This window comes from Clostridium sp. AF19-22AC (genome assembly GCF_003479085.1).
GTDB classification, from domain to species: Bacteria; Bacillota; Clostridia; order Lachnospirales; family Lachnospiraceae; genus Faecalicatena_A; species Faecalicatena_A orotica.
In genome coordinates, this window is record NZ_QUGN01000003.1 from 115,343 (window position 1) to 173,013 (window position 57,671).

At 44.9% G+C, this 57,671-nt stretch carries 49 protein-coding genes and 2 riboswitches (2 of these 51 running past the window's edge); of the genes, 4 read left to right on the forward strand and 45 right to left on the reverse strand.

All coding sequences use genetic code 11. From position 1 onward, the window contains the following. From DWX43_RS04470 to DWX43_RS27270, 26 genes are all read right to left on the reverse strand, one after another. Window positions 1–330, reverse strand: the 5' end (the start) of a protein-coding gene (locus DWX43_RS04470) for an NAD-dependent epimerase/dehydratase family protein (RefSeq protein ID WP_118619062.1). The gene continues 759 nt to the left of window position 1, outside the view; the window shows 330 of its 1,089 coding nt (coding positions 1–330); it begins with the start codon at window positions 328–330; the stop codon falls past the left edge of the window. Window positions 331–343: 13 nt separating this feature from the next. Beyond that, window positions 344–1,213: a glycosyltransferase gene (locus DWX43_RS04475; RefSeq protein WP_118619064.1), complete on the reverse strand. Its 870-nt coding sequence runs from the start codon at window positions 1,211–1,213 to the stop codon at window positions 344–346. An 8-nt stretch (window positions 1,214–1,221) separates the two neighbouring features. Further along, entirely contained in the window at window positions 1,222–2,406 is a 1,185-nt protein-coding gene (locus DWX43_RS04480; protein ID WP_118619066.1) for a nucleotide sugar dehydrogenase, read from the reverse strand. Between the two features lie 27 nt (window positions 2,407–2,433). Beyond that, window positions 2,434–3,879 carry a flippase gene (locus tag DWX43_RS04485; protein ID WP_182440619.1) on the reverse strand — a complete coding sequence of 482 codons (1,446 nt, stop codon included), beginning with the start codon at window positions 3,877–3,879 and terminating at the stop codon, window positions 2,434–2,436. Window positions 3,880–3,900: 21 nt separating this feature from the next. Further along, window positions 3,901–4,749, reverse strand: coding sequence for a LicD family protein (locus DWX43_RS04490; RefSeq protein WP_118619069.1), 849 nt, complete (start codon window positions 4,747–4,749; stop codon window positions 3,901–3,903). Window positions 4,750–4,762: 13 nt separating this feature from the next. Further along, complete coding sequence (ispD, locus tag DWX43_RS04495; protein WP_118619071.1) at window positions 4,763–5,485, reverse strand: 2-C-methyl-D-erythritol 4-phosphate cytidylyltransferase; 723 nt, start codon at window positions 5,483–5,485, stop codon at window positions 4,763–4,765. A 141-nt stretch (window positions 5,486–5,626) separates the two neighbouring features. Then, the gene (locus DWX43_RS04500) at window positions 5,627–7,351 is read right to left on the reverse strand and encodes a glycoside hydrolase family 25 protein (protein ID WP_118619073.1); all 1,725 of its coding nucleotides are present in this window, start codon (window positions 7,349–7,351) and stop codon (window positions 5,627–5,629) included. Between the two features lie 25 nt (window positions 7,352–7,376). Then, window positions 7,377–8,468 (reverse strand): acyltransferase, encoded by a 1,092-nt coding sequence (locus DWX43_RS04505; protein ID WP_330582229.1) that lies wholly within the window; start codon window positions 8,466–8,468, stop codon window positions 7,377–7,379. A 37-nt stretch (window positions 8,469–8,505) separates the two neighbouring features. Further along, window positions 8,506–10,887: a glucosaminidase domain-containing protein gene (locus DWX43_RS04510; RefSeq protein WP_118619077.1), complete on the reverse strand. Its 2,382-nt coding sequence runs from the start codon at window positions 10,885–10,887 to the stop codon at window positions 8,506–8,508. A gap of 68 nt (window positions 10,888–10,955) precedes the next feature. Next, window positions 10,956–13,619 (reverse strand): BNR-4 repeat-containing protein, encoded by a 2,664-nt coding sequence (locus tag DWX43_RS04515; RefSeq protein WP_118619079.1) that lies wholly within the window; start codon window positions 13,617–13,619, stop codon window positions 10,956–10,958. A gap of 110 nt (window positions 13,620–13,729) precedes the next feature. Beyond that, entirely contained in the window at window positions 13,730–14,644 is a 915-nt protein-coding gene (locus DWX43_RS04520) for a sugar phosphate nucleotidyltransferase (protein WP_118619081.1), read from the reverse strand. 40 nt (window positions 14,645–14,684) lie between these two features. Then, complete coding sequence (locus DWX43_RS04525; protein ID WP_118619083.1) at window positions 14,685–14,960, reverse strand: HPr family phosphocarrier protein; 276 nt, start codon at window positions 14,958–14,960, stop codon at window positions 14,685–14,687. A gap of 16 nt (window positions 14,961–14,976) precedes the next feature. Next, window positions 14,977–16,269: a CdaR family protein gene (locus tag DWX43_RS04530; RefSeq protein ID WP_109729448.1), complete on the reverse strand. Its 1,293-nt coding sequence runs from the start codon at window positions 16,267–16,269 to the stop codon at window positions 14,977–14,979. Next, window positions 16,256–17,128 carry a diadenylate cyclase CdaA gene (gene cdaA, locus DWX43_RS04535; protein ID WP_109729449.1) on the reverse strand — a complete coding sequence of 291 codons (873 nt, stop codon included), beginning with the start codon at window positions 17,126–17,128 and terminating at the stop codon, window positions 16,256–16,258. The genes DWX43_RS04530 and cdaA overlap by 14 nt, the downstream gene beginning before the upstream one ends. 51 nt (window positions 17,129–17,179) lie before the next feature. Next, window positions 17,180–18,328, reverse strand: coding sequence for a hypothetical protein (locus DWX43_RS04540; RefSeq protein WP_118619085.1), 1,149 nt, complete (start codon window positions 18,326–18,328; stop codon window positions 17,180–17,182). Window positions 18,329–18,331: 3 nt separating this feature from the next. Beyond that, the gene (locus DWX43_RS04545) at window positions 18,332–18,727 is read right to left on the reverse strand and encodes a hypothetical protein (protein WP_118619087.1); all 396 of its coding nucleotides are present in this window, start codon (window positions 18,725–18,727) and stop codon (window positions 18,332–18,334) included. Between the two features lie 70 nt (window positions 18,728–18,797). Next, on the reverse strand, window positions 18,798–19,373 hold the full coding sequence (locus DWX43_RS04550; RefSeq protein WP_330405223.1) for a ComF family protein: 576 nt from the start codon (window positions 19,371–19,373) through the stop codon (window positions 18,798–18,800). Window positions 19,374–19,477: 104 nt separating this feature from the next. Next, window positions 19,478–21,688 carry an ATP-dependent RecD-like DNA helicase gene (locus DWX43_RS04555; protein WP_118619089.1) on the reverse strand — a complete coding sequence of 737 codons (2,211 nt, stop codon included), beginning with the start codon at window positions 21,686–21,688 and terminating at the stop codon, window positions 19,478–19,480. A gap of 137 nt (window positions 21,689–21,825) precedes the next feature. Then, window positions 21,826–22,818, reverse strand: coding sequence for a rod shape-determining protein (locus DWX43_RS04560; protein WP_347559297.1), 993 nt, complete (start codon window positions 22,816–22,818; stop codon window positions 21,826–21,828). A gap of 304 nt (window positions 22,819–23,122) precedes the next feature. Continuing rightward, on the reverse strand, window positions 23,123–25,975 hold the full coding sequence (gene uvrA, locus DWX43_RS04565) for an excinuclease ABC subunit UvrA (protein ID WP_118619091.1): 2,853 nt from the start codon (window positions 25,973–25,975) through the stop codon (window positions 23,123–23,125). Window positions 25,976–26,055: 80 nt separating this feature from the next. After that, window positions 26,056–28,044, reverse strand: a complete 1,989-nt coding sequence (uvrB, locus tag DWX43_RS04570; RefSeq protein WP_118619093.1) for an excinuclease ABC subunit UvrB — start codon at window positions 28,042–28,044, stop codon at window positions 26,056–26,058. A gap of 85 nt (window positions 28,045–28,129) precedes the next feature. After that, window positions 28,130–28,972 carry a PDDEXK nuclease domain-containing protein gene (locus DWX43_RS04575; protein ID WP_243099250.1) on the reverse strand — a complete coding sequence of 281 codons (843 nt, stop codon included), beginning with the start codon at window positions 28,970–28,972 and terminating at the stop codon, window positions 28,130–28,132. Between the two features lie 293 nt (window positions 28,973–29,265). After that, window positions 29,266–29,484, reverse strand: coding sequence for a hypothetical protein (locus DWX43_RS27255; RefSeq protein WP_243099251.1), 219 nt, complete (start codon window positions 29,482–29,484; stop codon window positions 29,266–29,268). Then, entirely contained in the window at window positions 29,444–29,683 is a 240-nt protein-coding gene (locus tag DWX43_RS27260; RefSeq protein WP_243099252.1) for a hypothetical protein, read from the reverse strand. The genes DWX43_RS27255 and DWX43_RS27260 overlap by 41 nt, the downstream gene beginning before the upstream one ends. A 43-nt stretch (window positions 29,684–29,726) precedes the next feature. Beyond that, window positions 29,727–30,098 (reverse strand): hypothetical protein, encoded by a 372-nt coding sequence (locus tag DWX43_RS27265; protein ID WP_243099253.1) that lies wholly within the window; start codon window positions 30,096–30,098, stop codon window positions 29,727–29,729. A 13-nt stretch (window positions 30,099–30,111) separates the two neighbouring features. Next, window positions 30,112–30,405 (reverse strand): AAA family ATPase, encoded by a 294-nt coding sequence (locus DWX43_RS27270; protein WP_243099254.1) that lies wholly within the window; start codon window positions 30,403–30,405, stop codon window positions 30,112–30,114. A 372-nt stretch (window positions 30,406–30,777) separates the two neighbouring features. On the opposite strand from DWX43_RS27270, the gene DWX43_RS04585 reads away from it, so the two are divergent. Both DWX43_RS04585 and DWX43_RS04590 read left to right on the forward strand, forming a co-directional pair. Continuing rightward, entirely contained in the window at window positions 30,778–31,485 is a 708-nt protein-coding gene (locus tag DWX43_RS04585; protein ID WP_118619095.1) for an ABC transporter ATP-binding protein, read from the forward strand. Then, a complete protein-coding gene (locus DWX43_RS04590) occupies window positions 31,466–32,227 on the forward strand; it encodes an ABC transporter permease (RefSeq protein ID WP_181368547.1) in 762 nt (253 codons plus the stop codon). Before DWX43_RS04585 ends, DWX43_RS04590 begins: the two co-directional genes overlap by 20 nt. A 276-nt stretch (window positions 32,228–32,503) precedes the next feature. Here DWX43_RS04590 and DWX43_RS04595 read toward each other — a convergent pair whose 3' ends face one another. The 3 genes from DWX43_RS04595 to DWX43_RS04605 all read right to left on the reverse strand — a co-directional run bounded on the left by DWX43_RS04595 (window position 32,504) and on the right by DWX43_RS04605 (window position 37,067). Next, entirely contained in the window at window positions 32,504–32,812 is a 309-nt protein-coding gene (locus DWX43_RS04595) for a hypothetical protein (RefSeq protein ID WP_118619097.1), read from the reverse strand. Then, window positions 32,812–34,212, reverse strand: a complete 1,401-nt coding sequence (locus DWX43_RS04600) for a glycoside-pentoside-hexuronide (GPH):cation symporter (protein WP_118619099.1) — start codon at window positions 34,210–34,212, stop codon at window positions 32,812–32,814. The genes DWX43_RS04595 and DWX43_RS04600 overlap by 1 nt, the downstream gene beginning before the upstream one ends. An 86-nt stretch (window positions 34,213–34,298) precedes the next feature. After that, entirely contained in the window at window positions 34,299–37,067 is a 2,769-nt protein-coding gene (locus DWX43_RS04605; RefSeq protein WP_118619101.1) for a family 78 glycoside hydrolase catalytic domain, read from the reverse strand. Between the two features lie 174 nt (window positions 37,068–37,241). Here DWX43_RS04605 and DWX43_RS04610 point away from each other — a divergent pair, with 174 nt between their 5' ends. Both DWX43_RS04610 and DWX43_RS04615 read left to right on the forward strand, forming a co-directional pair. Continuing rightward, the gene (locus tag DWX43_RS04610) at window positions 37,242–38,438 is read left to right on the forward strand and encodes a helix-turn-helix domain-containing protein (RefSeq protein ID WP_118619103.1); all 1,197 of its coding nucleotides are present in this window, start codon (window positions 37,242–37,244) and stop codon (window positions 38,436–38,438) included. A gap of 119 nt (window positions 38,439–38,557) precedes the next feature. Further along, window positions 38,558–41,320, forward strand: coding sequence for an alpha-L-rhamnosidase (locus DWX43_RS04615; RefSeq protein ID WP_118619105.1), 2,763 nt, complete (start codon window positions 38,558–38,560; stop codon window positions 41,318–41,320). Between the two features lie 55 nt (window positions 41,321–41,375). Here the strand turns inward: DWX43_RS04615 and DWX43_RS04620 are convergent, their stop codons facing one another. From DWX43_RS04620 to DWX43_RS04695, 16 genes are all read right to left on the reverse strand, one after another. Next, on the reverse strand, window positions 41,376–42,764 hold the full coding sequence (locus DWX43_RS04620; RefSeq protein ID WP_243099255.1) for a family 43 glycosylhydrolase: 1,389 nt from the start codon (window positions 42,762–42,764) through the stop codon (window positions 41,376–41,378). Window positions 42,765–42,779: 15 nt separating this feature from the next. After that, on the reverse strand, window positions 42,780–44,687 hold the full coding sequence (locus tag DWX43_RS04625; RefSeq protein ID WP_118619109.1) for a molybdopterin biosynthesis protein: 1,908 nt from the start codon (window positions 44,685–44,687) through the stop codon (window positions 42,780–42,782). 24 nt (window positions 44,688–44,711) lie between these two features. Continuing rightward, window positions 44,712–45,944: a gephyrin-like molybdotransferase Glp gene (glp, locus tag DWX43_RS04630; RefSeq protein WP_118619111.1), complete on the reverse strand. Its 1,233-nt coding sequence runs from the start codon at window positions 45,942–45,944 to the stop codon at window positions 44,712–44,714. Then, window positions 45,941–46,546 carry an ABC transporter ATP-binding protein gene (locus DWX43_RS04635; protein ID WP_118619113.1) on the reverse strand — a complete coding sequence of 202 codons (606 nt, stop codon included), beginning with the start codon at window positions 46,544–46,546 and terminating at the stop codon, window positions 45,941–45,943. The genes glp and DWX43_RS04635 overlap by 4 nt, the downstream gene beginning before the upstream one ends. Next, a complete protein-coding gene (locus tag DWX43_RS04640) occupies window positions 46,533–47,216 on the reverse strand; it encodes an ABC transporter permease (RefSeq protein WP_118619115.1) in 684 nt (227 codons plus the stop codon). The genes DWX43_RS04635 and DWX43_RS04640 overlap by 14 nt, the downstream gene beginning before the upstream one ends. 48 nt (window positions 47,217–47,264) lie before the next feature. Continuing rightward, window positions 47,265–48,170 (reverse strand): substrate-binding domain-containing protein, encoded by a 906-nt coding sequence (locus DWX43_RS04645; RefSeq protein ID WP_118619117.1) that lies wholly within the window; start codon window positions 48,168–48,170, stop codon window positions 47,265–47,267. A gap of 120 nt (window positions 48,171–48,290) precedes the next feature. After that, a riboswitch (molybdenum cofactor riboswitch) is annotated at window positions 48,291–48,428 on the reverse strand. Between the two features lie 16 nt (window positions 48,429–48,444). Next, window positions 48,445–49,215: a 2Fe-2S iron-sulfur cluster-binding protein gene (locus DWX43_RS04650; RefSeq protein WP_118619119.1), complete on the reverse strand. Its 771-nt coding sequence runs from the start codon at window positions 49,213–49,215 to the stop codon at window positions 48,445–48,447. Then, window positions 49,212–51,032, reverse strand: coding sequence for an NADH-ubiquinone oxidoreductase-F iron-sulfur binding region domain-containing protein (locus tag DWX43_RS04655; protein WP_118619121.1), 1,821 nt, complete (start codon window positions 51,030–51,032; stop codon window positions 49,212–49,214). Before DWX43_RS04655 ends, DWX43_RS04650 begins: the two co-directional genes overlap by 4 nt. Continuing rightward, window positions 51,033–51,506 carry an NADH-quinone oxidoreductase subunit NuoE gene (gene nuoE / locus DWX43_RS04660; RefSeq protein ID WP_242995923.1) on the reverse strand — a complete coding sequence of 158 codons (474 nt, stop codon included), beginning with the start codon at window positions 51,504–51,506 and terminating at the stop codon, window positions 51,033–51,035. 14 nt (window positions 51,507–51,520) lie between these two features. Continuing rightward, on the reverse strand, window positions 51,521–51,796 hold the full coding sequence (locus tag DWX43_RS04665; RefSeq protein ID WP_109729839.1) for a MoaD family protein: 276 nt from the start codon (window positions 51,794–51,796) through the stop codon (window positions 51,521–51,523). A 63-nt stretch (window positions 51,797–51,859) separates the two neighbouring features. Beyond that, window positions 51,860–53,659: an aldehyde ferredoxin oxidoreductase family protein gene (locus DWX43_RS04670; RefSeq protein WP_207666083.1), complete on the reverse strand. Its 1,800-nt coding sequence runs from the start codon at window positions 53,657–53,659 to the stop codon at window positions 51,860–51,862. Continuing rightward, on the reverse strand, window positions 53,659–54,138 hold the full coding sequence (locus DWX43_RS04675) for a 4Fe-4S dicluster domain-containing protein (protein WP_118619125.1): 480 nt from the start codon (window positions 54,136–54,138) through the stop codon (window positions 53,659–53,661). The genes DWX43_RS04670 and DWX43_RS04675 overlap by 1 nt, the downstream gene beginning before the upstream one ends. A gap of 48 nt (window positions 54,139–54,186) precedes the next feature. Continuing rightward, window positions 54,187–54,317, reverse strand: a riboswitch (molybdenum cofactor riboswitch). A gap of 82 nt (window positions 54,318–54,399) precedes the next feature. Beyond that, the gene (locus tag DWX43_RS04680; RefSeq protein WP_118619127.1) at window positions 54,400–55,572 is read right to left on the reverse strand and encodes a ThiF family adenylyltransferase; all 1,173 of its coding nucleotides are present in this window, start codon (window positions 55,570–55,572) and stop codon (window positions 54,400–54,402) included. Window positions 55,573–55,687: 115 nt separating this feature from the next. Continuing rightward, window positions 55,688–56,629, reverse strand: a complete 942-nt coding sequence (locus DWX43_RS04685; RefSeq protein WP_118619129.1) for an alpha/beta hydrolase — start codon at window positions 56,627–56,629, stop codon at window positions 55,688–55,690. 82 nt (window positions 56,630–56,711) lie between these two features. Next, entirely contained in the window at window positions 56,712–57,023 is a 312-nt protein-coding gene (locus DWX43_RS04690; RefSeq protein WP_118619131.1) for a metalloregulator ArsR/SmtB family transcription factor, read from the reverse strand. A 92-nt stretch (window positions 57,024–57,115) separates the two neighbouring features. Beyond that, on the reverse strand, window positions 57,116–57,671 hold the 3' portion of the coding sequence (locus DWX43_RS04695) for a response regulator (protein WP_118619133.1). 2,075 nt of this gene lie beyond the right edge of the window; 556 of the gene's 2,631 nt are visible here — the last part of the coding sequence; its start codon lies off the right edge, out of view; it ends in the stop codon at window positions 57,116–57,118.

Below are 57,671 nucleotides of genomic sequence, written 5' to 3' on the forward strand. Positions count from 1 at the left end.
ATCAATCCGGCCCTCGTAACAGACTGGCTTTGTAATATCATCAATGTATATCTCCAATTCTGTTCTTTTTAAAAGATCCCCGAAAAGTTTTGAAGCTTTATTTTCATCTCTTACAGCGGCCACAATATGGATATCCAGATGCTTTTTACGGTTCCCGCACAAAAAACATCTGACCAGAGATGAACCAATCAACCCTGTTGCGCCGGTAATAAACACCGTACTCCCCTGATACTTCTCAAACGAAATATCACTTTCCATAATAAGTTCAAGATCCTCCTGCTGCATGGATCCCTCACTGCATTCTCCTTTTAATTCAAAATGCTGCTTCATATCTCTGCTCCTTCTAGTGTTTTTCATATTCGCTGTAAACATCTAATAAAATATTCAAAGACTTGATATGGTTGTCTAACTCAAAGAGGGCTTTCTGCTTTTCCGTCTTCCTAAACTGATCGGTTGCAGCATCCTCTTCATGGAACACGGTAATCTCAGGCTGGTAAACAGTAACCATATTGTTCTCCAGCATATGTTTATAAAGAATTGCTTCTTCCCGGAAAAGGAACGTCCTATCATCCAGACCGTCAAAACGCTCGGTATATTTTTCTGAGAACACGAGAAAACAGCCATGAAGCTGAACGTTCTTACACCCCTGAATATAATTTTTAGCAGCCCTTTTTCTTTCTGTTCCTTTCAAAAGCTGTAATATCTTATTTCTCATTCCCATTAGATGGTATTTATACAGAAATTGCCTGCGCTTATAAATCTGAATATCTTTTATGATTGCATCCTTTGTCATAGGTGTCGTCCTGATCGGATTAATGTCACACCTTCCATCTGCTGTCATTATAAGCGGACCCGATACCGCAAATCCACTTTTCTTAAATTCTGCGTCAAGTTTGTGTAACAGTTCCTTTTCCAACAGATAGACATCATTATTCAAGAGCACTATATATCTCGGATTCCAACGCTTTTTCGCATATAAGAAACCGACATTATTTCCTTTCGCAAATCCCAGATTTTCTGCGTTGAGAATAACGGTTATTCCCGCCTGCCGGCTATAATAATCCTTAAGCACCGCACCACTTCCGTTGGCTGAGGCATTATCAACGATTATAATCTGATAACTCTCTGTATCTATATTCTCAGTTATATAATCCACACATTTTCTGGTTTCATCAATTGCCAGATAATGCAATATCACGAATACTATATCCATGTCTGCTCCTAATCCCGGTAAAAGATATCTCTTGTATATACTTTTTCTTTCACACTATCCAGTATCTTATCATATCGGTTTGCGATAATGACATCGGCTGTTTCCTTGAATTTTTCCAGATCCTGAATGACCTCAGAATGATAAAATTCCTTTTCCTTAATTGTGGGTTCATATACAACTACCCGTATACCTTCCCCTTTAAGCCGTTTCATAACCCCCTGGATGGAAGACTGCCTGAAGTTATCTGAATCAGCTTTCATTGTAAGTCTGTAAACCCCCACAGTGTGTGGATTTCTCTTCATGATCTGTGAAGCAATAAAATCTTTTCTTGTACGGTTTGCCTCCACTATAGCCCCCATAATATCATTCGGTACATCATTATAATTAGCAAGGAGCTGTTTTGTATCTTTTGGGAGACAATAGCCGCCATATCCAAATGAAGGATTATTGTAATGATTGCCAATACGCGGATCAAGACCTATTCCTTCGATAATCTGCCTTGTATCAAGCCCCTTCGATTCTGCATATGTATCCAGCTCATTAAAATATGCAACTCTCAGGGCAAGGTACGTATTTGCAAAAAGTTTGACTGCCTCTGCTTCCGTTGTATCTGTAATGAGCACCGGTATCTCTTCCTTGATTGCGCCTTCCTTTAAGAGTCCTGCGAATTCTTTCGCTTTTTCATGAAGCAGCACATTTCCTTTTGGAGCTCCCACTACAATTCGTGAAGGATACAGATTATCATACAAAGCACGCCCTTCCCTTAAAAATTCAGGAGAGAACAGGAAATTATGCTCCCCATATTTCTCAATTAGCTTACTGGTATAACCGACAGGAACTGTTGATTTTATTACGATAGTAGTCTCTGGATTCTCTTCTAGTACCTGCGTGATCACAGCCTCTACTGAAGAAGTGTCAAAATAATTTTTTTCAGGGTCATAATTCGTAGGGGTTGCAATGATAATATAGTCAGCACTTTTCAGTGCCTCTTTGAGGTCTGTTCCAGCATTCAGGTTCAGCTGTCTGTGTTCCAGATAATCTTCTATCTCGATATCCTGAATCGGGGACTTCCGCCTGTTAACGAGCTCAACCCTTGTTTCTGAAATATCATATGCAAAAACCTTATGATGCTGAGACAATAATACTGCATTTGAAAGACCTACATAACCAATTCCGGCAACTATAATATTCATTTTTTACCTCCTCATTTGCAAAAAAAACTATCTTCTTTTTAATTTACTGAATAATTTATTTTTGTATTCATTTATATATGGATCCCTTATAAGCAGCAGGATCAAAAAATAGCCGCACAAACAAACTGCCATAGTGACGATGAGACGGACAATCTGATCCTGAAACAACCTGTTAACGCCCCACCTAGCGGCGAAAAACCAGATACTGGCCCCCAGATAAACCGGTAACCTTGTATAGAGGGATTTCATTCCCATTATATTTCCGGCATGTTTTGTTAAAACCAGAAATACCACCGTCTCTGACAGCAGTGTTGCTATAGATGCCCCTGTAACACCTGCGAGTGGTATCAATACAGCATTTGCAACCAGATTAAAAAACGCCCCCGATGAAGTAGAGATCAATACTTCTTTATCTTTCTTGTAAGGCGTACATATCTGATACGCGAGCACTCTGTTAATCGCACCCACAATGACCTTCGCAGACAAAATTTTTGCCGCCAGTGTACCAGCCAGAAATTCTTTTCCACTAAATAATAGAATTAAAATATCACTAGTGCATATCATACCAATTGATGCCGGCACAGATATCATGAGAAGGACATCCATCGAGGATTTCAACAGTTTTTCATATTCCTTTTTCAATCCATTCCCGATATAATAAGAAACCCTCGGCAGTATCGTTGAGGATATCGTTCCAATCAGGGTACTAACCACTGAATTTATCTTAACCGCCGCTGTATAAATACCAACAGCAGAGTCCCCTTTCATCGCCCCAAGCATAGTCGTATCCATTGTCATATATATACTGGATGCCAGACTTGTACCAAAAATCAGAATAATTGGTTTTAAGTGCTTTTTATACTCCAGAACCTGCCTATTTCTCCAGTCGACAAACTTTCTTGAATGCCACAGATTCAGAATAGCCGAACCACCTGAAGAAATCACCGTCAGCGCGGCATACCAGTAATAATCATCTTTACTCCTGACAAGCATGAAGAGCAGTATCAATGATACGAATTGAAATAAAACAGCCCGCTTCGTAATATATGCATATTCTTCCTTTATAATGAAAAGCCACTCCATACCTATTGTAGTAAAAACGATGCCTGCGCTGGAGATAACCATCAGCGTCTTATATCCATGAAGGATAGGAAGCTTTAGAAATATAATCAGTAAAGAATAAGAAATTATTGTTGTAAATAAATTAATATTGAGAATTTCTCTTGAAAACTTATTGAATTTCTCTCTATCATCCCGGATACGGGCGCCTTCCCTCACTGCATAAGTACTGATCCCCAGCGAAGCAAGCAGGGCAAAATAAGATATAATTGAACTGGCATAGCTTACCTTTCCTATACCGGCGGATCCAAGAATTCTAGATGCATAAGGAAATGTTATTAAAGGGAACAAAACGCTCATCAGCGTTTTAATCCCGTTGGCTATTAAATTAAATGTAATTGATTTCTGACGCATACTCTTCTTCTCCATACAGACTTATTCTTCTCCGAAGTCGATAATGTATGGTCTGTGATTCACGCGCTTATCCTCTGGTGGCATCTGCATATAGTCCCCGAAAATTCTGGTCAGCAGCTGGTCAGTATTCTTGGGAATATATACTGTAAAGTCCATAAATGGCATCTTCTTCATAGGATAAACATCACTCTTCTTCATCGCATTCAGCCAGGGTTTCGGTGTTTCAAACGCGGCATAACATTCCGTATGCCTTTTATTATACCGCTGTGATTCTTTCTGGAACCGGCGGTAAACTTTTAACGGTGTGATATGCAGCATTCTCAGTCCAAGCCGAACCATACTGCAGATGAATTCCGCCGCCTTCTTTTTGATTCCCTTATAAGGAATAAATGGGATTCCTTTTCCACTCAGGTACAACAGACGCCCTAAAAACCATGTCATAAAAAACTGATATTTCCTTGCTATCGCTCCATCCGCAAGATGATCATAAACGAAGATATCAATATTAATACCTGGAGTATAATCACAATTTTTCACATCTCTTGAGACAAACTTTGTTCCTTTTTTCTGAAAATGTGTAACCGTACATGCATAATTATGATTCGTCTCACAAGTTAGGAATTCGTATTTACTGCCAAGTTCCTCCTTAGCCGCTTTTGTAAAGCGGGGCAGGTCCTCTCTGAAGATTCCAATATCAATATCATCATCCCACGGGATAAAGCCCTGATGGCGTACTACACCAAGTGCACTTCCAAATATGATAAATGTATCAATCACATGTCTATCGCATAAATCCAGAACATCCCTTAATATATCCGCCTGAGTCTGCTGAACTCTTTTTAATGTTTCCTGATCATAAAATTCTTCCATAAATTACCACCACTTATTCATATCCAAAAATCTGTGAATTTTCTTCAGCTTCTACAATCGCCCGGAATGTATAAAAATCAGACGGCGTTGTTATTTTTATATTTTCAGGTCTTCCGATAACCGGATACAGAGTATATCCTTCTTCAGACATCATCGTGGCTGAATCAATCAAGTTATTGATTCCCCTGCTCCTTGCTTTATCATGCGCCTTAAGCAGATTCTCATAGACAAAACTCTGCGGAGCCCTCACGACTCTACATTTGTTTCTGTCGACACTCTGTACGATCTGTTCTTGTTCATCTACAAGCATCACCGTTTCTGTCGCAGGCACAACAGTCACTGCACAGCCTTTTTCTTTGGCTGCCCTGATATTTTCTGTAATCAGGTTCTGATCTATAAGTGGCCGGACTCCGTCATGGATTAAAACGATTGAATCTCCGTCCACGTCATGGCGCATTGCATCCAAACCATTAAAAATAGACTCCTGGCCTGTACTGCCTCCCGGTGATATCCATTTCACCTTCTTAATCTGATACTTCTCCAGAAGTTCTTTCAAATATCCTATCCACTCTGCAATACAAACAACCGAAATCCCATCAATCTCCGGATGCTTTTCAAAATGTTCCAGTGTGTATATAATGATCTCTTTGCCATGCAGGGTAAGAAATTGCTTTGGGCGTGTCTTAGTGTTCATCCGGGTCCCGGTTCCTCCCGCAAATATTACTGCATAATTCATTCACTTTTCTCCTTATTAAACCTGAAAAAATACATTTTCACATTCGTAAAGTATAACACTAATTTCTCTCACAGGCAACCGCAGAATACTGAATAAGAAAAAAGCAATGTTTTTTCGCAAAAACATTGCTTTTTTCTTACCTTATTTCCATTTTCCGGCATAGGTAACATCATCTTTTCTTCCATATAAGATAATCTTATCCGCACCTCCGCTCTGGATACTGTTTTTGAAATGATATTCGTTATCTCTTCTCACACACAGTGTATCCATTCCATTCCCATTCCAGTCACCGACAAGGATAGAATCTGTAGCATAACCATATGGGATTGTTGAATCCGCAGCTCCGTTCGATAAGCTGTTTTTAAAGTAATAGGTATTCCCTCTCCGAACACACAGTGTATCTGTACCGTTGGCATCCCAGTCACCCACAAGAACGGAGTCATTTACCCGTCCGTATGTAACCACTTTATCCGCCACACCCCCGGAAAGGCTGTTTTTTATATGATATGTGTTATCCCTTCGTACACATAGAGTATCTACTCCGTCTCCATTCCAGTCTCCTGACAGGACAACATCCCCGGTTCTTCCATAAGTCACCACTTTATCTGCCGGTCCGCTGGACAGGCTGTTCTTGAAATAATAAGTATTTCCTCTGCGCACGCACAATGTATCAATCCCGTCTCCGTCCCAATCTCCTACAAGTACCTCATCATTAGCATATCCATACCTGATAATCAAATCAGCACCTCCGTTACTCAGAGAGTATTTGAAATGATATTCATTCCCTCTTCTGACGACAAGAGTCGCCCCTGCCGTCTGCGAAGTACCCGGATTGCTGTCTGGTTTGTCATCCGGATTGTTATCCGGTTCATTCCCCCCACTGTCCGGGTTCATATTTCCACTGTCTCCATTCATCCAGAAATTCACATCTACATATCCATTGATTCCCTTAACCGTACCACTTGAAGTGCACTGCCACATATCATAGCTTTCCGGAAAATCACAGCTTGCATTATACTGTGCAACCCATTTTGACCAGGAGCTGTTATCGAAAACCGAACTGGTGAGATGATTCAGCCACCAGTGAAGATTTGCATAAATCCCCACCCGATATCCGGCTGCCGTTATTGTATCGCAAAATGTCTGGGCAATCTCCCCTTTTAATTTTTCACTTAAATTTGCTGTAGAATCATCTTCCATGTCAAAATAAACTGGATATGCGAGACTTTTCCCCTGAACCAGTCTCAGCACATGCTCTGCCTCACTCTTTGCCGCTGCCGTAGTTTTCGCATAGGAATAAATATAAACACCATAAGGTATTCCCAGCCGTTCACATTCGGATACATTATTGAGCCACTGCTTATCATCCTGTGAAGTATAGTTATTTCCAAATCCGCAGCGGATGATTGCATAATCAATCCCGTCTGCCTTGACCTTTTCCCAGTCAATCTTTCCCTGATGCTCACTGACATCAATCCCTTTTTTAACAGCACCCTCAATCACTTCACCTGCACTGTTCATATATACGCCATCCACCTTCTGCCACGCATACGGATACTCTGCTGCCCTCGATCTATAGAACTGTGACTTTTGAATCACCTCACCATTCTGGTACCTCCAACTGTTCTCCGCCTGATCCTGCTGTTCTAAAGCGTCATCAGCAGTATCTGCTCCCTGCCCGTCTTTGTTTTCATATTCGGCATCTGTTCCATTTAAATTGGTATTTTCTCCCATCTCTTCTGCAGAATTTTCCTGCGTTACCTGTGTCTGTACATCTGTTGCATAGACCGTGGTCAGAGACATTATATTGTTTGTCATCATCCCTATTGCCAATATTCCTGCCAGTATTTTTCCCTTATTTTTCAATTGTATGAACCCTCCCGTTGAAAGACTACTCTGATTTCAGAGAAAGCCTTGAATAAAATTGCCTTATAACCTTTGATAGATACAATCTGACAGCCTCTATTATGCTCCCCACACAAAATACTGCGGCTATCACTGCGGCCGAATACAGGATAAAGTAAGGACTCCCGGAATGGGTATTTCCATGAAATATCTTTATCCACAGTAAATTCCTAATTTGGGGATTATCATGAAACAGATAAATCCCAAATGTAGTTGCCGCAACCCTGTTTATAAACTTACTTTGTATATGCAGCGTCTGAAATGCCAGAAACATAAGGACTGCACATACTACCGTAACTGCACGGTTCATTTCTCTGACATTTTCGACCATACCTCTGAAGAATGGATATCTTGTACTCAATAAGTCAACAACGATGATAAGCACAAGCAGCAACACAAAACTACCAGCCGCACACAGCCGTATCCAAATCCTTTTACTTTCCATTTGAACCGGATAAAGTTTAATGTATGCTGCAATAAAGTACAATACAATAAACCATGCCAGATAGTTAAAACTAAATGACGCCCCAGTAAAACTTGGAAATATACACCATACGATAAGTCCTGTTACAACAAATTTGAAATGCATCCTTTTCCCCATGCTCTTTATGAGGCAGTTTAGATACGGTGAGAATAAATATAACAGAAAATATGTAGTAGCAAACCAGTATTCCCCGAATGGGATAGGCAGTAAGGCTGTTTTTGCCAACTGGATGGCATCAGTCACCGAGTTAACCTGTATTTCCCCCGTCAGAACCAGTAACACCGTGCAAAATGCTGCATATTCAGTTACCTGCAGTACTAGTTTCAAAAGTTTTTTAGGCTTACACTCCGAATTCACTAAAAAGTATCCAGATATCAATATAAACAGGTCTACTCCTAATCTGCCCCCACCGGACAAAATCTGAACCCATATCCGATTAAACGTAATTCCTGATTCTGTAAAATCAAAACCTCCATGTACTGAAAAATGATGCATAACAATTAATATCATCGAAATAATACGAAGCAGTTCAAAATTCGATGCCCGTTCTTTATTGCCTGCTATGCCTGCTTTTATTTCTTGTTTTTCTTTTATGTCTGTTCACCTCTAACATGACAGAAAAAAGTCAGAATCATTTCCTCCAAGTTCCTGCATAAGTAATATCATTAGTTCTTCCATATAGCACTATTTTATCTGCACCACCGCTTGAAATGCTATTTTTAATATGATATGCATTATCCCTTCTTACACATAAGGTATCTTTGCCATCCCCATTCCAGTCTCCGGCAAGAATCTTATCACTGGCATATCCATAAGGAATTGTAGAATCTGCAACACCACTTGTCAAGCTATTTTTAAAGTAGTAAGTATTGCCGCGGCGGACACATAAGGTGTCAATACCATCCCCATCCCAGTCTCCTACAAGAACTTTATCATTTGTCCTGCCATACGGGATTGTAATATCAGCCACACCGCCGGACATACTGTTTTTAATATAGTATATGTTCCCGCGGCGGACACACAATGTATCAACACCGTCCCCATTCCAGTCCCCGGCTAAAACCTCATCATTATCCCGTCCATAGCGTATTACATAATCCGCTGCACCACTTGACAGGCTGTTCTTAAAGTAATAGAGGTTGCCTCTGCGGACACACAGCGTATCTATGCCGTCTCCATTCCAGTCCCCAATGAGCACTTCATCATTTGCCTGACCGTAAGAGTATGTAAGATCTGCTGCACCATTCGATAATGTATACTTAAAATAGTAAGTGGCCCCCCTGCGCACTACTAACGTATCTGCTATCGTTTCTGGTGTTCCGCTGCCTGAACCACCGGAATTACCGGAACCACCGGAATTTCCGGAGCCGCCTGTGCTTCCTGACCCATTCGAAATGCCGGGGGCTGCATAATCCTTATTACCGGAAACTACGCTGACGTAATCTTTACTTACATACAGATACATAGAACCGAAATTATATTCACCGGAATTTCCATTAACGGCTGTTCTGCCACTATTCAGAACCGGATCACTCTGGACTTTGTAAAACCCGTTTGACTCTCCCAAAAGAAGAAATGCATGGCTTGACTGTGAGCCTGTCGTAAAAAGACTGGCAGAAGAAGCACTACTTTCCTTTCTGACATTCAAATCTGTATGTCCGATTCCATCGGCATTTTTTACGCCAATTGTATATTTATACCTGTCACTTCCATCGGAGTCCAGATTCCATGCAATATTAGCAGCTTTTTCGCCCCAGTACGGGTCAGATGCATACTTCACGTTGATCCCACTTGCCTTGTTTCCAAAAAAACTGCCATAATAAAGACTGTTATTCGGATTAAAATACCGTTTTGACATCCATCCTTCAGCAAAATTTCTTACGCAGGCATCTGGAGTTGTATATGTATTGGCACTTGCCCCCGGCGAACTGTCAACGGCATTCAAACCAAAAAGATTATTTTTCTGCTGTGCAATAGAGCTTTTCCCCCAGGCACTTTCATTTGCCGCCAGACCAGCCATCAACAATGCATTCACACCATATGCATTTTGATTGGTAACCATACTGCTGCCTATATTCCACATTTTAGAGGTACTGTCTGTCTTAGCATTGATTTTACTGTTCAACTGTGCCCCTGTATAAGTCGTCGTACTTCTAAGCGGAAGATACTGATAATAATTGTAATAAGGACTGTTTGGATTAATTGACTGTTTTCTTGTATTATTTTTGTAATCCGCAAGCATCACCGAATAATCTGTGTAAAAATAATGACCGTCATAACTGTAGTATGTTGTTCCTGTTGTCATATAGGACTGCTGCGGTCCGACCTTCAGTGAGCTAGACGCACCTGAATTCATATTTAAACATATTTTATGTACTATATTTGTGCCATCAGCGTAATAACTGCTGACTGTTCCCACACTATTTCTGGTGACAATCTGTACTTTGGACGCGTCCACAAGTCCCACTACACCACTGATCATGAACTTGACCTTACCGTTTTCAGTTCCAAGATATGCAGCATCCGTTCCGGATAATCCATACAGATAACCTGCTTCACCAGTTCCATATTCCGTATACTCGGTAACGTCACTTACTACCGTACCATTTTTCATAACCCTTAGATTCACAATGTAGTCATTCGCCGCCCGTGACCTATACTCCACTGACTTGACTGATGGAGATACATCATCTGTAATGTAATAGATATTCCCCTCTTCATCCATGCATTGAATCTCGACTGGCGTCACTGTATCTCCTGATGGAACCTGTTCCCCATCATTACCCTCATCCACATTATTTTCTCTGTTTTCAGTATCCTGATTCTCTGAAGTATCCTGCCCAGTCTCCTGTCCTGCATCCTGTGACTGGTCCTCTCCTTCCACACTTTCCTGCCCTGTCCCCTGCATTTCAGTGCCGTCCAGTTCTTCTGCAGACACCCTGATGCCTGGTACAGAAAATAACCCTATGCTAAGGCATAAACTGAGTGTAATTGCTAAAACCCTTTTTTTCATATACTCACCTTTTATCTCTAGTCCCTTCCGTGCTCACTGCACTAATCTGAACAGACATTTATATACGTCTATTCTTTTATAAATGAAGTTGCATTAATCACATAGATGTTTTCTGTATTATACTGTATCTGTCCCCCATCCGCATGATAGTATTCTTTCTGCAAAAAGATGTGAAGCTGTCTGTTTTTATTCCATAACTCAATATCGTAATTAGGCTCCCACTCCCCTAATGATGAAGCTGTAATATCGATCATTTTTTCTGTGGTAATTTCCATACCCTGCATACTTAACTTTGCAATCGATGACTTACCATCTCTTTCATCATCCCGGAACAGTACATATATATCGGCTTCATCTCCGGATCCGTTAACCAGAATCTGCGGCCTTCCACATGGCAGCTGTCTTGTACCTATTCCTGATAAATCAAAATTAGTATTTCTAATATCTGTATTATATATAATCCATTGTTCTCCCGTAAAACGGATAATATTGTACTGGACTAAACCATTCACACGCCAGTAAGAAATAATATATGGTTTGTTATCATTATCAACAGTCATAGAGGTCTGGTTGATGAGGGCACTGTCTTTCGGGATTTCGCAGATAACTTCGGATATAGATTCTGTAATAGGCAGAAGCTGTGCATCCCCCAGAGAATTCACAAAAGTGCTGCCGCTTGCATCTGTCGATACCGCATACGACATATTATAATTTGTTGTAACATTTCCGGTTTCCCGCCATACCCATGATATATGAAGTCTGCCCTTACTGTCAACACATGCCTGCCAATATGGAGAAATGCGGCCCTCTCCGGAAATCAGATTATCCTGAACCCTCTGCCAGGATCCTGATGACACACTGTATCTGTTCAACACAATATTACCGTTACCAGAGCTGCCATTCCTATATAAAAAGAACATATCTCCTGATGGCTGCACATAAAATTCAGGATATGTTGCCCGGTCTTCAAGGGTACCTATCATCTGAACCTCTTTCATTTCCATAGAATCCGGGGATACAGATTTGGCATACATCAATCTACCTGAGTGATGACTCCACGACATATGCAGATAGCCCGTACCATCAACAGCCAGTGAAACCGCGTTATGAGCGTCACTGATATCTCCTTTGAAACCGGTCCACTGAAATTCCCAGCTACCTTCATTCTGCCTTCTGGCAAGTACGATCGTGCCAAAGGAATCATAATAAGCACAATACTGTACCTGATTGCCTGCATTATCCGTATGTGTTGTCAATGCGCTCTTTCTAAAGGATGCACCGTTCACACAATTTCCCGCAAAAGCCTGACTAAGCTGGGTATATTCAAATCCCCGGGATAAATTAAAGCTTAAATCTTCTGCGCCATCTACTTCCATTTTGGGATTCGAAGACCAGCTCCCTGAATACGTAATATCGTTAGCCCGGCCATAAACTACAGTCGCATCTGCCACGCCTCCGCTGATACTGTTTTTTATGTAATAAGCATTCTGCCGCCTAACACAAAGTGTATCCCTGCCGTCTCCGTTCCAGTCCCCGGTTAGCACCTCATCCCCAACTCTGCCATATCTTATCTCGGAATCAGCAATACCACCCGAAATGCTGTTCTTAAAATAATAAGTATTGGACCTTCTTACACAGAGTGTATGCTTTCCGTCTCCATCCCAGTCTCCTACCAGTACATTGTCACCGGTTCTTCCATAACGGATTTCGTAATCCGCCACTCCGCCTTCTATACTGTTTTTGAAATAATAGACATTGCCACGCCTAACACAAAGAGTATCCTTTCCATCTCCATCCCAATCTCCGGCAATCACTTCATCTCCAACCCTTCCATAGCGGATCACGTAATCTGCCACCCCGCCTGTTATGCTGTTTTTAAAATAATAGAGGTTTCCCCGCCGAACACACAGGGTATCTCTGCCATCTCCATTCCAGTCTCCTACCAGAACCTCATCACTTGACCAGCCATATGTAACCACTTTATCTGCCACACCATTACTTAATGTATTCTTAAAATAGTATACATTACCTCTGCGGACAACGAGAGTATCTGATTTTTTATCCATTTCACCAGTTAATGTCCCATTCTCAAATTTCTGGGAAATGTGGCCATTCACTGTTAACTGCTCTTCAACCGGTGCCCCAAGGCTTTCCACTCCGCCACTTGATAGAAGAATATTCAATATCGGCTGCCGCACACTAAAAGTTCCCAAATCTGAAGTAACAATCATTGTATTTTCATATTCATAATACGCCGTCTTTGTCCCTTGTATCTGTCCTCCCCTGACCCATTGACCAAACTCTATATCTTTCTGATTTTCTGTCTTATATCTTTCGATCCTGTTTTTTAATGCAGCTTCAACCTCAATGTCAGCCGAAGCTGTCGGCAGCATGCCAAACCTGTCGGCATCGCTTTCTAATGTGGCAGGTGTAATGCCTCTCCCGCGCCCCCAAATAACCCTTTTATTATCATCATCTAGAGGGCTGTTCTCTGCAGGGTCTGTGACCTCTGATACTCCATCCTCTCCTCCATTTGGGGATGAATCATCCTCTGCATCCTGACTGTCTGTATCATTATTCTGATTTGCATTATCCTCAGAATCTACATGATCAGTGCCTTCTTCAACACTTTCATTCATTCCGGAAATATTGTCCACTTCTTCCGCGTAGCTGATATTTGAAACACCAAGCAGTAAGGCTGTAAGCAGACATGCACCTTTTTTCCACTTCATAATTTATTCCGCTGCCCTTTCATTTTTCCAGTTTTTACCGTTCCCACAAAAACGCACGAAAGCACATGCACCCTAATCAAGGATGCACATGCCCTCCATTATCACTCAACTTAAAATAACTTCTCCGGATATACTCCCGCATCGATCAGTCCCCTTACCGCTGAAACAACAGCTTCTTTATCTTCCTTATAAGTTACCCCAAACCATTTGTCTTTTGACTTCAGTACCCTGACAGCTATCTTTTTCTCTTCCAGCAGCTCCCCTATTATTGTCGGAAGAAGATATTCGCCTTTCAGGTTCTCTGGTTCTACTTTGCTTAGAAACTCTTCAAATCCACTCTCCAGTATATGGAAGAAGTCCGGCCTCAGCCCCCACATGTTCATGGAAACCGGTGAATTAACATCTATGCTGACTGCACCGTCTTCTTTCTGTACTGCGGCGCCGCCGTCTACCTTCTCTATATTGTGTGTCTCTACAATCTCTGTCAGCATTCCTGCTTCATTTACGCTGCAGATTCCTCTGGTCACCGCACCGTTATCACTGAGTGTATTTTTCAGGACGAAGCTAATCATGCAGATTTCCATGAGGTCTGTAGCAGCCTTGCCTGTCAGATATTCAAATCCTTCCCTGAATGCCTGCTTTCCATAGTAATCATCCGCGTTGATGACCAAAAATGGGCTGTCCACCACATCCTTGCAGCATAGAATTGCCTGTCCGGTTCCCCAGGGTTTGGTCCTCTCCTGAAACCGCTCTTTATATGGCTGCGGAATATCGTTTACTTCCTGATATGCATACCCCACTTCGATGACTTTTTCAATGCGGTTGCCTATTACCTCTTTAAAATCCTTTTCAAGATCTTTTCTAATCACGAAGACCACTTTGTCAAAACCGGCCTCCATCGCATCATAGATGGAATAATCCATGATAATCTCTCCATTCGGGCCTACAGGCTCAAGTTGTTTGATACCTCCCCCGAATCTGCTTCCTATCCCGGCTGCCATAATCACTAACGTAGCTTTACTCATTTTTTTCTCCTTGTTCCTTTTCCTTATCTTTTATCAAATCCTACTCTCCAAGACCATCCTCTACAATGCGTACCATTTCCTTCAGAGCCACTTCTTCATCCTCGCCCTCACAGACAATACGGATCTCATCACCGCTTTTAATACATGCACCGAGTACGCTTAAGACGCTCTTTGCATTCGCAGTCACATCCTCGGACTTCGACTTTTTCTCTACTGTAATCTTACTGCCATACTGCATGGCCGTCTTACAGAACAACCCCGCTGGCCGAAGATGCAGACCTGTCGGATTCTTGATAATCACTTTTTCACTAACCATCTTTGAGTGCCCCTCCCTATTGTTCTTCCTTTGGTTCTGACGGCTCTGTCTGTTCTTCCTTCTCAGTGACAGTTACCTTAATGACAGGCCTTTTCGTCAGTTTTACCTCATTTTTTATATCATCCGGTAAGGTTACACTTACCTGAACATCATATTTACCAGGCTTTGTATGGTTCTTCATGTCAATCGATACTGCATCTTCCATATCCAGCTTCTTAAGCACATCCTGTGGACCTTTAAACTGCATTTCAATCTCTGTCTCCGACTCATAGGATATCAGCAGGTTATCCTTCAGGTTATCCACACGAATGGATTCCACTGGTAATTCGATCGTTCTTGCATCGATTTGTTCAATCTTTACCGTCACGATGATGTTGTTAGCTGTCTCATCTACCAGTTCAATTCCTTCCGGAAGATAAGGCAGGATATCCACTGTTTTCTCAAACTTCCCGGTTGTCCCGGTTATATCAAGCGCATCATCCGTTATATCCAGAGATGAAATTTCCGCGAGTGCCTCCTTCGTGCCACAGACCTGTATCTTTTCAGGTTCACAGGTCAAACCGCTGAATACATAGCCATCCTCCGGTGTTCCTGTGACATTGAAGTTCAAAGCCAGATTTTTCGTATCAAGTACAGTCACATTTACTGTAACGCCTTCTTCACCAATGTTATCTGTAAGCTGGCTGCGGCCAACTACATTGCCGCTGCTGTCATAATATTCCAGCTCTGCCGGCAGGACCCCTGTCTTCGAGATACCGGAAACATCAACCTTCGCCACAGCCTTGTCTATACTGTTAACAAGCGACTCCGACCCCCTTACCTGAACCTTATCAGGATTCGTCGTAATCTCCCCGATGACATGCCCGTCACGCGGGGTGCCGGAAACACTGACTGTCAGGGGCAGTGTCCTTAATATACGTTTTTCTACCTTCACTTTTAAATTGCCGGGTACTGCTTCTGCAGTATACTTACCTTCATAACCCGGAATCGTCGGCGTAATCGGGACCAGGGTTTCAAACTGCATCTCGGCCATATCGGCATTGGCAACAATATTACTTACCGTGATCTTCGCCAGTACAGAACGTTTTGCCTTTACAATGACACTGACGGACTCTGTATCATCAAGCACCCTGTACGTATGCCCGTCGTTTGTTACAAGCTGTACATTCTGCATCGTAACCGGAACATTTCTAAAAGTGGCAGTCTCTACAGGGTCATCTACATTTACAACGATCAGCCAAAGGAGCGCGGCAAAAACAAGTGCCATAATCTTAAGTCCCAGATTGTTCGTAAACTTATACTTCTTCATGTCTCTGCCGTCCTTTCCGTATAGTAAATTTCTTCCCTTCCGAAGTTCTATACTGGATCTGGCTCAGCCTTGTCGCTAGATATTCCGGTGTTACACCTCTCGCCAGCTGTCCGCCCATTGCAACAGACACCTGCCCGGTTTCCTCCGACACCGCAATAATAAGGGCATCGCTCACTTCGCTCATTCCCAGGGCAGCCCTGTGTCTGGTTCCCAGGTCTTTGCTGATCTGCATATTGTCGGACAGCGGCAGATAACAAGTCGCCGAAGTAATTCTGTCGCCCCGTACGATTACCGCGCCGTCATGCAGCGGAGTATTGTGTTCGAATATATTAAGCAGAACCTGAGACGACACCTTACAATCCAGTTCAATTCCTGTCATCTCATATTCTGTCAGACGTATTGCCTGTTCCACGACAATCAACGCGCCTGTGCAGACACTTCCCATGTCAAAGCATGCCTTTACAAGGCTCTCCACTGTTTCATCGGAAAAACGCTGATTCTCTTTGTTCCTGTCAAACAAGTTAATATTACTCAGCAGGTTCTTTTCACCTAGCTTCTCCAGAGCCCGGCGCAATTCCGGCTGGAATACAACGACGGCGGCAACCGCCAGTACATTGATCGACTCTCTGGCCAGAAACAGGATCGTATGCATCTGAAATATTGCCGCGACCAGAATGAAAAGTCCAAGGACGATCATTCCCTTTAAAAGCATCCAGGCCTTTGTATTCTTTATCCACAGCATGATCTCATAAACGATCACTGATACAATTAATATCTCTATGATATCGGTCAGGTGTACATTTGGAAAGTACATATCGCTCACGTAATTTGAAAAAAAGTTTCTTATCCACTGTTCCATACTGCCACCTCCTGTCTTAATTATTATAACTCCCTTATATCATTTTCAAAATTATTTATTTAATTCATCTTCCAGATTCTCTAATCCAAGTTCCTTTGTAAGACTTCTGGTCAGGAGAATCTCATCTGCAGCCCTGGCATGGTCTACTTTTCTCACCTGATTCCTCGGTTTCGGAACCGGCCGCTTTTTCTGCTGTGGCTGACGCCTTACTTCTGCTGCCTGCTTCACATTTCTGGAATCTATAAGAACCGTCTCCTGTGAGTCAGCCTGCTCTTTTCTTTCATTAATATGCTTTACACTCATCTCGGGTGCGGAGACTCCTATTTTCGGAACTGCCTTCACATAATAATAATATTCGTCATCCTCAAACTGCATACGTTCCGTCCGTGAATAATTCACTGAGAAAAACAGGAATTCAAGTATCAGGCCGACAGCAATAGCCGCCACACCACTCAGGGCCATAGGCCCATAGGACAGGTGTACATTCAGTGCAATCTTCCCAGCCGCCCCGATAAGGATTGCCGTGACTGCACCCGATGCGGAAGCAATCTTCCAGGCATGGTCCACAGAGCGGGTACGTACCGCATATACAATGAAGAGGCTGACTGAAAGTGCCGCCACCATCACCCACATTTCCTTGTTTGTCAGAGATTGTTTTGTAAATGCCATTAATCCCTCCACAAGGCTTTTTGCATCGTCACCCTTGTAGGCCGATGAGGACATCTTCACAAAATGTATCATATAATAAACGATAGTCCCGAATGCCGCCGGAAGAACACAGATCGGAGCTGAGAGCAGTCCGAACGCTACCGGTATCACGAAAGGTATCTTTAATGCGAATGCTACCGGGGTCAGCAGGACGAGCCATGCCTTTTTCGGTGTGAATCTGAAGTAAAAAATATACATAATCAAAAAGATAATGGCAGACACCAGTGCAATTGGCATTGACAACGCGTAAAAATGCACGAGGACGAGCGCGGTTGCCGCAATGACCATCACTACAAGAGGCAGAAATGCACATATCACCGAAAGACCCACTGTACACAGTATTGAAGAAGCTGCTTTCATAAATCCTATATTCGAGTTGATAAGACCGAAAACACACAGGCCCAAGACAAACTGCAGCGCTTTCATTATATATATGGAATACCTGGCGTATATCTTTTGGAGTTGCTCTTTCCAGACAAGTAAAGTACTCATTTTCTAATTATTCTCCTTCACATACATCTTTCCCAGACGGGATAAATCTCGATAATACTTTTTTACACGCTGCTTTGCCTTATTATGTCTGGACTTGTAAAAACTGCCTGCGCAGACACAATATGTAACCAGCAGTACAATATACGCCCCCAGCGCCACGGCAATAATAAAAATCAACTTGGTCACTGTCAGGTCCTTCAGCAGGGCGTCTACGTTGCATAATATCACCAGTCCCGCCACAAGTGCATACCCTGCGGTAACCCAGATCGCTGTGATCAGGGTGTTCAGACTCGCGTAATCCTTTTTATAATAACTGCTGATTTTCAAATCTTCCGGCGCCAGTGTCTTCTCATACTGTGCCATCTTTGTCATCAGTCTGATACGGTTCTTATCTAACATATCTTCACCTCAAAGTATTCTTCTGTTTTCAGCAGATGCAAATAAACATCATTTTTAGTATAGCATACAGTCAGAGTCCTTGTCCAATGCTTATGGTTAAAAAATACACTTTTTCAGCCCCTGCAGCCTTTAGCTTTTCAGCCACTCTTTCTATTGTATTTCCGGTCGTATAAATGTCATCTACAATCAGTATATTCGGCTTTATTTTCTGATTTTCCGGCACTGCAAAGGCACCTTTCAGATTATGGATGCGCTGTGTATCGTTTAACTCCTTCTGTGGTCTGGTGTTCCGGATTCTTAAGACTGCCCTGTGATTCACCGGGATATGGAGCAGTTTTCCAAGTTCTTCCGCCACAATGCCTGCCTGATTATACCCACGTTTCCTCTTCCTGCTTTTGTGCAGCGGAACCGGAATAATCTCGTCAATCTTCCATCTCCTGACCTGTGCTTCATAGCACAAAGCCATCTCCCGTGCAAATACCTTTCCAAAATTCCTCTTGTTCTTATACTTGAACTGATAAACAGCACCAGATACCGGCATGCGGTGCAGCCAGATGCTGCGCCCCTGCTCAAAGGAGGCTTCATGCCCGCTGCAGTCACGGCAGTATTCCTGCTCCTCTTTTTCCACGGGCTTTCCGCAGCGCATACAGCGCGGTTCTTTGATGTACCTGACCTTCTTTCTGCAAGACGGACAGATGCCGTCCGGACTGATCTCCCCACAGAACGGACAGACCGGCGGGTAAAGGAGGTTTAAAATTCCTGTATACGCTCTGCCAGACTTGTATAACGGTTCTGTTCGTTTTTGTTTTGTATCATTTCCTGAAATGTTGCATCACTCCCTACGATTGTCAGGCATTTTTTTGCACGTGTGACTGCGGTGTACAAGAGGTTTCTGTTATACAAAAGCCTTGGTCCCGGAAGAAGAGGAATGATAACTGCCGGATACTCGCTTCCCTGTGATTTATGAACCGTAATGGCATAGGCCAGTTCCAGTTCCTCCAACAGCTCATATGGATATTTCACCTTTCTCCCCTCATCATATTCCACTTCTATCGTCTCATCGAATGTATTGATATCTGTTACAATTCCCATGTCACCGTTGAAAATCCCGGTGCCTTTGTCTACTGTGAGTCCAAACTTCGTACAGATCTCCCACTCCAGCTGGTAGTTGTTCTTGATCTGCATCACTTTATCCCCGACACGGAAAATTTTCTGGCCGAATTCCTTTTCAGCCTTTTTCGGGTCCGGGGGGTTCAAATACTTCTGAAGAATAGTATTCAGCCGTTCTACTCCCAGCAGGCCTTTCCTCGTCGGCGTCATGACCTGGATATCGGTCGGTGCCGCATCTACATACTTTGGCAGCTTTTTCTGGATCAGCGTAATCACCACACTGATGATCACATCTGCTTCCTGACGTTTCAGGAAAAAGAAATCTCTGCTTTTATTATTTAATATGACAGCTTCCCCCGCATTAATCTTATGTGCATTCACGACAATGTCGCTCTCCCCTGCCTGCCGGAAAATCTTTGTCAGTGTGACTACCGGAAAGCTGCCGGATGCGATAATATCTTTCAGCACACTCCCTGGCCCTACGGACGGAAGCTGGTTCACATCTCCCACGAGAATCAGGCGTGTGCCCTCCACAACTGCAGACAGCAGCGCATGCATCAGCGGAAGGTCTACCATTGACATTTCATCAATGATCAGCACATCCGTCTCCAGAGGGTTCTGCCGGTTTCTCATAAACCCGTTGACATTTCCTTCCTCCTCCGGATTCCCGCTGACTTCCAGAAGCCGGTGGATTGTCTGTGCCTGGTATCCGGTTGCCTCAGTCATTCGCTTCGCCGCACGCCCTGTCGGGGCCGCAAGCAGAATACTCATCCCTTCACTCTCAAAGAACTGGATCATCGTGTTGATCGTCGTTGTTTTCCCGGTTCCGGGGCCTCCTGTCAGGACGAGAAGACCATGCTTGATGGATTCGATAACCGCCCGGTGCTGCATCGGGTCCAGTGAGATATCTTCCTGCTCCTCAACCTTTCTGAGCCGCTTTTCCATCATATCTTCAGGCATGTTACAATCAATATTCAGGTCATGGAGCATGCGTGCCGCATTCAGTTCCAGATAGTAATAGTGCGCCGGGTAAATCCTGATCTCGTCCTGTTCTTCTTTCCTGACCACCTTCCGCTCAATGCAGAGGTCCATAATATACTTTTCCACGTCCTGAATCTGCACCCCGAGAAGCTGTCCCGCCCTTGCGGCGAGTATGTGCTGGGGAAGGTAGATATGGCCTTCACCCACAGACTGCTGCAGGGTATAAAAAATTCCGCTCCGGATTCTGAAATCCGAATCCGTGTGGATTCCAATCCGGGAGGCAATCTCATCTGCAGTCTTGAATCCCACGCCTTCAATGTTATCTGCAAGCTGATAGGGATTTTCTTCCAGAACCTGATAGAGCTTTGAACCATAATGTTTATAAATTTTAACGGCAAGGGTCGTGGAGATCCCGTAATTCTGCAGGTATATCATAGCCTTGCGCATATCCTTCTTGTCTTCTACCTGCTCCGCAATCTCTCTTGCCTTGCGTTCACTGATTCCTTTTATTTCTGCCAGCCGCTCCGGTTCTTCTTCAATGATCCGGAATGTGTCCTCTTTAAACCTTCTGACGATCCTTGCTGCCAGAGCAGAACCGACCCCTTTGACTGCGCCGGACCCCAGATAACGTTCAATCGAAACCAGATCTTCCGGTTCTTTGACTTTATGGGAATTCACCTTTAACTGGCTTCCATATACGCTGTGATTCACATAATCCCCCTGAACCTCCAGCATTTCCCCCTCATTTATATAATGAAAACTCCCGACACAAGTTACTTCTCCGTCTTCACTGTCCAGATTGAATACGGTATAACCATTCTCCTCATTCCGAAACACGATGTGCTCCACATATCCGGTAACTACTTCCACAATTGCCTCCTAACCAGAACTGGCTATGTAAATTCTCCTCCTGTACCCTGACGCCACACATCAGGTATAACATAAGTTAAGACAGACTCCTCCCTATATTTCCCCGAGGTAGTCTGTCCCATCCCTTTTATCTGCCTTTAGAAATCTGTTCTGCCGCTCATAAATTCTACAAACTGGCCTGTCCCGATCGCCACGACTTTCATCGGGTCTTCCGCAGTCATTGTATGAATCCCCGTCTTTTCTTCAATCAGTTCCTCCAGCCCCCGAAGCATTGCGCCCCCGCCTGTAAGAACGATTCCGCGGTCCAGAATATCCGCGGACAACTCCGGCGGCGTCTGTTCCAGAACTGCGATAACGGCTTCCACAATCTGCCCAGTGGCCTCCCGCAGCGCCTCCTCAGTCTCGGACGAAGTCACCGTGACGGTCTTTGGCAGCCCTGTCACAAGGTTACGCCCCCTGACCTCCATTGTCTCCTCCTCGACGAGAGGATATGTTGTTCCTATCTTAATCTTAATATCTTCCGCGGTGCGCTCACCGATCAGAAGATTATGTTTCTTTCGCATATAGCGAACGATCGCTTCATCAAAATCATCACCCGCGATCTTGATCGAAGTATTCACAACCGTACCGCCGAGTGAAATAACCGCGATGTCCGCAGTCCCTCCCCCGATGTCCACGATCATATTCCCACACGGCTTGGAGATGTCTATCCCCGCACCGATCGCCGCCGCCACCGGTTCTTCGATCAGATGTACTTCTCTTGCACCGGCTGCAAATGTAGCCTCTTCCACTGCTTTCTTCTCAACCTCTGTTACCCCGCTGGGCACACAGATGCTGATGCGCGGCTTTTTAAATGTCCTTTTTCCGAGTGACTTCTGCACAAAATATTTGATCATCTTCTCTGTGACCGTGTAATCTGAAATCACACCCTGGCGAAGCGGGCGGACAGCTATGATATTGCCCGGTGTTCTCCCCAGCATCAGGCGTGCCTCTTCTCCGATCGCTTTGATCACATTCGTATCTCTGTCAAACGCTACAACGGATGGTTCCTTAAGTACCACTCCTTTGCCTTTCACATACACAAGCACACTGGCCGTCCCCAAATCTATCCCGATATCTACAGACATAATGACTCTCCCTTCCAAAACCCTTATTAATCCTTATCATAATCACTGTTCCTCTGCGTTTCTCTGCCAATGGCAGGAATTCTCCCTGGTATAGTAACAATTCATTTGTTTTTATATGACACTTTTCCCTTAAGTTGCACAAATAGTATAATAAACTTTTCCAAAAATGGAAACCCTTTTTTTATAATTTATTTTTTCTTAAGGAATAAAAATTAACCCCGCAAAATCCGACTTTTTCCGCCGGTACGCCTTTTATATGAAACTCCAGCCCGGAATCCCAAGGGAGACCGGGCTGGAGTTTTCTCTGTCAGACCCTGCACTTTGCAAGTGCTTCCGTGATATACCTGCCTGTATAAGAATTCGGATTCTCCGCCACTTCCTCCGGTGTTCCTGTCGCCACAATAGTCCCGCCTTTATCGCCGCCTTCGGGACCGATATCTATGATATAATCTGCCGTCTTTATAACATCCAGATTATGTTCGATTACGACTACCGTATTTCCGTCGGCTGAGAGCCTTCTCAGTATTTCTGTCAGTTTATGGACATCTGCAAAATGAAGCCCTGTGGTCGGCTCATCCAGTATATATACCGTTTTTCCCGTGCTCCTCCGGCTCAGTTCTGCCGCAAGCTTGATACGCTGTGCTTCACCTCCGGACAGCTCCGTGGAAGGCTGTCCCAGACGGATATAGGATAACCCGACATCATTAAGCGTCTCCATCTTCCTGCGGATGCTCGGCACATGCTCGAAGAATGTCAGTGCTTCTTCCACTGTCATGTTCAGAACATCATAAATCGTCTTACCTTTATACTTCACTTCCAGCGTCTCCCTGTTATAACGCCTGCCTCCGCAGACTTCACAGGGCACATATACGTCCGGCAGGAAATGCATCTCTATCTTCAGGATTCCGTCACCGCTGCACGCCTCACATCGTCCACCTTTGACATTGAAGCTGAATCTGCCTTTTTTATATCCCCTTGATTTTGCGTCCGGAGTAGATGCAAACAGGTCCCGGATCAGATCGAACACGCCGGTATACGTGGCTGGATTGGAACGCGGTGTACGTCCGATCGGAGACTGGTCAATGTCAATAACCTTATCCACCTGTTCCAGCCCCTCTATCCTCTTATGCCTGCCCGGAATCGTCCTCGCACGGTTCAGTTCCTTTGCCAGTTTTTTATATAAGATCTCATTGACGAGTGAACTCTTTCCCGAACCAGACACGCCCGTCACACAGGTCATGACTCCCAGAGGAATCTTTACATCAATATTCTTCAGATTATTCTCCTGGGCGCCCACGATCTTCAGGTACCCGCTTGGCTTTTCCCGCTTCTCCGGCACGGGTATCTGAAGCTTTCCGCTTAAATATGCCCCTGTTATAGAGTTCTTATTCTTCATGATCTCCTGGGCCGTACCAACCGCAATGACCTCGCCGCCGTGTTCCCCTGCACCGGGTCCGATATCTACGATACAATCAGCCGCCAGCATGGTATCTTCATCATGCTCGACTACGATCAGTGTATTTCCCAGATCGCGCAGATGCTTCAGCGTGTCCAGAAGCTTATCATTGTCTCTCTGGTGCAGGCCGATACTCGGTTCATCCAGAATATAGGCGACACCGACCAGACCTGAACCGATCTGGGTGGCAAGCCGGATTCTCTGGGCCTCCCCGCCTGACAGAGATGCTGTCGCCCTGGCAAGTGTCAGATAATCCAGACCGACGTTCATCAGGAACTGGATTCTCGCTTTGATTTCTTTTAAAATCTGGTTTCCGATCATCTGCTGTGTCTGGGTCAGTTCGAGATTTACCAGAAAATCGTGAAGCCTATCGATTGAATATGCCGTCACTTCCGCAATGTTCTTACCTCCGACAGTAACTGCCAGAGATCCCTTTTTCAGCCTCTGGCCGCCACACTCTGAACACGGAGTGATATTCATAAAGGTCTCATATTCTGCCTTCATCGTTTCGGATCCTGTCTCACGGTACCGTCTCTCCACATTCTTGATCAGTCCCTCGAAGGAAACATCATACACGCCTTCCCCGCGCTGTCCCTTATAATAAACTTTTACAGACTTTCCATTTGTACCGTGCATAATAACATCATGTATTTTTTTCGGGTACTTTTCAAACGGAGTATCCAGATCAAATTTATATTCCTTGCACAGGGCATCCAGAATCGCTCTTGTAAAGCTGGATTTATCTGTGCAGGACTGCCATCCGGTCACGGTGATAGCCCCTTCATTAATACTCAGTGACTTATCCGGTATCATCAGGTCCTCGGAGAACTCCATCTTATAACCGAGTCCAAAGCAGACCGGGCATGCCCCGAATGGATTGTTGAACGAAAAGCTTCTTGGCTCGATCTCGTCAATGCTGATACCGCAGTCCGGACATGCAAAACTCTGGCTGAAATTCATCGGCTCCCCGCCAATGATATCCACGATCAGCAGTCCTTCCGCAAGACTCAGCACACTTTCAACAGAATCTGTCAGTCTTTTCTCTATTCCCGGTTTTACAATTAAGCGGTCGACAATAATCTCTATATTGTGCTTAATATTTTTATCCAGTGTAATCTCTTCCGACAATTCATAAAGGTTCCCGTCAACACGCACTCTCACATAGCCGCTTCTTTTTGCCCTTTCCAGAAGCTTTGCATGGGTTCCTTTCCTGCCTCTTACAACCGGCGCCAGCAGTTGGATCTTCGTTCCCTCAGGCAGCGCCATAACCTGGTCCACCATCTGGTCTACCGTCTGCTTCATGATTTCTTTCCCACACTTCGGGCAGTGCGGGATTCCGATTCTCGCGTAAAGCAAACGGAAATAGTCGTAAATTTCCGTGACCGTCCCGACGGTAGAACGCGGATTATGGTTGGTAGACTTCTGGTCAATGGAGATTGCCGGGGAAAGTCCCTCGATGCTCTCCACGTTTGGTTTTTCCATCTGTCCCAGAAACTGTCTTGCATAAGAGGACAGTGATTCCATATACCGCCTCTGGCCTTCTGCATAAATCGTGTCAAACGCCAGAGAGGACTTGCCGGACCCGCTAAGCCCGGTCAGTACCACAAGTTCATTCCTCGGGATATCAAGATCAATATTCTTCAGATTATTTTCATTTGCACCGCGTATCTTAATGTACTTGCGGGCATCCATCTTTTTAGCCATGTTCTTCCCTTCCTGTACTCCTGTCTATTCTATTCTTCTGTATTTTCTGTAAATTATTCACCGATATCGGATTGCTTTCGTTAGTCATCCATATCATTGAGGTTCTTTTTCAGTTCCACCAGTTTGTCCCTGAGTTCTGCCGCTGCCTCGAAGTTCAGTTCTGCTGCTGCCTTCTTCATCTGCTTAGACAGATCTGCAACCAGCTTCTCCAGTTCTTTCCTGCTCATAGACTCCGGATCTTTCTCCATCTGCATCTCTTTTGCAGCCACTTTTTTAGATATGCTGATTAAGTCCCGCACTGCCTTCTGGATCGTGGTCGGCGTGATATGATGTTCTTCATTATACTTCATCTGAATCCCACGGCGGCGCTGTGTTTCATCCATCGCAGTCTGCATGGAATCGGTAATCTTATCGGCATACATGATCACATGCCCCTCGGAGTTCCTCGCGGCACGCCCGATTGTCTGGATCAGGGAAATCTCTGAACGGAGGAACCCTTCCTTATCTGCATCCAGTATCGCAACCAGCGTAATCTCCGGTATATCCAGACCTTCTCTGAGCAGGTTAATCCCGACAAGCACATCAAATACATCCAGACGCATGTCACGGATAATCTCTGTTCTTTCCAGTGTATCCACATCCGAATGCAGGTACTTCACACGGATACCGACCTCACGCATATAATCGGTCAGGTCCTCTGCCATCCGCTTAGTAAGCGTAGTAACAAGCACTTTATTCTTCTTTGCTACTTCTTTATTCACTTCTCCGATCAGGTCATCAATCTGGCCCTCCACAGGGCGCACTTCCACCTCTGGGTCCAAAAGTCCTGTAGGCCGGATTACCTGCTCCGCACGGAGCAGTTCATGCTCTGCCTCGTACACACCGGGGGTGGCCGAAACAAACATGACCTGATTTATCTTACTCTCAAATTCCCCGAAATTCAAGGGCCTGTTATCCTTCGCGGACGGAAGGCGGAATCCATAATCCACAAGCGTCGACTTACGCGACTGGTCCCCGGAATACATGCCTCCTATCTGCGGAATTGTCTTATGTGACTCATCAATCATCATAATGAAGTCATCCGGGAAATAATCAATCAGTGTATACGGTGGCTGACCCGGCGCCAGCCCCGAAAGATGCCTCGAATAATTTTCGATTCCGGAGCAGAATCCGGTCTCTTTGAGCATCTCAATATCAAAATTCGTACGCTCTGCAATCCGCTGGGCTTCAATCAGCTTGTCCTGACGCTTAAACTCCTTCACCCGCTCTTCCAGTTCTGCCTCAATATTTTTTACCGCACGTGCGATATTCTCTTTATCAACAACATAATGGGAGGCCGGGAAAATCGCTGTATGCTTAAGCTCATCCTTAATCTCCCCTGTCAGGATATCAATCTCCGTGATCCGTTCTATCTCATCCCCGAACCATTCGATACGGATTGCACTCTCCTCCGCATTAGCCGGAATCACCTCCAGTACATCCCCGCGCACCCGGAAGGTCCCCCTGTGGAAATCCATCTCGTTGCGGTCATACTGGATCTCGATCAGCTTGGCCATCACTTCATCCCTGTCCCTGACCATGCCCGGACGGAGCGAGATCACCATGTTCTGGTAATCGACAGGGCTTCCCAGGCCATAAATACAGGAAACACTGGCCACAATGATAACATCGCGTCTCTCCGACAGCGACATCGTCGCAGAAAGACGGAGCTTGTCAATCTCATCATTGATGGAAGAATCCTTGGCAATGTAAGTATCGGATGAAGGGACATAAGCTTCCGGCTGATAATAATCATAATAGGACACGAAATATTCCACAGCATTATCTGGGAAGAATTCTTTGAATTCTCCGTAGAGCTGTGCCGCCAGCGTCTTATTATGTGCGATGATTAATGTTGGTTTATTTAGTTGTTGTATCACGTTCGCCATTGTGAACGTCTTTCCCGAACCGGTGACACCAAGAAGGGTCTGGCACTGGTTACCTTCCTTGAAGCCTTTTACAAGAGCTTCAATTGCCTGGGGCTGATCACCGGTTGGGGCGTATTCTGAATGAAGTATGAATTTATCCATAGTCTGATCCTTTTCTATTTTGGATTATATATCAATTGATTTCGTTCTAATTCTTTTTGTAATTCCTCCACTGTTGGTAAAACAGTCATATATTTTGAGGCAAATATTTGTTGACTTTCGTGTAAAACAGAATATTATCCTGATGTGTTAATTTAGTTGTTTTTAAGTCAATCACCACAAAACACTTCAAAATATAATTGTAAAACACTAAATCAATATAGAAATCTGTTGTTTCTGTACAAATGCGCATTTGCCTTCCAACAAATGAAAACCCTTTCCCCATTTCTAGCAAAAATTTCTGAAGATTACTAATAATGGCATTTTCAATATCATTTTCCAAATATCTTTCATCTCGCTTTATTCCCATAAATTCTAACACGAACGGATCTTTGACAAACTCTAATGTTTGATTTTCTTTATTTTGCAACTGTGTAGAAAGCATTCTTTTATAATAGCCACTCTTAATATTACGTTCCAATGTTCTTACAGACCAATTTTCGTTTATCACTTCATTCAAATAAAAATTTCGTTCTTCTTCATCTGAAATCCGCATAATATCTCTCAAATGAGACCACGAAACTTTCCCTGATACATTATATCCATATGAATCCTGTGGAAAGGTCAAATAAAACTGACGACAATTTTTCAGATTTGCAACAGAAAATCCTGTTCCAAACTCATCCAAAAGTTCTTTCGAAAGATTTTTCAATAAATATGAACCATATTTAGCTTTCGTTTTGCCTTGCTGTTCTTGCTCAACAATTCTTCTACCAACATTCCAATAAGCATGCGTCATTATAGCACTTGCATTTTCATATGCACGTTCACGTGCTTGCTTTAATATATTTCGTATATCCTGATAAAATTTTTCTTCTTGTAATCCTAGCAATGTATCTTCAGTATGCTGTATTAATTCTTTCTTATCCATAGTTCCTCCCTTGTGGATTCGCTACACGCGTGTAGCGAATCTTTTTTGCAATCATTATATTACATGTCTTATGGATAACCCTCAAACACTTCTAGGCTTATGTCGAGTTTATACAGTTTCCTTATTGTATTTCTTTAATATCTAATACAAAATCACTTATTTCAAAAAAATATAAGTACTGTCTACAGAACCTTGTTTCTTTATTACCCTTAATCTAAATCCCATTTTTCTTCCATTTTAAACATTTTCTGCACACAATATTTTTTTTCAAACTCGATATAATTTGATGTTTCTTAGACTTCACGTTCATAATTTTCATTTAGTTTTCCATTTATAATTTTATCCAACTCATCGCAAACCGCTTTCCGTTCTGGCTTCTTCAATTCTAAGATAGCATTATATGGTCTATCACCCGATTGTAAATAACCAAAAAACTGACCTTCAAAATCAGGAATATTCACTATAACCTTATTATTTTTTCCCTTTTTTTGCTTCATCAATAATTTTTTCATTAATAGTCCACATTGAATTTTTAACAAATACATCTTTACGTTTTACCTTAGGCGAATCCATATCATGAACCTCATCATCTGAAAAATTTGCTTTCTCCGTAGAGAAAATTTTGGTCGCACCTTCATTTTTTTCTACTCGAATAATTGTAGTATGTGGTTTGGATACATCTATTATAAAAGATTCTGGTTCTTCAACCAACAGTATTTGGGGTTCCTCGTTTTTTATAAGAGTTTTCCCGTTTTCATTTTTCCTGTATCAGATAGTGCCTCAATGGCAGACCACAAAAAAGCTCTTTGCAAACCACTCCCTGATTAGCTAAAGGATAATATTTTCCATCGGAGGCTGCTACATTCAAATATGTCCCTGCAGCCAATAATTTATCTACTTCCAACTTTTCGGCCTGAGGTTCAATATCTATATTGTACTCTGGAAATATATCACTTAAATTTTTTTGCAATTTATCTGTGGTTTTATCTAATTCATCAGCAATTTCCTTCTTTACATCCCTTGCCAGTTCATTGATTTGACCAATCATTGTTGCAATTTTGGATCTATTGTTTTTTACATTATCTTTTACTGCTGATGTTAATAATTCAACAATCTTTTTTTCCATCTGGACCGAATCATCAATAGGTAATAACTGTATCTCCATCCTCGTTTTGATAAAGCCATTTTTCTCCTATTTGTGCTTTATCTTCCTCATTAATTTTCCTAAATCCCCCGCTTATTTCTATCGGATTTTTTTCATTGTTTTGGTAGAACTCATCAATTTTCAAAGGAGACCCTGAATTTCTAAATGCTTCGTATGCTTTAAAAACAGTAGTTTTTCCCACATTATTAGGTCCTATTAAAACAACAATATTATCTATTTTAATAGTAATACCTTTTTCGTCAAAACAACCAAAATTCTTAATTTGCAATTTATATGAAACTCTATATTTTTTCTTTCAGCAAAATATTGCCTGTTAATCATAATACCACTCCCTCTCCACTAATCATTGATCCGATCCATTATCACATCAAAGAACAAATGTTCTTTTTTATTTTACTCCAGATAAGCGTTAGAGTCAATCAAAATAGTATTCCTTTTTTCTTTAAATTCATGACATTAGTTTTAATCCCACAGCATTCTCAAGGGAGGTGTGCCTATATTTTTCCCATAGTGCTTTGACTTGCTATTACAAATGACATATAATAAATAAGTAAGCCATTTCCTCTATATTATTAGTGTTTATTTGGAGTGCTGCTGTGCTTTTCACTATACTATTAAACAAAAGGAGTTGAAAATCAAAATGATTCATATAAAAAACATATCAAAATCATTTGATAATAAGACTGTGCTTAATAATGTTTCCTTTAGCATTGGCGATAATGCAATTACATCCTTGATAGGTCCCAATGGTATAGGCAAGACTACCCTTCTAAATATACTTTGTGGTGTTTTGTCTCCAGACCAGGGAATCATTGAATGTGAAACCCCTTATTTTACCAGAGAAATATTTACAGTTTTGTCAGGAAACCAACATTTGTATGCAAAAAATACAGTTAAAGAAAACATTTATTTTCTCTCCACTCTTCGTGGTTTATCAAAAGGAGAAATAAAGTCCAATATAGAAAAGTACCACACCTATTTCCCGCTATATGACTCAATACAGGGTTCTTTATTCGAAGAACTTTCTTTTGGCCAAAAACAATTAACTACTATTTTCGCCGCATTAGTCGCCAACTCTCAATATTTGTTTTTAGATGAACCAACGGAGGGGTTAGATCTAGCTCACAAAAAGCAATTAGCCTCAGTTTTATCTTTAATCAAACAATTTAAGACTATTTTGCTTACATCTCATGATTTGGATTTTGTTTCATCTCTTTCAGATGAACTCGTTTTTATAAACAATGCTAAAATTGTTAATATTTCAAAATCACTTTCAAAAGAGCAGTTTCTAAAAGTTTATGAAACAATATATGGGGAGGAGCAGGGGAATGAGAATTATTTACTATGAATTCAAAATGGATTTTCTAAGAACAATCAGATATAAAATGGGGATAGTATCAGACATTGTTGTGTTCACTATACTACTATGCTTTTTTTATATATCAAATACTGGTGCTTCATTTCAAAAAGTATACGGAACAAATAACTATAAAACCTTGTTGTTATTAGGTTACATTGCCTGGACTCTTGCTGTTTCTGCAATTTCCACCATTGGGAATCAAATCACCAGTGAATTACAGCGCGGTACATTGTTTTTTAAACTCAACTGTAAACTTCCACTACAAATTGTATATATTGGAGATCTCGTATCAGCAAGTATCATACAACTTTTTATTATTTTTATATACTCCATAGTAACACATTTTGCATTTGGCGTGGATTATTTTGTAAGTCCTGCTGTTTTAGTATCTCTTATAATCTGTACCTTTGGTATGTATGGAATAGGACTTATTGTCGCTGGATTATCAATTTATTTTAAAAGAATTGGCTCGATTATATTTTTAATCCAGCTATTTCTGCTTTTTGTCACTAATACGGTACCAACAGCATCAATAATCACAAATGTTTCAAAAATTTTACCCCTGACTATGTGTAATACAGTTTTACGATTAAGTTTTTCAAATGAAAATATCTATTCTTCTTTTGTCTTACTATTATTAACAAGTATTTTTTGGTTTGCCCTTGGATACATAGTTTTTGGCCTTTTCATAAAATTTTCTAAGAAAAAGGGGAATTTACTATTATATTAATATCCTCATTGAAGGTATCAGGCCATACAGAAAAAGAAGCTGCGTGACACAGCTTCTTTTTTGTACAATCTAATCAATTCCGTTGTTTTTCTTACCAGTCCTTTTATATTTCGGACTCCTTTAAAACTTCAACTTTACACTGATGCTTTTTTTCTGTCCTGTCATAGCTAATGCCTACTGCCATAGCTTAGGAGCGGTACTTCCGTATTAGCGGAATCTCTCTGCTCTCATCATTAAAGTCAAAAGCCTCCAAAAGCTGCCTTTTTTTCTTCCTCTTCACACGGAATCTGCCCGCTCTTCACCATCTTCACAAGACCCAATGCCTGTTCCAGTGTATACGGCTCCCCATAGTTTTCCTCCGCCCAGTCCTGATCCGCAAGGGAGAGCCCGTGACGCCCGTGCAAGATCTTTTGCAGGCTGGTCTTTCAGGGGTGCAGCTCCCGTTATATTGACGGTGTATGTACACACGAATGTCTGATGACCTTTCTCATAGAATTTCTTAGCAACGATTTCCCCTTCTTTCCATAGGTTATACCGCTCTCTGATCATAATCCATTCCCTCTCTTTGCGATTTGATTTTCCCATTATTTTGCCTGATCTTTCCTCTGGGCAATCTCTGCATGGATCTGCGGCAGTTTCTTCTCAAGGTCAAATTTGATTGATAAGATAAACAGCACCGTAAACAGGATCAGCGGCACATAAATATTAAATGTAAAGACTGCCTGTTTTACCGCCGTAGAAGCCACTGCTGCCTCCGGATTATAAGATGCGATTGCAAGGCACCATGCAACCAAAGATGCCCCAAGTCCGTTTCCTACCTTGCTTCCAAAACCGCAGGCCGCCTGAGACGATGCCAGCATACGGTTGTTGAATTTGTATTCATTGTAGTCAATCGTCATCGCTGTCAGGACTCCAAGAAGGCACATCATCGGGATGTTGGCAAATGTTCCGAAGCATCCAAGCACTGTGTTGTATACAAAATTGTACGGATTAAGCAGACGCAGGGCGTTCCCCGCCATTCCGATAAAGAACGACACTTTCAAAGTCTTTGTGACGCCCAGCTTTTTGATCATCGGCCCTACGAGTATAAACCCAAGTATTGTTGGGATCATACCGATCGCTCCCTGAATACCGACGAGATTATCGTTTCCGTAGATCCATTTCGCATAATAAGTTCCGGCTGAGTTGGCAAGTCCGTATGTAATATTTACCGCCAGTCCCATGATAAGGACCATGACCCAGTATTTATTGTGAAACAGGTTAGTAATTGCTTCTTTAAACGGAAGTGCCTCATCCTGCACTCCTGCATTATTTTCCGCTTCCATGACGGGGTTTGTCTCCTTGCCCGTCTTCCATGTAATCAGCAGGCAGATTACAGCGACAACGGCAAGCACTGCACTGAATTTGATCCATGCCGCCTGATCACCACCGAGCATATTCGTGATTGGAATGATTGCCACCGCGATGATCATACCGGATACATAACCCGCCCCTGCGCGCCATGTTCCCATGTTTCCTCTCTCCTGCTGACTGGCGGTCCTGACGACCATAAGAGATGCGTATGGAATACAGAGCGCCGTATAGATCACTGCCGTTAGCAGAAAGTTTGTGATAAACATGTAAACCATCTGCATCGTTGAACTAACATTCGCCGGCACGGTGAACAAAAGTACAATCATAACCGCTGCGGGTACCGACATCTTAAGAAGCCACGGGCGGTAACGCTCTTTCCCCGGTTTCGTGTGGTCTACAATGTATCCCATGATAAGATCGGTAAATGCATCTATTAACTTAACGATCAGAAAGGCTGTACCGACTGCCCCTGCTGCCAAGCCAACCTTATCGGTATAAAAATATGTAAGCTGTCCGACCAGACCGCTGATTGCGTTCAGCGTAAACTGCCCTGCAGCATCTCCGAGATAATCACCAAAGCGCATCACTTTCTGGATGCCGTCTTTATCTTTTCCTAATGGTTTCCTACTCATTATTTTTCTCCTCTTTCCTTTTTCTCCGGTTCAGATCTGATGGTATCAATTTACCACAGTCTCACGCTTCCGTATTGTAATTTTGATTAAATACTTGTAATCTGGTTTTCATTTCTATATTTCTCGTTCAGCGCGCTAATGACCGCGATATACATTGGTTTCGCGTCCGGAGCCTGCACAAGCAGCTCCGAGATTGTCATCCCGTATGCGAATTTAATCATCGGACTGTCCAGAATTCCAGGCGCCATGTGTTCGAACATCTGCCGTCCCAGATCCTCCGCCACCAGTTCCCCGAAGGTCGACTCCACCGTATATTTTTCCAGGTCCAGACTTGTCACCGTCTCATATTCGTAGTGATACCGTCCGGATCCGGTCTCGATCTCCTCTTCTTTCTCCGGCAGACAGATCACAGCAGTCGTATTAGCGGGAATCTCCACATCTACGCAGATCTTCCCTTCTCTGCATGTCCATGAGCTCCGGATCGTTCCGTACATGGACTCAAAAGAAGCGGACACCTCCGTCATGCCCTTCGTCAGGATCGGCTGTATACGGATCTTTCTGTACCCCGGCTCCGCACACCGGATCCCCGCTGCCTTCTCATAGAGCCAGCTTCCAATAGAGCCATACGCATAGTGGTTCAAAGAGTTCATGCCTGATTTATCAAAGTCCCCATCCGGGAGTACCGAGTTCCAGCGTTCCCAGATCGTCGTCGCGCCTTTCTTCACAGCGTAGAACCATCCTGGAAAATCTTCTTTCATAAAGATTTCATCTGCAAGATCATGCAGTCCGTTTTCCGACAAACAGTGGCACAGATAGGGCGTTCCTACAAATCCCGTCGTCAGATGATTGTGGTGTGCTCCGATATTTGTCTCCAGAATATGCAGGATACGTTCCCGGAATTCCGGTTTCACAAGATCAAAGTAGAGCATCAACACACATGCTGTCTGCGTCTCACTTACGAGCCGTCCGCCCGCTGTCACAAATTCCCTGTTAATAGCTGTTACGATTTCTTCATATAAATCTCCATATGTCTTTTCATCTTCTTTATATTCCAGTGCTCTGGCCGCATCCCGGACAATCCTCGCAGAATATGCATAGTACGCGTTTGCGACAAGATATTTGTCCGTACCGCCCGTGCGGTCCGTACTTCCTGACTCAATATCAAGCGCCAGCCAGTCCCCATACTGGAACCCGTTCTGCCACAATCTGTTGTCCGACGCTTTCGAATGGATATAATTTACCCACTGTTTCATCATGGGATACTGTTCCTTTAGCATCTCCTTATCTCCGTAAACCTGATAGAGCGTCCACGGTATGATAGTCGCGGCGTCACTCCATGCCGCGGCTCCCGCCTGATCGCCAAGGATGTTTGGGACCACATGGGGTACGCCCCACTCGTCCGTTGTCTCCGCCGCCATGTCACGCAGCCATTTCCGGAAAAACAGCGCTGTATTGAAGTTGTAGGAAGCCGTACCGCAGAATACCTGTGCATCACCCGTCCACCCAAGGCGCTCGTCTCTTTGCGGGCAGTCCGTCGGGATATCCAGAAAGTTTCCTCTCTGTCCCCACTGGATGTTACTCTGAAGCTGATTCACCAGCTCATTATCTGTGGAAAACTTTCCTGTCTGCGGCATATCCGTGCACATCGCGCATGCAGTGAAATATTCCGCTCCCACTTCAGTCCCCGCTCCTTCCACACAGATATAACGGAAACCGTGGAATGTAAAATGTGGCATCACTGTCATTCCCACCTGATCGCTTCCATAAATATAGGTATCCGTACATCTTGCCGTGCGCAGGTTTTCCGTGTAGAAGTTCCCGTCCTTGTCCAGCGTCTCCGCATGCCGGATCACCAGCTTTCCACTCTCAGTCTCTGGAAGCCTCACTTCCACAAGTCCCGCCATGTTCTGTCCAAAGTCAAATACCACTTCCCCTTTCGGAGTCACGATCTTCTCTTTCACTTCAAACCGCTTCGTCACGCGGACAGGCTCCGACTCCTGAGCAGTAATGTGGCCGGTGCGGTCTTTCTCCTCAAATAAAACCGCCTGTCCCGCCTGAGTTCTCCCGGCCGTAAAGTCCTGTGTCTCTCCATGATAAATTTCAGAGAACCGGATTTCCCCTGTTTCAACCTCCCAATCAGTATCTGTGCCGAATTTAAGCAACTCTCCATCCTCATATTCGACGTGAACCATCGCCGTAAGCGCCGTCCTGTTTCCATAATGATCTGGTTTCACATCAAATCCGAGTTCGCCCCTGTACCAGCCGTTTCCAATCTTAATAGTGATCTCATTTTCTGAAGGTCCAAGCAGTTCTGTAATATCATACGTCTGGTACTGGATGCGGTTGTGATAGGACGTCCATCCCGGAGCCATAAACTGTTCTCCCGCTTTCTCTCCGTTGACGCATACCTCGTACACGCCGCACGCCGTTGCATACAGCCTCGCCTTCTTAACCGGCTTCTCTGCCTTAAAACGCTTCACAAAGATTGGGCACGCAGTCTCTTCGGCCGGAAGCGTATGTGTGATCCACTCCCCGTTCCAGTTCTCCTCCCCGATAATGCCTGTCTCAAAACATCCTGACATCTGGCCGAACCTGCCATAATTATTCCATACATTCACCTGAACCTGATACTCTGTAAACGGCTTTAATGCTTCTCCCCGGTATGGCACAAGAACAGACTGGCTGCTCTTCACCCTTCCACTGTCCCACATCATCCTGCCGCCGCTTATGACCAGTATCTGATAGTCTGTCTGTATAATGTCCTGTCCCGTATTCTCAATTTTCCATGAAAAACGGGGCCTCTCATCCAGCCCGACCGGATTGTCTCTGTACTCGATTGTAAGATCGTAAACCATTTTTTCCTCCTTATGCCCTGCTGCCTTTATTGGCATCAGTTTTTAACTTGTTTTCTATAACATATCAGTTTATATGTCTTTTGTATTATGATATCGTTTTTAATATTGTAATTTTGGCTTTACGGGTCGACAATTCTGCACTATAATAAAAGGAAAAACAAAGGAGCATCCGATATGATCACAGATTTAGAAGCATTCTGCCGCCTGTTTTATGCCACCACCTCCGTCCCCATCACCTGTTATCAGGCTCCATCCGGGAATATATTCTCATTTCCCTCCATACTTGGAAACCAGTCACTCTTTCAAAATGACCTGTCCAGCCTGTTTCATTTTCAAAAAAATCCGGAATATTATATCTCACAGTCGTTCGGCTATTTTGGTTCTATCCGGTCAGTCAGGGACGGGAGCTTCTTTACGGTCGGCCCAGTCTTCAGTACTCCGGTATCAGAACTTACCATCCGTCATTTCATGCAGGAATGGGCCATTGATCCTGAATACAGGGAAGAGATTTCCCGCTTTCTGTCCAATACGCCGCTGATCTCCTTCAACCGCTTTCTGCACACTCTGGCGTATCTACATCTGTCTGTCAATGATGAGGAGATCGATGTAGGAGAACATTTCGGGATTGAGAATACGAATGCCATCGGAGAATTTTCCACGCTTCATTCTGATCAGGTCATAAATGCAAAGGAAAACCAGCATTTCCACAACACATGGGATTTCGAGCGCCGGCTGACACAGTGCATCCAGAGCGGCGATACTGAAAAGCTGAAAGCAATCCTCAAAGCGACTCCCCAGCTCTCCGGCGGGATCGTAGCCGACAATTCCCTGCGTCAGGAAAAAAATATCTTCATTAGCATGACAACACTTGCAACACGCAGCGCCATCGCCGGTGGCATGGATATGGAGCAGGCTTACATGTTATCCGACATCTATATTCAGGAATGTGAGCGTTCCCAGAACATCACACAGGTTTCTGCACTGAACTACAGTATGCTGACCGACTTCACGGAGCGTGTTGCACAAAATAAGATCCCACAGGACATGTCGCCGGAGATCTTTAAATGCATCCAGTTCATCTCCCACCACGTCAATGAGCCAATCCAGGTTGGCGATGTCGCGGAACATATCGGCAGGAGCCGTTCCTACCTGACAGGCAAGTTTAAAAAGGAACTGGGCTTTGATGTAAGCAGCTTTATTATGAGATGCCGTCTCGAAGAGGCGAAGAGTCTGCTCACTTATTCCAATAAGACACTGAGCGAGATCAGTAATTACCTCTGCTTCTCCAGCCAGTCTTATTTCCAGAATGTATTCAAGAAAATGTATGGTATGACGCCGCTTCAGTACCGCAATCATACACACAAAGTATAGAGGATATCTATTCGGTATGAACTTTTCAATATTTACAATTTTATCTCCATATTTACAATAACAATCCTCTCTGTACTGTTAAAATACAGTCATTATTTATAATATAGGAGGTATCTTTCATGAATATTCAAAATGTAACCTGTGAATTTACACATCACCCCATCTCTTTAGACTGCTGGCATCCTCGTATCTCGTGGGAGATTGAAGCACAGGAAAACAATATCTTTCAGGCTTCATATCAGATCATCGTCCGTGACGAAAGCGGAAATCTTATGTGGGACAGCGGTGTCCGAAACAGCTCTGATTCGACCGGGATCCCCTATGAAGGAACAGAACTCAAGTCCGCTTCTGTCTATACTTACAAGATCTCTGTCCGGACAAATACCGGAGAAACGGCCGAAAGCGGGGAACATGCTTTTGAGACGGCTTTCTTCGATCTCTCCGGCTGGAAGGCCCGCTGGATCGAGCCGGACCCGCTCCCGCAGCTTTCTGTTAATCCGCTTTTGACCGCCCGGCAGGAGTGGGAGACTTCTCTGGCCGCTATGATGAGGGGTGAGCCGGTGGAAATGAAGCTGGAGGGCGATATTCTGGACGGGCTCCCACTTGAACCCTACGATCCCGCCGTCCGCCTGCGCCATACTTTCGTCTCTGCATCCCCCGCCGTAAAGGCACGTCTGTATGTCACAGCCCACGGCATGTACGAAGTAAAAATCAATGGAAAACCAGTCACAGATAGTCTGCTTAATCCCGGATTCACGACTTATGACAAACGATTGAAATATCAGGTCTACAATGTGGACAGCCTGATCTGCCCCGGTCAAAACGCTATTGCGGCTACTGTCGCCGACGGCTGGTACAAGGGTAAGATTGCGATCGGAAGAGGCTGCGAGTATGGAGAAGTTCCTGGACTACTTCTGCAGTTGGAACTCACGGGTCCGGACGGTACACAGCAAATTGTTACTTCCGGTGAGGGTTGGAAATATTCCTTTGACGGGCCGGTCCGCACCGCGGATCTCTTCCTCGGGGAAGTGTTCGATGCACGTATGGATGACGGAGACCCTTCTCTGTCAGGATATGACGATTCTGCATGGAAAACAGCTCAGGTGAAGTCCTCTCCCGACAAGACTCTGGAGGCACAGGCCAGCCCCCTTGCCCGTGTGTTCAAAGAGGTTCCTGCCCGGGAAATCCTGACTGCTCCAAACGGCGATACAATCATTGATTTCGGCCAGAATCTTGCCGGAGTGATCCGTGTACAGGTTCATGAACCCACAGGAACAGAGATTACGTTTGAACACGGAGAACAGCTTGATAAAGACGGAAATTATTTCTACTGTTTCTCGGGAACAAACAAAGAGCAGAAAGACACCTACATCTGCGGCGAAGCAGAATACGAGACATTTGAACCGCATTTTACATACCACGGGTTCCGTTATGTACGCGTAACAGGCGGCACTGACTGGAAGAAAGAGGATTTTACTGCCCTCGCTGTCAGCACGGATAACGAGGTAACCGGAACCTTCTGCTGTTCAAATGAGCAGATAAACCAGCTGCAGAGCAATATTTACTGGAGCCAGCGCTCTAACAATATCACAATCCCGACCGACTGCCCTACCCGTGAAAAGGCCGGCTGGACCGGGGACGTCTTCGTTTACGGAGCGACCGCCCTTTTTAATCAGGACATGACTGCATTCTATGAGGACTGGCTGAAAAGCATACGCGCAGAGCAGATGGAGAATGGACACATCCTCGGGACTGTTCCACAAATCAAAAACTATGTACAGCAGGCCTACGCCGGATCTCTCGGTTGGGGAGACGTGATCATGACCCTGCCTATTCAGCTTTACGAACTGCGCGGAAACAAAGATGCTCTTGCCGCTAATTATGAAGCAATGGGAAAATGGATGGAAGCGATGGTACAGGCTGCCGACGAACTCCCGATGCCCTCGAATACTATCAGCGCTCCCACTGTAGATACTCCTGCCGCCGGACGCAGCCTTGAGAATCAGCATTACCTGATAAACAGCGGCTTCCACTTCGGTGACTGGATTATCCCAAGTGTCGTAAACGAACAGGGATTTACGGACGGCCCCGCCTCCGCATTCCTGACGATGAACTATGTAGGAAGCAGCCTTCTCGCTGCCGACGCAGATATGTATGCAGAGATCTCCGAACTGCTCGGACACAAGAAAAATGCAAAGAAATACCGGGCTTACGCCGCAAGGGTACGTCAGGCGTTCGAGGAGGAATATGTATCCCCGGACGGACGTCTCGGTCAGGAAATGCAGGGCAATTACATTCTGGCCCTGAAACACCATATGGTCTCTGCCGAAAAAGAGCCGCTGCTGGCTGCACGCCTGGATGAACTGGTCGCGGCAAACCGTTTCCGTCTCGATACCGGATTCATGTCCACGCCGCACCTGCTGGATATTTTATGTGAATATGGATATCAGGACACTGCATGGAAGGTTCTCCTCCAGACAGAATGCCCCTCCTGGCTGTATGAGATCCGACAGGGCGCGACGACCATATGGGAGAACTGGGATGCCGTCCGTCCGGACGGGGAACTGGCGGGATGCTCCTTTAACCACTACGCATTCGGCTGCGTCGGCGACTTCCTGTACCGCAGGGTGCTCGGGCTTCAGAACGCCGGAATCGCATATGACAGAATTCTGATCTCACCGGAATATGGATGCCCGTTTGAGTGGGCAGAGGGAAGTTATCACTGTCCGCACGGCACGATCAAACTGAAATGGGAGAAAGACGGGGATAAAGTACTCGTCACAGGCAGCATCCCGGCCAATACATCTGCTGGGCTGAAACTGCCGGATGGAACTTTGAAGGAACTCGGAAACGGAAAATTTAAGGTGGCAGCACCACTTTAGCATGTCATAAGACAGGAAAGGCACGGAGGAATCCCCCGTGCCTTTCCTTGGTAAATCATATATCTCCCCTTTTATCCGAAAATAATCTGACCTCCAGTAATTCCATCCCTTCCGGATTTTCAAACCGCAGCATGAGCTCATACTCTCCCGCGTCCATAGTAATCGGAGCGCTGACCGTATGCACATTTCCTTTTTCCCCTGAAATACTTACTTCTCCCGCCTTTTCCCCATTCAGGAATACAGCGGCCGTGCCATTTCCAAAGCAGGTAAGTTCAATCCTCTTCCACGAGGTTTCACTTTTTACATAACGGAACACAGCCTCATCGGCATCACATATATTCGTCAGTTTTTCTTCATAACCGTGGTCATTGTCAACATCAATATAGCAGTTTCCTTTCAGAGAGCATGCCTGATATCCCATAATCTTTTCTCCAGGCGCGAACGGTTCTCCGATCCCCTGGGAGGTCATCTTTACTTCATCAATCGAGCCGTCGGGATTAACTGTGAGTTTCTCAACGCACAGCCTCCTGTGCTGCTGTGTCCCCCTGCTGCAGCGGTGGTAGAATACATACCACCGCCCTTCCACACACTCGATTGAGCCGTGGTTATTCCAGCTTTGCGGGTCACATCCGTCATTATCAATGATGATGCCCCTGTATGTAAACGGTCCAAGGGGATTCTTCCCTGTAGCATATCCCAAAGAGGTGGGCTTTCCCCTCTCCATATCCGCATAGACATAGTAATAGGTATCACCGATTTTACGCATGGATGATCCCTCGTGAAAATAGTGCTTTTCCTCTGTCACAATATCATCGACGACACTGTCCGTGTCAATGGATACCATATCATCATTTAGTTTTGCTCCATGTGCGAAGACCTGTCCCCAGTAATAATATGCCTGTCCGTCATCATCAATGAAAACAGCAGGGTCAATCCCTCCACATGGAAGCCGGACAGGATCTTTAAACGGCCCTTCCGGCCTGTCAGATACCGCAACACCTTCACTGTCATCAGATAAACAGAAATATAAATAATATTTTCCGCCGCGGCTGATACAGTCCGGGGCGAACAGAAGCTCCTGCTCTCGTTCCCCTGCATCTGTATACTGTGCTTCAACGTTTTCTGTCTTCGCCTCCTCTGGCATTGCATCGATCATCTTCTGAAGAAACGGAGTCGGATGATACCAGTCGATCCCCGGATAATGTTCCGCCTCAGGATCTCCCATCCACGGCACATCCTGCGCCTTAAATGCCACATCATGAACCGTCCAGTGCTCCATATCCTTAGTAGATATAACATGATACTCCTGACTGCAGTATGCCATATCCAGCGCATCATAACTGCCATACACATACAGTTTCCCATCTGGCATCACGTGCGCTTCTCCATCCGGCACATGGTATCCGGGAGGAAGAATAGGGTTTCTTTTGTTTACGTATTCCATCAAACTTTGTCTCCTTTATACTTCAATGATTTCCCCTGCCATGCTGAGTTCATACCCTCCTATTGTCATAGCCTTTTCTTTAAATCCGCTGCTTTTCAGCACTTCTATGAATGCCTGCATCTTCGGCAGCTCCATATTTTTCTTTTCCGTGGCAAAATCATATTCTTCCTCTCCCACCGGGATGAAATCCAGATCCATTGCTTTAGCAGCGGAATAAATTCCCATACCTGCATCTGCGCCGCCATTTTTCACCAGGGCGGCTACTGCCATGTGTGTTGCCGCCTCTCTGTCGTACCCGTTGACTTCTGAAGGGGCAATTCCCGCTTCTTTTAATTTGTAGTCAAGGAAAACTCTTGTTCCCGCCCCCCGTTGGCGGTTCACGTAGTTTACCCCGGTGAGGTCACGGATTTCTTTGATTCCCAGTGGGTTGCCTTTTTTCACAATGATTCCCTGAATTCGCCTGACTCCCTTGATCAGCACCATATCTCTGTCACTAAACAGCCTCTTCAGATAAGGTATATTGTAAACACCTGTATCTTCATCCAGAAGATGTGTGGGGGCAATGTGCGCTTCTCTTCGCTTTAATGCCATCAGGCCGGCCATACTGCCTACGTGGGTGCTGGAAAGATATATTCCCGGATGGGCAAGGGGCATCCTGTCTGCCAGAATATCCAGAATTAAGTCATGGCTTCCGATCGCTACCACCGTATTACTGATTTCTTCAATATCCCTGAATAACTCAACACTTACCGTCTCCCCGGCCTCATATCCTTCACTGTTTTTTTCTATAATACAGAACCCGTCGGCGCGGACAAGGCTCATCGCGGCACCTGCGCCTCTGGCAAGGGGGGATGCCACAAAACGGTCATCCACCTTTCCCACTTTCACACGGACATATTCCTTATGTTTTAAGGAGGACACAAGACGCTTGGACAAAACGGCTTTCATCACATTCCTTGATGAGTTCATTTCCCCGGAATACAGGTCCATAACCGGACGGACGAAATTTTCAAAATCAATATATGCGGATACAGGATATCCGGGAAGTCCAATCACAGGTTTACCTTCTACAATGGACAGAATTACGGGTTTACCGGGCTTGATTGCCACCCCGTGGACAAGTACCTCGCCCAGCTCTTTTAAGATATGCACCGTATAATCCTCTGTCCCTGCGCTGGAACCTGCATTTACAATAACAATATCATTTTCTTTCACTGCCTTTTGTACCGCATGCTTTATTTTTTCATAGTCATCCGGGATGGGCGGATAGCGTCTCGGAATCCCGCCTGAGCTTTCTGTCATCGCCGCAAACATCCGGGAATTGGATTCAATAATATCTCCCTCCCGGGGCACCTGATCTGCCTCTATGATTTCTGTGCCTGTAGGGATAATGCCTGCCTTAGGTTTCTTTATGGCTTCTATCTCCACAATTCCCCCACTCAGGAGAACGCCAATATCAATGGGGCGGATTTTATGATTTCCTGCCAGCAGCATCTCCCCGGCCACGATATCTTCTCCCACGGGACGGATATGCTGCCAGGCTGGAACCGAGGCTGTAATTTTCACACTGTCTTCTTCTGCATCAAGCAGGTCTTCCGCCATAATCACGGCATCATAGGGCATACGCACCGGATCGCCTGTATCGACAATCTGATAATCCACTCCCTGTTTCAAAACGAGAGGGGTCACTTCCGAAGCCGTAGCTGTATGTGCGGATATGACTGCAATACCATCCATAGCCGCCGCATTGTAAAGGGGGGAGCAGTACTTTGCATACACTGCCGACGCCGTGATCCTCCCCAGACTTTCCTCTGTCTTAACCATCTGTGTCTCCCAGTGCATCACCTTAAGGACAGCATTTCTGTAAATAGCCGCCGCTTCTTCTGCCGGGATCGTATTCAAATATAAATTTCTCCTGCCCATATTCCTTCCCCTTCCCTTCGTCTATCAAAACAGGTATACCGTTACCTGTTCTCCCTTTTTCAGTCCTTCTGCATGCTCCCCGGTAATGACATAACCGTCTGCTTTTGTGAGAATCGTTATAAGCCCGGAACTGCCCAGTACGGGAACCGCCACATTTTGCCCGTCTTCTTCCTTTTTCAGTTTTACAAGCTGGCATGTCTGCCTGCCGGGCGCTGACGGAAGGTTGGTAGACATGACCGCCGTGATTCCGAAGGCTTCTTTTTCTCCTGTTAGTTCACGCCAGAGCCATCCTGCCAGAATCTCAAATACCATCATCGCGGCAGCCGGATGTCCCGGCAGCCCCAAAAGTAATGTCCCGGATGGTTCATCATAGCCGGTAATTGTAGGTTTCCCCGGTTTTAATGCAAGACCGTGGGTAAATACGCCTTCACTTGCAATCTCTTCTATGACGGATGCTGTCACATCCTTTTTCCCCTGAGAGCTTCCTCCCGATACCACCACGATATCACTGTCCGGCATAAAACTTTTCACTGTGTTTTTAAGAAGGGTTCGGTCATCCCTTAAGACCGTCTCATGCTGTATACGGAAATTTAACTTTAAAGCCAGGGCATGCAGGCCATAAGTGTTAATATCCCGGACCTGTCCCGGAGACGGTACTTCCTGCGGGGATACCAGTTCATCTCCCGTGGATATAATAGAGATGCAAAAGGGCTCATATACCTGTACCCCGGTAATTCCAAGTGCTGCCAGGGCTCCCGCTTCCTGAGGCCTTATTTTCCTTCCCCTTTTTAAGACAGCTTCCCCAGCCTTCATGTCTTCTCCTGCCTGTACTACATGCGCTCCGCAGGACGCGGCCTTGTACACCGCTGCTTCCTCACTTGAAAATAGCTCACAGAATTCCACCATAACCATAGCATCTGCCCCATCCGGAACCATGCCCCCGGTAGGGACATAGACACACTCCCCTGCATGAAGTTTCATTTCTGCCGGACAGCCCATCTGTACTTCACCGGTGATCTTTAGGAATACCGGCATATTTTCCGACGCCCCTCCTGTGTCCAGAGACCTCACCGCATAACCATCTACTGTAGACCTGCGAAACGCAGGTACCGGTTCACTGCAGCAGATATCTTCCGCCAGTACATACCCCACTGCATCCAGTATCCCTTTCTTTACCGTTTTCCTGCCCTTTTCCTTTACCGCATCAGCAATTTTCCTGCGGGCCTCATCAATCGTATCAACCTTAAGCAGCTTCATTTTTTTACAAACCTTCCTTTTTCCATGTAGTGTATCTCGTCACAGAGCTGGTATATATGATCCATCTGGTGATTCACAATCAGCCAGGTGATAGGCCTTTCCTTTTGAATCTCACTAATTATTCCTACAAACATCTCTTCACTCTCCGAATCCAGATTGGACAATGTCTCATCCACCATAATCAGCTTTGGTTTGAATATAACAGCCCTAAGGAAAGACAGCTTCTGGCGTTCTCCGCTGGACAATGACCTGGCATACTGGTTTTTCTGTTCCCTAAGTCCAACGCGGTTTAACATTTCATCAATCTCATCCTCATCCGGGCGGGTCCCTCTGATTTTCAGGGGATATACCAGGTTCTCATACACAGAAGTATGCATAAGATAGGGCTGCTGGGACATCATCGTAATATCACGGGATGAGAGCCCTTCATAATCAAGTATCCCTTTATCCGGCGTGATAATTCCGGCCAGCATTTTCAGGAACACCGTTTTCCCGCAGCCGTTAGGCCCTACAATGCCATGTATTTTCCCCGGCTCTATATAGAAATCGTTCACTTCCATATGGAACTTCCCGATCGTCTTTTCAAGATTAGTAATTCTCATCTTCCTCCCCTTCTTTCTGAAGCAGGTCACAAATCCACTGCAGGATAAATGCCATTACAAGCAGCAAAATCCCCAGGGCCACCCCTTCCGTAAATATCCCCTGGCTCTTTAGAAGGGAAATCGTCGTAGTCATGGTACGGGTCCGGCCTTTAATATTTCCGCCTACAAGCATCACAGCCCCTACTTCACTGATTGATCTGCCGAATCCGGTTACCATGCAGAAATAGATTTCTTTTCTCAATTCCCTGATAATCAGTTTTGCCGTCTGCCATCTTGTCGCCCCCATAGTTACGGCAAACACCCTGATTGACGGGGCCGATTTTCTGGCATAAGAATAAATCATGCCGCTTATGATCGGGGTAATAATCAGAACCTGGGCGATTACCATCCCCTTAATAGTGAATAAAAGCGACAGAGGGCCTAAAGGCCCCCTCCGCATAATAAGAAGGTACACGACCAGTCCCGCCACAACCGGGGGCACTCCCATAAGTGTCCTGTTGATCCGGACAATGATTTTTTTACCGGGAAAGGAAAAACGTTCCAGCAAAAGCCCAAATAAGATTCCCAGTACAGATGAGATGGCAGTCGAGGAAACTGCCATGATAAACGTCACCTTGACCGCACTTATTATTCCTGCATCCGATACTACACTTTTCAGCCATTCCAACATATTATCCTTCCCCCGCTGCAATCCATCATATTACGTTGTAAACAGTAACTAAGAATCTGTCCCTGCATTTGGTGTGAATAATGCCTGTCCATACTCATCAATTCCATATTCACCAATCAGCTTCTGGATTTTATCTGAACAAATCCACTCGATAAAATCATTTGCCCCTTCATTATTAAGCTCTGGATATTTTTCAGGGCTGACTGCAATGACACCATATTGATTCAAAAGATTGGCATCTCCTTCACAGACAATTTCCAGTTCACTTTCCAGCGTTGCATCTTTGCTCTGCTTTAACCATGTTCCCCTGTCTGTCAGGCAGTACGCTTTCTGCTCGTCTGCCATCGTAATGGTTGCCCCCATGCCCTGTCCGGATTCTATATAATTCGGATCCGATGCCGGATCAAGACTTAAATTCTCCCAGATTTTCTTTTCCTTTTTATCCGTACCGGAATCATCACCCCTGGATACGAATGGAAGCTGGTCATTGATAATCTGCGTGAATACTGCATTGATATCATCTGTCTTTGCAATCGGCTCTTTCGGACCAATTACTACAAAATCATTATACATAACAGGGAACCGCTCTACTCCGAAGCCATTGGCAATAAATTCTTCTTCACTGGCTTTTGCATGGACCAGTACCACGTCCACATCGCCATTTTCGCCCATCTTAAGCGCCTCTCCTGTTCCTACTGCATTCCATTCCAGATCCCAGCCGGTATCTTCTTTAAAGATAGGCTTCAGATAATCTAAAAGCCCGGTATCTTCCGTACTGGTCGTGGTTGCCATCATGAGCCGCCCCTTATCCCCGGCCTTATCTTCCTTCTGTTCTTCTGTCGCCGCTTTTGTCTCCTTTTTCTCCTCTTTCTTCTCTTCCCCGTTTCCTCCGCATGCAGCCAGAGAAACGCACATCGCTACAGCAACTAAAATTGCTAATAATTTCTTCTTCATAAATTTTCCTCCTTTTCAAATTCCATGTAATATTTACAGCAGGCCATCATATAAAGTCAAAGCTACCGGGAATAAAAAATGGCCTCTTGAAAAAGAAGACCACGCAATACGATCCCCGTAGGGATTCAGTGCGGATATTCTTTTCAAATACGGAAGGCATCCTCCTTTCGGAACATACCCATTGGCTTTCCATCATGGCATCCCGGATATTATCCTCCGGGATACTTTAGATGGCAAAGCTCGAATTCCTGCAATCAATATGTTATTTTATTTTTCACTCTGTGCCATAGGTATGTGCCATCACATCCGACATCTTTTTCTTCCTGCACTCCGGGCACAGGTCCTGTACCTCTTCCCCGCTTTTCCCTGCAGCAAGGGCAATCTCTTCTCTGGTCCCTATAACCGCCCCGCATTCCTGACAGTGTACAAGAGGGAACTCCCTTCCCCAGATGCTCCTCTTTGTTTCATCCTCAGTATAGGGAATGGCATCCACAGGACACACCCTGGTACAGCTAAGGCATCCCACGCAGGCATCTGAAGGTTCATCATAGGGTGTAGATATCTTTTTTGACGTTCCCCTTAAAACCGTTGAAATAGCCCCGGTCCCCAGACTTGCACAGGCTCTTGCACAAAGGCCGCACATGATGCATTTCTCCCCCTCAATGGGTTTAAAACGGCTTCCGTCCATGACCCCGTACTGTCTGCACAGAGCTTGTATCTCCGTGCTTTCGGGGGCCCGCAGGGCAAGGAGCATCAACACTACTTTCCGGTCTTCTTTCACCCGTTCACTGTCTGTATATACTTTACAGGGCTTCTCTACCGGGTAGACACAAGATACCACAATCTTACTCCTTTCGTTTTCCACCACTTCTGCGAGGCACACCCTGCAGCACCCCTGTTCTGCGATTCCCGGATGATGGCAGAGTGTGGGGATATAGAAACCGTTCCTCCTCGCTGCTTCCAGAAGAAACTCCCCTTTTGTGCAGGTACAGGCCCTTCCATTGATTTCAATTTGTATCTGGTTATCCGGTTGAAATTCCGTCATACAGCCTGCCTCCCTTCTATCACATTCTGCCGGGCACCAGTCCTGACCGCATCAAATTTACAAGTTTCACGGCAGCTTCCGCAGGCAATGCATTTTGATGCGTCAATGATATGTACTTCTTTCTTCCCGCCACTGATCGCATCCACCGGGCATCCTCTGGCACACATACCACATCCGGTACATTTTTCTGCCTCAATTTCAAAACATGTCAGATTTTTGCATACCCCTGCCGGACATCTCTTTTCCCTGATATGTGCCTCATACTCCTCCCGGAAATACTGTATTGTTGTCAGCACCGGATTGGCTGCCGTCTTGCCCAGACTGCACAGGGATGCCTCCTGCATCGTATGGCCCAGACGTTCAAGCAGTTCAATATCTCCTTCCCTGCCCCTGCCTTCACAGATATCTGTAAGGATTTCCAGCATCCTCCTTAAACCTTCCCTGCAAGGCGTGCATTTTCCACAGCTCTCTTCACACAGGAAGTTTGTATAATATCTGGCTACCTCCACCATGCAGCTCCTGTCATCCATGACAATCATGCCGCCGGAACCCATCATGGCACCATAACTTGCCAGAGAATCAAAATCAACCTCCAGGTCCAGCATGGATTCCGGGATGCATCCCCCGGAAGGACCTCCGGTCTGAACCGCCTTAAATGGCCGGTTTCCAATAATCCCACCGCCGATATCGTAAATCAGATGCCTTAAGGTCGTTCCCATAGGCACTTCCACGAGCCCCGTCCTTTTCACTTTACCAACAAGGGAAAATACTTTCGTGCCAGTGCTCCCCTTTGTTCCTGTAGCGGCAAATTTTTCTCCGCCCTCCAGAATGATTTTCGGAATATTTGCCAGCGTCTCCACATTATTTAACACGGTGGGCTGGTTCCAGAGTCCCCTTTGGACAGAACGGATATATTTTGCCCGCGGTTCCCCCACCCTGCCTTCAATAGAGGCCATAAGGGCCGTTGATTCCCCGCAGACAAACGCTCCGCCGCCCCGGACTACCGATAGCTTCAAAGAATATTCCGAGCCCATTACGGATGCTCCAATGATCCCCCTTTCTTCTGCATTCTGAATGGCTTTTTTAATACGTTTTACCGCAAGGTCATATTCATCCCTGATATAGAAAAAGCCCTCTTTGGCCCCCACTGCAATCGCTGCAATTGCCAGGCCTTCAATAACGGAGTGGGGATTTCCTTCCAGTATGGAGCAGTCCATGAACGCTCCCGGATCTCCTTCATCCCCGTTGCATGCCACATATTTGGGAAAATTATCGTACCCTTTCGCAGTCCGCCATTTCCGTCCTGCCGGAAATCCCGCACCGCCCCTTCCCCTTATTCCGGATTTTTCCACCTCATCAATAATTTCATCCTGGGACATGGACACTGCTTTCCTTAATGCTTCATATCCCCCCCTTTCCAGATAATCTCCGATATTCTCCGGGTCAATCTCCCCTACATCGCGCAGCACCATTTTATACTGATGTGCATAAAAAGGATTTTCTTCCTGGGAGCGGACCGGCCTGCCGGAATCATCTTTATACATCAGGCGTCCTATCTCTTCTTCCCCCAGTACACTTTTTTCGACGATCTCGTCTGAATCCTCCGGCTTTACTTTATAGTATACCAGATTATCAGGCAGAATTTTAACAATTGGGCCATTTTCACAAAAACCGTGACATCCTGTTGTCTTGATGTCTGCTATAACCTTAGCATTTCCATTATGGCTTTTCACAGCCTGATTCAGGGCCTCAGCCACTTTCATGCTTCCATTGGCACGGCAGCCGGTGCCGCAGCAGATTAAGATCTGTTTTTTCACTTACTTCGCACCACCTTCCCGGACCGTCTGTATGATTCCTTTGAGCTTTTCCGGTGTTACCCTGCCATAATACACATCATCCACCACCAGTACCGGGGCCATCGCACAGGAACCAAGACAGTTTACCGTCTCAAAAGAAAAAAGACCGTCACTGGTCGTCTCTCCCGGTGAAATGCCAAGTTCCCTCTCCACCCCGTCTATCAGTGTGGATGCCCCGCGGATGTGGCATGCAGTCCCGTCACAGCACTTAATAATATGCTCTCCTTTCGGCACAAGACTTAATGCTTTATAAAAAGTAGCCATAGCATAAAGGGAAGACACCGGACATCCGAGGTACTTGGCAAGCGCATTAAGGCCTTCCCTCGGAATATACTGGTATCTCCTCTGCATATCCTGCATGATTGCCAGGGCATGTCTCTGACTGCACTCATAAGAGTGGATTAACTCTTCAATATTCTCTCTGGATACCTCCAATATTTACACCACCTTTATCCCCCTGCTACAACCGGAAAAATAGACACAATATCTGAAGGCACCAGTTTTGCATGGATTCCTCCCAGATGTGCCACATGTCTTCCGTTCACAAGGATAATAATCTCTTCTCCTAAATCTTCCCCATCCGGCGAAAGCATCTTCCCGCGAAGTTTGTCTCCATATTTATCGCACAGTGCATGTGCAAGCTGATAAATATCTTCCTGATAAGGAAAATCCGTTATCTTACAGCCGGTATAATCACGTAGATATGCAAAAAATTTTATCTGCATTTTCTGTCCTTTCTTTTTGGGGAAGGACAGCCTTCCCCAAATACAGCGATCCGGCATTCTGGATTACAGCCCAAGTTCCCGGTCTTTCTCAGCCGTGGGAACACCGTCTGTATCCCAGCCTCTTACCCGGTAGTATTCTTCCAGCATGGTATGAAGTTCATTTACCTTACCCTGTGCCGGTCCTTCCGGAAGCTGTTCTCTTAAAAGCCGTGGAGGCAGAGTATCCTTTTCTACTCCTGCAGCCAGATTGAATTTCTTCTCCAGATTCCACACACGTTCTCCCTTTAATAAGATATCCGCATCTGATTCGTCACTTCCGACTGCCTCCCTGTACTGGGCTGCAACTTCCGGAAGACCAATTGCAAAGGAAGTGAACAGGCAGATTCCTACAGAGTCTATTAAGGCAGTCAGGTCCTGGAAAACCTTCAGCATTCCTGCTTTTCCCTCTGTCACAAGAGGATCCATCTTTGTTGGAAGGCCTAATACTTCCGGCGATGTCATATATCCGCGTACATGGCAGCCGCCCCGGTTGGACGTTGCATATTCCAGACCGATTCCCTGCATTGCCCTTCCGTCATATGCCGGCATTTCCTGTTTCTTTACAGACATTGACAGTTCCGGATGTCCGTATTTTTCTGCCAGCCTGTAAGAACCTAGTGCCAGCTGCGCTCCAAAGCCTTCGTTTTTGCCGGTCAGCTCTGCAAGCTTCACCATAGTGGCGGCATCGCCAAAGCGGATGGCAATTCCACCGGTATCTGCTTCTGTAAGGTGGCCTGCTTCAAATAATTCCATAGCACAGGCTATGGTCGCACCCAGCGTAATCGGGTCAAAACCATATTCATTGCAGATAAAGTTCGCTTTGCATACTGCTTCCAGATCATCAATGCCGCAGTCTGCCCCAAAAGACCATCCTGCCTCATATTCCGGCCCTTCCCCTCTTGATTTGAAGGGACCGTCAGGAATATCAACGACACGCCCACATCCAATACAACAGCCAAAGCAGCCCTTATTCCGAACCAGATATTTCTCTGCCAGCGTCTCGCCGGAAATATTGTCTGCATCTGCAAATACGGAGCCGTCGCGGCCATTGCGCAGAGGCAGTGCACCGGACTCATTGATAATATTGACCAGAATCTCTGTCCCGTAAGCTCCGAGCCCCTCTCCTGTTACCGGGTGTGCCTTCAGCATTTTACGTGCATTGGTAATTGCATCCATAAAACCTTCCGGGCGGGCTACACGGATAGATTTTGTACCTTTCACTACAACTGCCTTTAACTTCTTGCTTCCCATTACAGCCCCCAGGCCACCCCTTCCGGCTGCGCGGTGTTTATCATTCATAACGCCTGCATACAGGCAGAGATTCTCACCCGCAGGTCCGATACAGGATACCCGGAAGGAAGCCCCGCATCTTTTGTTCAGTTCGTCTGTTGTCTCAAAAACTGTCCTGCCCCACAGATCTCTGGCATCTCTAAGTTCCACTGTATCGTCATTAATATACAGATAAACCGGATGGTCACTGGCACCTTCAAATATAATGCCGTCATATCCTGCATACTTTAGTTCCGGTCCAAAATGCCCGCCCGAGTTGGCTGCACCAATTGTACCGGTAAGAGGCGCCTTAGCTACTACCTCGTACCGGCCGCCGCAGGAAGCCGCTGTTCCGGTCAAAGGCCCTGTCATAAAAATAAGCTTGTTATCCGGGCCAAGCGGTTCTACTTTTGGGTCAGCCTCGTCACAGAAATACTTTGTTCCCAATCCTCTGGCTCCTACAAAATCTTTGGCCGCCGCCATATTCAGCGGTTCTTTCGTTATCTTCCCACATGCCAGATCCACTCTCAATATTTGTCCCATATATCCGTTCATCATGCTTTTGCCTCCTCTCCAAATACATCCTTAAAGTGGTCAGCAACTGCACGCCTTCTGTCAATCCCTTCTTCCGGGTCTTCATATGTAATAGCTCCGGTAGGACAGAATTTTGCACATTTTGGTTCTCCGCCGCACAGGTCACATTTATGTACCTGCCGCCGTTCCGTGTTAAATCCAATATTGCCGAGAGGACACGCATTCATACACATCTTGCACCCGATGCATTTATCTGCGTTAATCACAACTGCATCTTTGTCGTCCCGTGAAATCGCGCCAACCGGACACACTTCCAGACAACAGGGGTCTTCACACTGCATACACATAACGGGGATGCTGATAGCTGCCTCCTCATACGACATGACACTTACATTGGCAAATCTCGGATTAAACGCACCGTTGTGGCCAAAGGAACAGACCAGTTCACATGTTCTGCACCCCAGACATTTTTCGGGTTTAATCAATAGCTGTTTCCCCATGTTTCAAATACCTCCTTTTCTACACAGAAAAATCCATTATCATACCTACCGATATAATAATGGACTCCTTCGCAATCAGGCAGGCACCCCTGTTCCCAGTGATACCCATTGGTCCTGCTTTCCCGTATATCTTTCGGCTCCATACGTCGGAAATGCAGGACTCGGAGTTTATTAATTTGTTCTTAATATATAGTATAATATACGTTCACAGAAAATGCCATCAAAAAACTTCTTTTTTTGTATAATTTTATGTATTTTTAACTATTTTTCGTTATTTTTTTGACAATTATATACATTTCTACACACCATACACTCCGGGTTCTTTTTTACTGGAAGCTCTTCCAGTGTTCCATATATTCCATCATAGCTTAAGACCGTTCCGCCTTTTATCGGAATCCCTGCAAGATGCTGCAGTGCAAACTGTGCTTCCAGGGCACCCACGACCATTGTGGTCGTTCCAAGGGAGCTGCTTGTGCGGGAGGGTTCCTTTCCTTCCGGGTTGATACACGCCAGACAGGGGCATTCATTCCCGAGAATTGCTGTTACTGTACCATAAAAACCATCGACAGCCCCGTCAATCAAAGGCTTCCCTGAAGAAACAGCGGTTCTGTTGATCAGAAGCCTCGTCGATATACGGTCAACTGCCGCAATCACCAAATCATAATTGTTTATAATAGAACTTCCATTTTCTTCTGTAAACCATTCCGGATAGATGTCCGTCTGACAGTCCGGGCGGAATGTATTTACCCATCTCCCGGCACATTCTGCCTTGTTTTTTCCTAAATCTAAAGGGCTGTAAAGAAACTGTCTGTTCAGGTTGGTCTCTTCCACTACGTCCCCGTCCATAATGCCGATCCGCCCCACGCCGGCTTCTGAAAGCGCTGTCAGTACCGGACAGCCAAGACCTCCTGCTCCAATAACAAGGACGGAAGAATTACAAAAGGCGTCCTGTTCTTTCCTTCCGATGGAAGGAACCATCATCTGTCTTTCATAGCGGTTCCAATTGTAACCACACTGAACTTTGTCACCAATATGTATCTCACCATCTGAGACTGCCGATGCATACCAACAGGAATCTTTCAGCATACAGTCCATATGTTCCCTGCAGCGTGCGCACTCTTTAAAACAGTGCTTTTTACCTTCCACTGCAAGCACTGCCCCTCCGGCTTTTAATCTCGGTCCCGGTATGCTGCCTCCTTTGGTATCTATTACGATATTAGCCTTAAACCTTCGGAAACATAAGCCCTCCACTTCCTGTGCCTGCATCCATTCATATGCATTCCTCGTCATAATGCTGATTTGTCTGTCTTTGTCAAAACAGTGGCGGTCTCCTTCAATCCCGCCTCCTTTTAGAACCTTTACTGCATCCTTTTCGATGCCGGGCTTCCCCTTCTCTTCAAACATCCACAAACCGCTGACTTCCTGATCTTTCATAACAGGCACCTCCAATCAATATATCATTATTCATGGTATTATCATATCCAAATTATACAATGTTTTATATGCAAAGTAAACGAAGGTATCCTATGTGGAGAGAATGCAGAATTTACTATATTTTATTTTTCTCAATAAATTCTGTGATATATGCATGCAATTGCTCTAAAGCCATTTTTTCGACAGGATAATGACTTCCGTTTTCCAGCTTCTTTATAGTTACCGGGACGTTCCTGATTCTGTTCAAAAAAGGTTCGCTCAGATAAAGTGGTGTCCATTTATCATTTTCAGGCTGTGTCAGCAAAACTGGACAGACATCAAATTTTTCTGGCTCTGTTTCTGGCTGGTAAGTCATGTAAGAATGAATAAATTTCATTGGTACACGGTTCCCCGCAGATGATGGATCTGACAGCATTTCTTTCAGACAATTTTCATTATTGCAAAGTGCTGACATTTTAGAGCAGACGGACATTTTCATCTTCATGCCTCCCATGCCTGTCTTTACAGCCAGCCCTGCAAGCGGGGTTCCCATATGTGACCAGAAAGCATTATTCGCTGTTTCATTTCGGACCAGTTGGCTTCTCTGATCCAGAAATGTCATGCCTATGATTCCTTTTACCTTTTTGTTTTTGCATGCAGCATGGTAAGTCTCCATCCCACCCGCAGATAAACCATAGAGAAAAACCGGGCGGGAATCTCTGGTTAATTCGTAGTCTATATAGTCACTTCCAAGCTGCACCCAATCGTCGTATCTAATCGTTTTCTTCTGTTTTATCTCTGTAACGCCATACAGGGGCATATCAATTGCAATCACTTCATATCCATCGATAGCAAGCGGTCTGCCTATGATTGTCGTCATTTGACGGCCATTCGTTCCGACTCCATGAAATAAAATGATCTTAACTTTTGCATCCGGATTTCTGTATGCATCCAAGTGAACGTTATTCCCATGCCAGTCCCAGTGTTCCTCCTGTGGCAGAAATTTTCCTTTAAAATGGAATTCCTCGGGAAGGTAAGACATGATTTTCTCCCAGCTTTTTTGTTCTGAATAATCCATACAATGTTCTCCTTTTATTTTTATAAGTTTAAACATATAAACTTGTCGTGTGAAAGATAACACCTCACAATGGAGGTGTTCTTTACTTCATTTGCTCAATATCCTTTTCGATAGATGCAGTCAGATTTTTCAACTGGTCAAGTGCGGTCTTCAAATTCAACTGATAGTATCTTTCTTTTCCTTCCTGACGAACCGTTACTAATCCGGTATCCAGCAGTAATTTCAGATGGTGTGATACTGCCGGACGGGACAATGATAACTTTTCAGTAAGTGAAGATACACTTAACTCACGGTTTTCAAACAAAAGCTGTGTAATCTCCTGACGTCTCTCATCCTGAAGCATTGAAAATATAGGAGCACATTCCTTCATGTAGAACATCGTCTTCTTACTCATAGCTTCTCCTTCTGATATAGGTTTATATGTTTAAACCTATATTATCATTCTATGATATAAAAATCAAGACGGTGAGAAAAAATCATTCATTTTCATCCATTCGCTTTACGAATACAGTCTGCAAGTGTCCTGCAGAGCTGTGAAACATCCAGTGGTTTGCTGACATGGGCGTTCATTCCGGCTGCAAGGGCCGCAGAGATATCTTCATTGAATGCATTGGCTGTTGTGGCAATGATTGGAATTGTGAGGGCCATAGGATGGTCTGATGCACGAATACATCTCGCAGATTCATGACCGTCCATGACCGGCATCTGGACATCCATCAAAATGGCGTCATAATCACCGGGAGCAGAATCAAGGAAGGTATCCAGTGCCTGCTTCCCATCCTCCACGCAGTCAACCTCAGCCCCGTTCATGCGCAGCAGGGTTGCTGTAATCTCCTGATTGAGTATATTATCCTCTGCCATCAGCAGAGAGAAACCATCCAGAAGTTTTCCGACAGATTTATCCTCTGCTCCGGCAGGCAAATGCCCTTTTTGTTCCAGCGCCGACTTGATTGCGGCATAAACAGAAGACCGGTAGAGAGGCTTTGGAAGAAACCCATTCACGCCCGCGGCACGTGCCTCTTCCTCCACTTCTGAAATATCA

What these genes read in the sequence shown, in the direction of transcription:
- DWX43_RS27265 (WP_243099253.1), bottom strand. Translation starts at nt 30,098, where the DNA reads ATGGAAAAAAAGATTGTTGAATTATTAACATCAGCAGTAAAAGATAAT.
- DWX43_RS04635 (WP_118619113.1), bottom strand. Translation starts at nt 46,546, where the DNA reads ATGAGAATTACTAATCTTGAAAAGACGATCGGGAAGTTCCATATGGAA.
- DWX43_RS04490 (WP_118619069.1), bottom strand. Translation starts at nt 4,749, where the DNA reads ATGGAAGAATTTTATGATCAGGAAACATTAAAAAGAGTTCAGCAGACT.
- DWX43_RS04485 (WP_182440619.1), bottom strand. Translation starts at nt 3,879, where the DNA reads ATGCGTCAGAAATCAATTACATTTAATTTAATAGCCAACGGGATTAAA.
- DWX43_RS04685 (WP_118619129.1), bottom strand. Translation starts at nt 56,629, where the DNA reads ATGGATTATTCAGAACAAAAAAGCTGGGAGAAAATCATGTCTTACCTT.
- DWX43_RS04590 (WP_181368547.1), top strand. Translation starts at nt 31,466, where the DNA reads ATGAGAATTATTTACTATGAATTCAAAATGGATTTTCTAAGAACAATC.
- DWX43_RS04520 (WP_118619081.1), bottom strand. Translation starts at nt 14,644, where the DNA reads ATGAGTAAAGCTACGTTAGTGATTATGGCAGCCGGGATAGGAAGCAGA.
- DWX43_RS04525 (WP_118619083.1), bottom strand. Translation starts at nt 14,960, where the DNA reads ATGGTTAGTGAAAAAGTGATTATCAAGAATCCGACAGGTCTGCATCTT.
- glp (WP_118619111.1), bottom strand. Translation starts at nt 45,944, where the DNA reads ATGAAGCTGCTTAAGGTTGATACGATTGATGAGGCCCGCAGGAAAATT.
- DWX43_RS04575 (WP_243099250.1), bottom strand. Translation starts at nt 28,972, where the DNA reads ATGGATAAGAAAGAATTAATACAGCATACTGAAGATACATTGCTAGGA.
- DWX43_RS04680 (WP_118619127.1), bottom strand. Translation starts at nt 55,572, where the DNA reads ATGAAAGATCAGGAAGTCAGCGGTTTGTGGATGTTTGAAGAGAAGGGG.
- DWX43_RS04515 (WP_118619079.1), bottom strand. Translation starts at nt 13,619, where the DNA reads ATGAAGTGGAAAAAAGGTGCATGTCTGCTTACAGCCTTACTGCTTGGT.
- DWX43_RS04645 (WP_118619117.1), bottom strand. Translation starts at nt 48,170, where the DNA reads ATGAAGAAGAAATTATTAGCAATTTTAGTTGCTGTAGCGATGTGCGTT.
- uvrB (WP_118619093.1), bottom strand. Translation starts at nt 28,044, where the DNA reads ATGGATAAATTCATACTTCATTCAGAATACGCCCCAACCGGTGATCAG.
- DWX43_RS04510 (WP_118619077.1), bottom strand. Translation starts at nt 10,887, where the DNA reads ATGAAAAAAAGGGTTTTAGCAATTACACTCAGTTTATGCCTTAGCATA.
- ispD (WP_118619071.1), bottom strand. Translation starts at nt 5,485, where the DNA reads ATGAATTATGCAGTAATATTTGCGGGAGGAACCGGGACCCGGATGAAC.
- DWX43_RS04690 (WP_118619131.1), bottom strand. Translation starts at nt 57,023, where the DNA reads ATGAGTAAGAAGACGATGTTCTACATGAAGGAATGTGCTCCTATATTT.
- DWX43_RS04615 (WP_118619105.1), top strand. Translation starts at nt 38,558, where the DNA reads ATGAATATTCAAAATGTAACCTGTGAATTTACACATCACCCCATCTCT.
- DWX43_RS04610 (WP_118619103.1), top strand. Translation starts at nt 37,242, where the DNA reads ATGATCACAGATTTAGAAGCATTCTGCCGCCTGTTTTATGCCACCACC.
- DWX43_RS04605 (WP_118619101.1), bottom strand. Translation starts at nt 37,067, where the DNA reads ATGGTTTACGATCTTACAATCGAGTACAGAGACAATCCGGTCGGGCTG.
- cdaA (WP_109729449.1), bottom strand. Translation starts at nt 17,128, where the DNA reads ATGGAACAGTGGATAAGAAACTTTTTTTCAAATTACGTGAGCGATATG.
- DWX43_RS04550 (WP_330405223.1), bottom strand. Translation starts at nt 19,373, where the DNA reads ATGCGCTGCGGAAAGCCCGTGGAAAAAGAGGAGCAGGAATACTGCCGT.
- DWX43_RS04540 (WP_118619085.1), bottom strand. Translation starts at nt 18,328, where the DNA reads ATGAGTACTTTACTTGTCTGGAAAGAGCAACTCCAAAAGATATACGCC.
- DWX43_RS04595 (WP_118619097.1), bottom strand. Translation starts at nt 32,812, where the DNA reads ATGGGAAAATCAAATCGCAAAGAGAGGGAATGGATTATGATCAGAGAG.
- DWX43_RS04670 (WP_207666083.1), bottom strand. Translation starts at nt 53,659, where the DNA reads ATGAACGGATATATGGGACAAATATTGAGAGTGGATCTGGCATGTGGG.
- DWX43_RS04650 (WP_118619119.1), bottom strand. Translation starts at nt 49,215, where the DNA reads ATGACGGAATTTCAACCGGATAACCAGATACAAATTGAAATCAATGGA.
- uvrA (WP_118619091.1), bottom strand. Translation starts at nt 25,975, where the DNA reads ATGGCTAAAAAGATGGATGCCCGCAAGTACATTAAGATACGCGGTGCA.
- DWX43_RS04545 (WP_118619087.1), bottom strand. Translation starts at nt 18,727, where the DNA reads ATGTTAGATAAGAACCGTATCAGACTGATGACAAAGATGGCACAGTAT.
- DWX43_RS04585 (WP_118619095.1), top strand. Translation starts at nt 30,778, where the DNA reads ATGATTCATATAAAAAACATATCAAAATCATTTGATAATAAGACTGTG.
- DWX43_RS04475 (WP_118619064.1), bottom strand. Translation starts at nt 1,213, where the DNA reads ATGGATATAGTATTCGTGATATTGCATTATCTGGCAATTGATGAAACC.
- DWX43_RS04625 (WP_118619109.1), bottom strand. Translation starts at nt 44,687, where the DNA reads ATGGGCAGGAGAAATTTATATTTGAATACGATCCCGGCAGAAGAAGCG.
- DWX43_RS04620 (WP_243099255.1), bottom strand. Translation starts at nt 42,764, where the DNA reads ATGGAATACGTAAACAAAAGAAACCCTATTCTTCCTCCCGGATACCAT.
- DWX43_RS04530 (WP_109729448.1), bottom strand. Translation starts at nt 16,269, where the DNA reads ATGAAGAAGTATAAGTTTACGAACAATCTGGGACTTAAGATTATGGCA.
- DWX43_RS04600 (WP_118619099.1), bottom strand. Translation starts at nt 34,212, where the DNA reads ATGAGTAGGAAACCATTAGGAAAAGATAAAGACGGCATCCAGAAAGTG.
- DWX43_RS04665 (WP_109729839.1), bottom strand. Translation starts at nt 51,796, where the DNA reads ATGCAGATAAAATTTTTTGCATATCTACGTGATTATACCGGCTGTAAG.
- DWX43_RS27255 (WP_243099251.1), bottom strand. Translation starts at nt 29,484, where the DNA reads ATGAAAAAATTATTGATGAAGCAAAAAAAGGGAAAAAATAATAAGGTT.
- DWX43_RS04675 (WP_118619125.1), bottom strand. Translation starts at nt 54,138, where the DNA reads ATGGGGAAACAGCTATTGATTAAACCCGAAAAATGTCTGGGGTGCAGA.
- DWX43_RS04640 (WP_118619115.1), bottom strand. Translation starts at nt 47,216, where the DNA reads ATGTTGGAATGGCTGAAAAGTGTAGTATCGGATGCAGGAATAATAAGT.
- DWX43_RS04480 (WP_118619066.1), bottom strand. Translation starts at nt 2,406, where the DNA reads ATGAATATTATAGTTGCCGGAATTGGTTATGTAGGTCTTTCAAATGCA.